The sequence below is a fragment of the Tolypothrix sp. VBCCA 56010 genome (assembly GCF_050875635.1).
Classification (GTDB): Bacteria; Cyanobacteriota; Cyanobacteriia; order Cyanobacteriales; family Nostocaceae; genus Hassallia.
Map to the genome: position 1 here is coordinate 1 of NZ_JBPAOH010000035.1, position 57,671 is coordinate 57,671.

The window sequence follows — 57,671 nt, forward strand, 5'->3', positions numbered from 1 at the left end:
TCGTTTAGCATACACCCCTCCTAATTTTCTGACTGGAGGGGATTTTATTGCTTAAGTGCCCCTTCCTCGATCGCCTATGCATAGTAACTAGCAACTTGGGTTAGTAGTGCTAAAGCTTTTTATTTTTTTGGGATTGAGAATACCAGAGCGCGAGCGATCGCGTGTTGCTGCATCTGAGCGCTTGCGAAAAAGAAAAAGGATAGGTAGATTATGCTTGCATAATGCAGCCTTAAAGGTGGCGGTGGTTAAGCGCGATATCCGGGTTGCTTTTCAAAGATAAAGTCGATAAATCTAGTTAGCTCGATTCCTGCTCGCTCGGTTGCTTCATAAAGTGGGCTTATTCGAGCAGCTTCCATAAGTGGGCTTCTTCGGATTCGTCTGATAGGTTTTGTTTATAAAGTGGTGAGAAGGGCGATGCCTTTGACGGCAACACTCGCTCCTGTTTCTTTCTTTCACACTGCGATCGCACTCCTTCAAGCACATTATATGCGATCGCATGAATCTAGGATTTAAACCAAAACGAGCGTAACCGTAACCAGGAAACTGGGTTTTGACCCCAAATAAAAATAAGGAGCAACACACGTTACTACTACCAAGGGCTAAAAATCAAACCTTTACTGCTGGATGGATTCGTCTAGCTAAAGTTGGTTCTATTTAACTTCGGCTAGTTTGGCTCTAATCGTTTCTATGCGTTTGCGATTTACACCCAAATCGCTTTGACCCAAACGCGACGCGGAGCGAACTTGGATGACATTAGCTTTACGGTCTAGATAAAATTCCACATCATCCACAAATCCCATCAAAGCGCTTTTAAATTCTGCATACAAATAATCCTTGCTTTCTGTGATGATTTTGGTTCTGGGCAAAGATTGAATCACACTTTTGAGATTAGCGATCGCTTGTTCTGGGGTAGATTTGTAAGTCAACGGTGCAATTGAATGAACTGCGTCTGAACTTTGACTTGAAACACAGTTAGGGCTATTAGGGCAAGCTGCTAATTTACCACTCTTCACACCTAAATTGTTTGGTCGTTTGCCAGCAAAAATCATAATTTTGCTCTCATAAATAGATAGACTGTATATTACTCTACAATGTAGTGAGCGATTTATCGCTCAATTATAATTGCATCTACTATTAGGTAGATTTTTGATAAATATATGTATGATAACACTTTAAAATGCTTATGTGGTAAAGCTTCTAAAAAACTTTGTGATTTACTGACAGTGCGGTTATAAACTCGTAATTTACTCATCTGTTGAACCACTAAGCCTGTTAGGCGGAGATCTATTTGTTCAGCACTATTATCAGTGGCAATTTCACCCTGTTGCAAAATTTGCTGATATAGTCCCAGTAGACGACCTATGCGTTGCTCATTTTTTTGCACAATAGAATTATAGCAAGCTTTAGATAATGTTAACTTTGGAGAATGAGGATCGCCTTTTTTATAGTGAGAGTGCGATCGCTATTCCTTGAAATGAGAATATGATCGCACTAACTATCCCGTAGATAAGTAAATATTTGGCAGTAATTTTCAAATCCTTCTATTTATTTTCAATAATTCACAAAACCTCGCTGTAGATTCTTCAATTTGTAGTTAACATCCTCTTGCATCTGTTCTGAAATACCTCCCCCTTGTCTCTCCTTTTTCACGATTCAAGTAGGGTTGCTATATCTTCAACAGTTAAGTTTTTGTTTATAGTCTTGAACTTCTTTGAGGCGAGATTTCGCCCACCCATAATTTGGGCTTATGTCGATTGCTTCTTGGAAATTATTTTTAGCCTTTGCTAGTATATCACATGCGGATTGGTTGTCTAACTTGTTCTCATTAGTATGGTATTGCATATGGTAAGTTTGCCCCAGTCCGGCGTAAGCCTGGCTACTTTTAGGACTATTCTCTATTATTTTCAAGAAACACTTTTGGGCATCTTCATAAGATTCGTTGTCACGGTCTTCACGGCATATATCAAGAAATTTCTCTGAAACGTCACTCTTTGCCCCTTCAGCTGTTTCGGCTCTTAGACCTGCTTTTCGAGCCTCATCCTTTGCTTTTCGAGCCTCAGTATTTGCTGTTCGAGCCTTATCCTCTGCTGTTCGAGCCTTATTGTTTGCTGTTTGAGCCTGTTGTGCCTGTTCTTTGGCAAACAGACCTATTCCCGCAGCTACAACGCCAATCACAAACAGTCCAACAAAGCCACCTCTAATGATTAGGCGGGCTTTCTTTTGTGCTTTTTCTAGTACCTGTTTCGCACGATCAACTTCTCCCCTATCAAATACCTGACTGTCACGTAAAAAACGATAATCCAGATCGCTCAAGCCTTTATTTGTTGACCACTCCAAAGCATCTTGCAACGCCTGTCCACGCAACAGGTAAGATTTCTCCTCATAACCGGAAGCTTCCCACTTGCTAAAAGCTTCGGCATAAGGACGCAGTTTAGCTAGTTCTTTCTTTACCCAGTCGAGTGCGAACACAGACTGGTAAATGCGGTTATAAACTCGTAATTTACCCATCTGTTGAACCACCAAACCTGTTAGGCGGAGATCTATTTGTTCAGTACTATTATCAGTAGCAATTTCACCCTGTTGCAAAATTTGCTGATATAGTCCCAGTAGACGGCTTACCCGTTGCTCATTCCTCCAAATGCGATCGCGTATTGTCCGCAAGTGAGCCTGCTCATCCTTGGTTTCCCAGTTTTCGATAATGCGCGATTGTACAAGTTGGTCAACACTCAACCGCTGATTATCTGTTTGAATAAGTTGGCAAATTTTCTGGGTAAGAAACGGTTGTCCACCAGTCCATTGCAAAATTTGTTGCAGCGCTTGTTTAGGATTATTAACTTTGCCTGCCAATCCCATAGCTAACGGTTTGGCTTCTTCCAACTGAAAGCCTTTAAGTTCAATTCCCTTACCAATATTAAATGGCGTGCGCTTTTTGTCTTGAACAAAATCAGAAGGAGTCGCCACGCCCAATAGTGTGAAGGTGATACGTTTATATTTTAGATTATCCGCACGCTGGTTATAAAAATTGCGGATCAAAGCAAAAAAATCGTCAGTGGGAAACTTCAAACTAAGAACGCTATCAATTTCATCAATAAAGATGACAATGTTTTGTGGAATTTCTACTAACAGCACCTCATCGATAAATTCACCCAAACGCTGAACTGGAGAAATATGAGAGCGATCGCTCCACCAACTGCTAAAGTTGAACTTTACTGAAAGCTGGAAACTTCGCTCCAAACGCCTAACTATACCCGCATACCACTGCTCAGATGAAACTTCTTGGCTACCAATTTCTGTTAAATCAATTACAGCACAGGCAATTCCCTCTACTTCCAATTTTTGCATTGTTTGCACTCGCAAGCTAGATTTACCCATCTGCCGAGAGTTCAATACATAGCAGAAATTGCCAGCTTTTAATTCATTATATAAATCTTTATCTGCCTGTCGTTCTACATAACTGAGAGCGTTCACAGGCAGACTTCCCCCGACTTGATATTCATAAACCAAGTTTCGTGCTGGGTTTGCTGGCTGTACTGGAGGCAATTGTTGTGATGGGTTTGATACTGGGTTGGTTGGTTGATTTTCAACAGGTTCTTGTGCAGTAACACTGTGGGTTAGCTGGTGGAAATATTCACGATACAAATTACAGCGAAGAATCACACGATTGTTTTCCCAAGCTATCAACCCCATACTCTTTAATTTGAATGCCAATATTGGCTCTAATTGTACTGGCTTAGTTGTGCTAACAATTTGTGCGATCGCATCCATTAGTTCTGGATGCTGTTTTAAATTCCACCAATGTCGTCTTAAATGGTCACTAAATATTCCAGCATCTGTGGGAGCAATTTTGAGTAGCTGCTCTAATGTAGTTTGTTGTCGAGAAATATGATAAAGCCCCACCCTTACCAAATACGGGTGTCCTCCCAACATTGCCGTTAACTGCTCAACCTGGGTAATATTCCAATTGAGACCGTATCGCCTTGCCAAATCCAACACTTGCTGGCGGTTAAATTCTGGCAGTTCAATGGGTAAACCGACATTAAACGGCGATTGATTTACATCCATACTGATGTAGGGTTCAGTAGAATGGACTACTACTAACCGCAGTTTCTTCCAAATATCCCGACTTTTTGCATCTTCGTGCCAAGCCCGTAGCAGCCCAAAAAAGTCACTGGCAATTTTGGGCTGTTGAAAAACGCAATCCACCTCATCTAATGCCAATACCAATGGTTGGTTGATGGAAGATAACAAATACTGCTCAAAGTAAGATGTGCAATTCTCTTTGCTACCAAACATCTTGTCCCAGTGTTCAGCTAAACGATTTGGTAATCCCAATCTACGACCGACACTTGCACAAAACCAACGTAAAAATTCATCTAGGTCAGTAAATACTTTACTATCTGCTAGTTGAAAGCTTAATTGTACGGTGCTATAGCCTTGCTGTCGTGCATAATGTAGAATCCTTGCCATTATTGAGGTTTTACCCATCTGCCTTGCTGCTTTGATGCGAATTAAAGCACCCAGCTTCAAAATTTCTTTATAGCAGTCAGATTCGATAGGAGGACGTTCCACATAAAATGTAGAAGCCAAATCCACCTGTCCTTCAGGTAATTCTGGTTCTGCTGCTGGCAGGGGTGGACGTTGTAAGTTTTCTAGTTCAGGTGATATAGTTGGCAATTCTGCCTCTACAGGCTCATCAGACGTTTCGCTTTGATTAGCGTTGGCTAAGAGTTTGCATAAATCTTGCAAAATCAGGCGAGTATCTGCATCTGACTTCCACTCTCGCTGTTGAATCTCATTTAAGTAGCCACGTAACTCATAATTAAGCGGGGCACTTAAAGGGAAGTTAACGCGGATTGGCAAAATCCCCGGCTTACGATTAGAACGTAAATCCCGCGATCGTTTCACCTGCTGTACTTCCCGTGTTACCATCTCACTGTTTGCTGATTTCTCAGACAACAGCAGCAAAAAATAATCGCAACGCTGTAGTTCTCTATCGATACGTTGCGACCATTGTTCTCCCCATTGAATGCTTTCTTTTGCCATGAATGGGTCATGTCCAGCATTTTTGAGAGTATCGTAAAACTGCTTTGCTAAACTTATGTCTGGTTCTTGGCTGTGATAGCTGATAAAAATCCTGGCGCTTTGAGTAGCTGGTTTCATTTCGTAGAGATTTACTTGTTGCTTAACCCATTGAGGTAAGGCTTCTAACACCACTTTCGTAGGAATAATAAAAGCAGCTTTGACATCTTGGCGTTGTTTTTCTGCCGCTACAGCCATTCCTACCACACATTGTAAATTCTGATCCCAAACTGGTGTACCACTAAAACCTTCTTCTAGACGATAGCTATTTTCACTCTTAACTTCAATCTGCACCCAACCTTTAGCATTTGCCCCCTGTAATACACCCTCAGTCCAGACACCATAGGATTTATCTTTGGGAAACCCAAAAGCTAGAAACTCATGTTTCCATACATTCTCACAGGGAAGTAATTCCACTGGTTTAGCTTTGTTGGGGCAAGGATTTACCAACCGTAAAACGGCTATATCTTCTTGAGATTCTGACGGGTTGGAATTGACGGGTAGCCAAAAAACAACTGTGGCTGTTAGTTTCTGTTTAGAATCTACTCTAGGAAAGTCAAAGCTAATTGTACCCGTTGGCATTTCAGAAGTACCAGCAGGAATTTGCAAAGCCAAAGCCACAACATGAGAGCAAGTAAGGATATATTTATCGGAAACTAAGAAGCCTGACCCAATAACGTTGCCAGTATTGGAATAAATTCTGACAACGGATAATTCTAATTCTTGGCTCATTTTAGGATCTCCCGCTTCCACTTGAGGGTAATTTCGTAGTTCACTTCGCCAGTGCCAGAAGCTACAACAGCTTTCAATTCAGAGCTAATTTTGATACCAAACTTGACCTCTATTTCGTCCGCAGGCTGATGAAGGCTACCAACTTTGGTGAGTATGGCGTTAGCTACAGGTTTAACCGTTTCCAAGGCGGATTCAAAAGATTTTGTAGACTTTTGAGTTATCAGTTCGCGAATACCGATGCGATCGTCAGTATCAGTGCGATAATCAATTACTGCTGGGTCATCCACTTCTACAAGAATTGAGTCGCCGCCTTCTGAAGGAAATTCAACTATACGTTTCACTTGTAACCTCAGTTATTCTACGGAGAGCAAGGTAATATACTGTGTACCCTCACAACCTGAGTTTTGTGTAAAGCATCAGGTTCAGTATAAATACAAATCATGTATTGAATATTCCGGTTTTTTTAGGAATCAATTTTCCCTTCCATTCTTACGGATATGGGACGACCACAACGCGGACATTTCATCCAAATTTTACTGCCAGTGGGCAACTAAACCTTTACATACTTTTGTGGAAACTCTGGAGGCTTTCCGTACCGCAGTAGAATTTCGCTACGTTTAATGCGCGTTTCTTTACACTTTTAGCAAAAAGCGATCGCTCTTTTTCCAACTTCTATCTGGAATTTGCAAGCGATCGCTTTTTTTATTAATTCTATTCAAAATTTAGGCGCAAAACTTACACCCCGTCAGGAGCAACCTACATTTTACCGTCTTGCATGACTTGTTGAAGATGGCGGCGGATTTCCTGTGCTTGTTCGATATCAGAGGAGCGCAACTTCTCGAACAACTCTACACAAGGTTGAGAACCTGCTTGCTGTGCGTCTTGGATGTAAGAGTCGTAAGCTTTAACTGCTTCCGCCTTGTTGTGCAGCACAGTGATAAAATCGTACTCAAGATTGCTAATCGGTTGAGAATTTCCGTTACCTGTAGTCATAAATTAACCCTCCTAGTGGTACTAATTAATTTGTACCCATCCTAAAAAAGTCATTCATCTGCCCAAAAGCGTAGTTACAGATACATTATTAACAACCTTAGTATGATGCCTGCTGGCACTTGTTGAATATCATCACTCGTGTAGCTGCATTTTCAGAGTGTTGAAAAACGATTTGCCCCGACTTTAGATCCCCCACTTGTTTAAAAAGTCGGGGATCTCAGGCTGAGAATTCATTATGCAACCGGTTGATTTTCATCATAGTGATGAGGATGTGAGAATTCAAACTCGTTTTGATGTTCTCTACCTCCTCGATACCTAATAGGGCAAGATTTGGTATTAGCACTAATGCAATCCATATGTGGCGTTTTGGCACACACTATTAGTAGCGCACCGAGAATAAACAATAAGCCACAAATTGCTGCTGTGTGCATCGAAGAAATTTCTAACGCTCCGTGAACAACTACTTCTCGCAATACAGATACAATTGTTACCTCTACTGCTACGCCAACAGAAATACTATGCTCTTGTAAGTAAACCATGAGCAATCGAAATAACTCGACCAAAATCAAGATGAATAGTATCTTGGCTGTCACAATTTTATAATCTAATGGCTTCATGAGGGCGTTAAATATTCCCCACAACTGCATTACCATGACAGCAAACAAAGTCAAACACAGAACTATAACGATTAAGTCTTGGAAAGCCTCCATGTTGCGAACAATTGAATGTCGATCAAACCAGCGATCGCCTAATAAAAATTGACTCTTGAAGCGCTTTTGCTTGTACATTTGTATTCTCATGGGAACAATTTACGACTACACCAGCCCAACCAATAATTCTATTGTTACCCAATGTGAAGCAATCGCACCTCAACGGAGTTGATAATTTAAATTCTGTACTTGTTGTAACAATTGCTCGGCATTTCTTGCCCACAAAGTATTATTCTGAGCATTATATAAATCTCTGGCATATTGTAATACCTGTACGGCTGACGGATATTGTCTTAATTGCATAAAAACTAACCCCGCACCGTAATAAGCGTTGGGATAATTCGAGTTTGCCTCAGCCGATTTTCTAAATGCTTCTAAAGCTTCTTGTGATTTACCTTGGTTATACCAAATCGTTCCCAAATTATAATGAGCTTCTGAATACTTCGGATTAATTTTTACAGCTTTGCGAAATGCATCTTTTGCTTTATCAACTTTATTTTGTTGGAGATAACATATCCCCAAATGATAAGCTGGTTCGGGAGCATTTTGACTATATTGCATTGCTTTTTTAAAAGATGCGATCGCCTTATCCCAATCGCCTTGTTGTTCTCGTAGCAAGCCAAAATTATAATGAGCAAAACCCAGCTTGGAATCGAGTTGCAACGCTCGTTGCAAGTAATCATTTGCCTGTTGTAAATTATTACCTTCCAATAACGCTCCCCCCAAATTAGCAAAAGCAGGAGCAAATTTCGGGTCGGCTAGAGTTGCGCGATAAAATGCATCTGCCGCAGGTTGTAATTGTCCTACCTGTCGCAGCGCTAACCCTAAATTATAATGTGCCGGTGCCAAATTCGGATCTAGTCGAATTGCTTGACCAAAATAGGCGATCGCATCTTCTACCCTTCCCACATTTATCGCCTGCAAGCCTTGATTTAACCAATCTGTAGCAGTTTGATTATTATTATATTGCGCCAGCCTTATGGGAGAGGGGGAGAGGGGGAGAGAGGGGGAGGGGAAGAGGATGCTACCAGCCAGTAACATCAAACTTACCAGCCCTGCTATGCGATATTTATAGAATGATAATTTCATTAACTTTCGCTCCTGGTAACACCTTTAGTGACGTTTCATTCACAAAAAGTTTGGTTTTAACTGAATAATTTTACAAAACTTTGTAATTTCGGATTAAACTTTGTGCAACTTAAATTTTCTTCAGGTAAATCTTACAACAAGCTACGATTTTTTGTTAACCAGGTTAAAAGAAGGATAATGACAAATTAAAGACGGGTAACAATCAAAGCACAAAGAATTGTCACCCAAAATAAATCAGCATAATGCGGCTGGTGTAGCTCACCGCAAGGGAGGTTTTATGAACGAAAAAGTAAAATCGGGTTCGCGGAACGTTGCAATTGTCGGTCCTTATTTAAGCGGAAAGACCACGTTACTAGAAAGTTTGTTATTTGTGACAGGAGCGATTTCCCGCAAAGGCAATGTCAAGGATGGCAATACAGTAGGAGATAGTGCGGCAGCAGAGCGCGATCGCCACATGAGTCTCGAAGTAGGGGCAGCAAGCACCGAATACAACGATATTCGCTTTACCTTTATTGATTGTCCGGGTTCGGTAGAATTTGCCCAAGAAACCTACAACGCCTTAATGGGAGTCGATGCAGCAATTGTAGTTTGCGAACCCATACGCGATCGCGTCCTCACCCTAGCACCTTTATTTAAATTCCTCGACGATTGGGAAATTCCCCATATCGTCTTTGTTAACAAAATGGATCGGGCGAATATCCATGTTTTAGAAACTTTACACGCTCTCAAAGCTGTTTCTAGCCGTCCCTTGGTAGCGCACCAATATCCGATTATGAATGGGGAACAGCTAACCGGCTTTATAGATTTAGTAACCGAACAAGCTTATCAATATCATCCTGGTGCCCCTGCCGATCGCATCCCATTTCCCGAATCTCTTAAAGAAGAAGAACACATAGCACGAGCAGAAATGCTCGAAGCCTTAGCAAATTTTGACGATCATTTACTCGAAGAACTTTTAGAAGACATCGAACCACCCCAAGAAGAAATTCTTAAAGATTTAAAACTGGAATTAGGTGCAGATTTAGTTGTACCTGTTTTCTTTGGTATTGCCGAACTCGATTATGGCGTGCGACCTTTATTAGAAGCTTTACTACGAGAAGCACCCGAACCAGAAACCACCGCAGAACGCCGTTTAAAAGACCGCAAGGGCGATACTCCTATAGCGCAGGTTTTGAAAACCTATTACACTCCCCAAGGTGGCAAACTCTCTCTAGTACGTGTTTGGCGCGGTAAACTAACTGATGGTATTCTCCTCAACGGCGTTCGTGCTGGAGGAATTTATCGCCTCATGGGACAACAACAGCGATCGCTTCAAGAAGCTTATGCAGGGGAAATAGTCGCTTTAAGCCGTTTAGAAAATGTAAAAACTGGGGATACACTTTCCACACAGCAGTCGAAAGAATTACCAAAAGCTGAACAATTAGAACCAGTTTATGCTCTGGCAATTACTCCAGAAAAGCGCAACGATGAAGTTAAACTCAGCAGTGCGATCGCCAAGCTGTTAGAAGAAGATCCATCTCTTGCTTGGGAACAACACGGCGATACTCACGAAGTTATTCTTTGGGGACAAGGTGAAATACATTTGCAAGTCGCTTTAGACAGATTGCGCCGCAAGTATAATTTACCAATGACAACCCACTTGCCGCAAGTTCCTTACAAAGAAACGATCCGCAAACCTGTAGCTTCGATTCATGGGCGCTACAAACACCAAAGCGGCGGACACGGACAATTTGGCGACGTTTTTCTAGAAATTAAACCCTTACCACGCGGTGAAGGCTTTAATTTTAGCGATCGCATTGTCGGTGGTGTCGTTCCCAAACAATACATTCCTGGGGTAGAAATGGGTGTGCGCGAGTTTTTAGCACACGGTCCCTTGGGTTTCCCTGTGGTAGATGTAGCCGTAACTTTAACGAATGGATCTTACCACAACGTTGATAGTTCCGAACAAGCATTTAAGCAAGCTGCCCGATTAGCAATGCAAACGGGAATACCTCAAGGACAACCCACGCTCCTAGAACCGATTCTGCATGTGGAAGTGACAACCCCCAGCGAATTTACCTCGAAAGCGCTACAACTTTTAAGTGGCAAACGCGGGCAAATTTTAGGCTATGAAGGTAGAAAAGATTGGCAAGGATGGGACAATATCTCAGCTTATTTGCCGCAAGCCGAAATGCACGACTTTATAGTAGAGTTGCGATCGCTTACTTTAGGCGTCGGTTCCTTCCACTGGGAATACGATCATCTCCAAGAAGTGCCAGAAAAACTTGCGGAACGCATCGTTACTACTAATGGTAACGGCAACGGCAACGGCAACGGCAACGGCAAGTAATTTTGGATTTTAGATTAGTTTGAGATCAAACAATTTTTCCTAGGGACACTCTCTTATGAGTGTCCTTGATTATTTTTAGAACTAGATTGTTAAGGTAGCAGCAAACGCTGAAAACCTTCTTGCTCAAAGTGGCGATCTGTCGTTAGTGCTTTATTAATGCTACGCTGACGCATCAGCACAAAGCTAACAGCATCACACAAAGAGTACGTCTTATCTTGTCGCGCTATTAGAAGTTCAACCGCTTCAGTATGCAACGACTCATCGACCCAGATAATCTCAATATTCGGATTTTTTATTAAATCGGAAATAAACGTAAGGGTAGCCAAACGCGGAAAACGACGGATGAGAGACAGAGCAACAAACTCTGCTAGAACATAACTGTGAGTCAAACTACGACTTGTTGAATCTAGAAACCTCACTGCTTCTTGATGCTGCGATTCACTGCGATGGACGTAGCAGAGTAGACCAGACGTATCAAGTAGCAGCACTCAGCTTATTTCTCCTGCTCAAAGCCATATGCTCTGACCAAATCAGCGTCAATGCTTTCATTGTCTGCTCCTGTAGGGTAGCCCAAGTCAATAGCTCCAGCATGTTGACGGAAACGCTGACGTGCAGCTTCTTTTTCTGCCTCATTTTGCTGTTTTTTCTGTAAACCGGACTGTTGTTCAAGAGAGGTGGTTATCCACTCTGATATGGATACACCTGCAACTTCAGCTTGTTGCTTTAAGAATGTATACATCTCATCGCTTAATTCCAGCGTTAAAACTTGGCTCATTGCACCGTACCTCTGCTGTTATCTTCGGCTTCAAGTTCCTCCTTTTGGCTAGCAACTTCAAGCCAACCCTGGATCGCATCTTTAAGCATCTCTAACAAGTGTTCGTAGCTTTCTCCCCATGTGTGACATCCAAAGTAAGGCAGGTACAGAAGCACACCATACACCGTCTTCTTGCCAGATAACCGCCTTGATTTTCATGATTAATCTGTTGCAGTGTCGTGTTATATATCTTAGCGCAACAGTTGCGATCGCTCCTTGGATGAATTAATTGATCGACAACTGCGATGGGTAAAGCCCCGCCGTAGGCGATCGCACGTTCTTGCTTTGCGGTATCAAGTGGATCGTAAATGTAAACCAGGACATTAGTATCAAGCAAAACCCTACTGTTCATAGAGTTCTTCACGCTTCCAATCTCGACCTCCAAGTTTAACAGGTCGAGTTTTGATTTTTTCTATAAATTCTTTTTCCGCTTCCCACGCTGCGATATCAATCTGGGGTACAGTGATTCCACCTAGATGAAGGTCAATACACGAGCGAATAACTTCTGCTTCACTTACACCAGCTTGTTAGGCGTAGACGCGGAGCGGCTTGTCGTCAGACATCGCATGAAAGCAGATGTTCCTGACGCGGTTCAATATAAATCTGCTTGCGAATTTTGCTCAACACAATTTGCTTTTAATAATGTATACATCACATCGTAGATTATTTAGGAATAGTGCGATCGCTTACTTTAGGTGTCGGTTCCTTCCACTGGAATTATGACCATCTCCAAGAAGTGCCGGAAAAACTTGCCGAACGCATCGTTACTACTAATGGCAACGGCAAGTAATTTTCGATTTTAGATTAGTTTGAGATCAAGCAAGTTTTCATAGGGATACTCTCTGATGGGTGTCCTTAATTATTTTTACTACTTTCATTCTTGCCTGGTGTAGGATAGCCTAAGTCAATAACTCCAGCATGGTGACGGAAACGCTAACCGAAAAATGAGTGCGATCGCTCTAGAGAACAAACTGAAAACCAGACTTTTGTCTAATTAACTGTATTTTTAAATACATTATTCTAAATTTTCCGGAAGAATTTTCTGATAAGCAAACCTTTGACTTTTTCTCGTCTTTTTTCAAAATTGCCATGCTCCCCGCCGCGATCGCTATCACTTAAAATTACTTTACAATTTTATTCAGCTCTTCAAGTTGCAGTTCTTGAAGTAGATGAATTTACAAGCGAAAATGTTATGACTCAATATAACTATATTGTGATTGGTGCGGGTTCGGCAGGCTGCGTTGTCGCCAACCGCTTGACACAAGACGGGGAAACAACCGTGTTATTACTCGAAGCTGGCAACCCGGATACTAAACCAGAGATTCAAATCCCGGTGGAATCCCCCAACTTACCCCGCTCGGAGGTAGACTGGGTATATTTCTCCCAACCAGAACCGTACCTCAATAACCGTAAAATCTTTTGTCCCCGTGGCAAAGTCTTGGGTGGCAGCAGTTCGATTAATTCCATGATTTATATCCGGGGTAATCATCACGATTATGACCACTGGCAGGAATTGGGGAATCCCGGTTGGTCGTACCAAGATGTATTGCCCTATTTCAAAAAATCTGAGAACCAGCAACGCGGTGCCGACGCATACCACGGGGTTGATGGGGATTTGAGCGTGAGCGATATTCAACCCCCTAGTGTAGCATCCCAACGATTTGTAGAAGCAGCCGTGGCGATCGGATATAACCACAATCCTGATTTCAATGGGATACAGCAAGAAGGTGCGGGAATTTATCAGTTGACGGTAAAGGATGGTAAACGTCACAGTGCTGCTGCTGCATTCCTGGTGCCAATTCTCAAGCGTCCCAATTTGACAATAACGACTGGAGCGTTGGTGACTCGGTTGTTGTTTGAGGGAACCCGCACCGTTGGGGTGGAATATATGCAACATGGTCAGCTGCACCAAGCCAGAGTCAACAAAGAAGTGATTTTAAGTGCTGGTGCATTCGATTCGCCCAAGCTGCTGATGCTTTCCGGCATTGGCGATGCAGAACACCTGCAAGCAATGGGGATTCCTGTCGTCGTTGATTTGCCAGGTGTCGGTCAAAACCTCCAAGACCACTTTCTTGTTCCTGTGGCACACCAGCTAATTGCCAGTCCTGTGCCACACCAGGTAATTGCCGGGTTACACCCAGTAACTACCAGTAATGGTAACGCTGAAGCCGGATTGTTTTTGCATACCGAAGGTAATCTGGATGCCGCGCCAGATTTACAGTTTTTCTTCGGTCCCATTCTGTGGATATCTCCTGGCAAGACTCTCTCTGGTTTGGGATTCACTGTTACAGTCAGTTTGACTCATCCCCAAAACATTGGGAGTGTCAGTTTGCGATCGCCTGACCCCAAAGATCCACCGATTATTCGGATAAACTTTTTGCAAAGTCAATCTGATGTGCAAAAGGTGATTGAAGGAGTGAAAATAATGCGTAAATTATTTGATACAAGTGCTTTTGATGAATTTCGAGGTGAGGAAATTGCTCCCGGTGCTGAGGTGACTAGCGATGAAGCACTCGAAGCTTACATCCGGGAATTTTGCGTTACGGGGTATCATCCTGTCGGCACTTGCAAAATGGGAACTGACCCAATGGCGGTTGTCGATCCCGAACTCCGGGTACGCGGTGTTACGGGGTTGCGGGTTGTTGATGCATCGATCATGCCAACTCTAGTCGGGGGCAATACGAACGCGCCCACCATTATGATCGGCGAAAAAGGAGCCGATTTAATTAAAGCCGTAGGTGGCGTTTCACAGCAAGTAGCTTCAGCAATGGCAAACTAACTCGCTAGGGCGATCGCCTGGAAATAATCATGACTTACAAGCTCGTAGCTTTTCTTCAAGTAAAGTAAGCGCATCGAACCTATTAGGACTTTATAAATTTCTAATTGCATTAATAGATTACTCTCGTGCGATTATTTTACCCCTATCGTAGTAGCGCTACGATAGCTTTATGCTGACTTTCGCAAGCTCAACCTTATATTTAAGTGGTTTAGATGGTAACACTTCAATTGCGACAATTAAGTGTTCCGCCAGGACATAGAGTCATCTTCCACAATGTCAACTGGCAGGAATTTGAGGCAATTATTGAAGAACTTGGCGACCATCGAGCCGCTCGGTTGGCTTACAGTCAGGGAACTTTGGAGATAAGAATGCCATTACCCAAGCATGAAAAAGCTAAAGTCATTATTGGTGACTTAGTAAAAATCCTGCTAGAGGAGTTAGAGATTGACTGTGAGTCATTTGGCTCAACCACCTTTAAACGTGAGGATATGACTGCTGGTGTCGAGCCTGATGATTCTTTCTATATTCAAAATCATGCTCGAATGATTGGTAAAGAGCAAATCGACTTGAGTATTGACCCACCACCCGATTTAGCGATTGAAGTTGATGTAACCTCCAAAACTCAACTAAATGCTTACGAAGCATTGGGAGTTCCTGAACTGTGGCGATATGAAGATGGTAAGCTACAAATTAATTTTCTTCAGAATGGCAAATATATACAGTCGGAAATTAGTCCTAGTTTTCCCAACTTGCCAATTTTAGAAGCAATTCCCCGGTTTGTCGAACAAAGCCGAACTGTAGGCAGAAGTCCAACACTGAGGGCATTTCGGCAGTGGGTTAGAGATTTAACGTAATTCTTGCTGTTGTAACAATCCATTAGCCCAAGCAACATCAGCTTCCGCAAGAGGTGGAACTGGTTCGCGGGTATAATCTATAGCCAAATCAAATCCAGCGCGATCGTATATCCCATGTATCACTGCTTGCAAGTCTACTAATGGTTCGCGATCGCCTCGATGTAGCGGTAACAAAAAAGCTGGAATCTTCTCTTGCAATCCAAAAGGGTATAATTCTGCTTTCGGACGAGATTCGCTGCGACTTACTAAAATGCGATAATCTGACTGAATTTGATTACCCAAAATTGGCATCGGTTCACCACTACGCAGCAAGTCAATTTCTACCAGATGAGTCAAGCTATTTAATACCTGCTGACGCTTGCTTTCGTAAGCTTTTCTTCCTTCTTTTGAACGCTTATTTTTTGGTGAAAGAATCTCAATCGCTGTCACAACTTCTCCTGTTCCGACTTCCCGCACTTCTAGATATCCTTCCCGCACTTCCTCTAACATGGGAAGGTTGACAATCACTGGTTTTGCAGGTGGTGAAGCGACTGCAATATTAGATAATTCTTCTGTAGTTGTTAAAGAACGTCCGACAGCGACATCAGGGATACCAACTAGAATAGAATTATCATCTGTTATTTGATATACTCGTTTTTCAACCGCTACTCGGTATTTCGGTCGCAATTGAGGAACTAAAAACTCTGCGATCGCTGTGATCATCCAATGATGACATTCTGACCACAGTTCAGGATTTTCTAAGTAAGGGTTCATCCCTGGAAACGGTGAAGGCATAACAGCAGCAACATAGGATTCTCACTGCTGATCTTAGCAATCTGGTTTATAAGCGTGGAGATGCTTTCAGGATGCCGTAAAATCTTTTTTGTAAGAAACAAAATTTTTATATCACATATGAATAATGCACAATCTTGGCATATAGTCAAGCGCCCTGCCGGAAATTGCGAAATCGTCCCAAGCCTTGAAGTAACCGAGGACGATAATCCAGAAATTATAGAACAATGGGGACCCTTTACATCAGAAGGAGAAGCGATCGCTCGCCGCGTTGGGCTAATTCGCTCAGGCAAATGTCAACCAGTATAAAGGTAAAAGGTAAAATTCTTTTTACCCATTACCCATTACCCCCGATCCCATTTCATTTTTCTGCCCTTGTAGTGCCTTTTCCGGCAATTTCTTTACCCAAAACTTCTACTGCTTTAGCGAATTGCGGATCTGCTAGTGTCGCAAGTTTATCGCGATCGCGCAGCCATAACTCTTGTTTTTGGGCATCAGTCAAATCTACCTTTACATCTGGGTCTATTCCATGCTTATTAATATCTCTACCATCAGGGGTATGATATTTAGCGATCGTAACCGCTAATCCTGAACCATCGTCTAGAGGGCGCACCGATTGTACCAAACCTTTACCAAAGGTTTGAGTACCAACTATAACAGCACGCTTATTATCCTGCAACGCGCCGGAGAGGATTTCACTAGCACTAGCGGAACCTTTATCTACCAATACCACCAGCGGTTTATTTGTCAAAGCGCGTCCGTTTGCCACTTCTTTTTCTGCCGGACCTTGGCGAGGAATAGTTGAGACAATCGTACCGCTATTTATAAACATTCGGGCAATGTCCACACTAGCGAATAATAAACCGCCTGGGTTTCCGCGCAGATCCAGAACATAGCCAGCAACCTTTTTGCTTTCTAAATCTTTAATTGCGCTTTGCATTTCCTTAGCCGCATTAGCGCTGAACTGGTTCAAGCGAATGTATCCGGTGTTCCCTGCTGGTGTTTGCTTTTGGGAATACTTCACCGGGTGGATTTCAATCCGTGCGCGTTTAATTTGAAAATCTTTTTGTTGACCGTTACGATCAACAGTTAAACTTACGGTAGTATTTGGTTCACCACGAATTAAGGATACTGCCTGAGTGGTATCCATTCCCTTAGTCGATTTACCGTCAATTTTGAGGATCTTATCCTTTGCCAGAATTCCAGCCTTAAAAGCGGGTGTATCCTCAATCGGGGCAATCACAACCAACTGCTTCGTTTTTTCATCTTGACTTATTGTGATACCTATGCCTATCAATTCGCCAGAGGTGTCCACTTGCATATTCTTGAACTCCTCTGGGTCCATAAACCGGGTGTAGGGGTCATCTAGCTTTTTCAGCATTTCCCGGATGGACTTGTAAGCTTCTTGCTTGTTGGTGTAGGACTTGCTCAAGTACTCACGACGAACAGCCTGCCAATCTAACTTATTAAAAGTACCGTCTACGTATTGGCGTTGAACAATTTGCCAAACTTCATCTACCAATTCTTTGGGACTTTCTTTAAATACTTTAATTTCTTTAAGTAAAGCCTGTCCTTGGGAGTAATGAGCGCCAAGACTAGTAACAGCAATTGTGGATAGCGTTACTGCCGTAGCACCCAAAACAAGTCCATTTCTTGTAATCACCATAATGACAGCTGCAAAGGCTAAGGAAAAAATATATTCAGTATGCTCAATCTAACACAGGGTATCACAGTAAAGACCGGGCATGTATTCTTCTTTCAGAAAAATCATTTGCAATCCGGTTTTTCTAGGGACTAGCGACGCTTGGATTAGGGACTGGGATTAGTATTTAAGAATTTATTTCAACTAGCCCCTAGCCTCTAACCCCTAGCCTCTAATTTATTTACGGTTCTACCCAGCGATCGTCTGCTTTAATCAAATTAATTAACTCCTCTACACCTTTATCTTCTGGTACTTTTTTGATTTCTTCTCTCCCTCGATAGAGAGAAATATATCCAGGAGTCTTGCCGACATAACCATAGTCAGCATCAGCCATTTCTCCCGGACCATTGACAATGCAACCCATAACAGCAATATCTAGCCCAGTTAGGTGTTTTGTTGCTTCCCGGACTTTGTGCAGCACTTCTTCTAAATTAAACAAAGTACGTCCGCAAGAAGGACACGCGACGTACTCCACCATCGTTTTTCGCAATCCTAAAGCTTGCAAGATGCTGTAACAGACGGGAATTTCTTTTTCTGGTGCTTCAGTTAAAGAGACGCGAATTGTATCGCCAATGCCATCAGCTAGCAAGGTGGCAATACCCGCAGTGGACTTAATCCGTCCGTATTCGCCATCACCAGCTTCTGTTACACCCAAATGCAAAGGATAATCCATACCGAGTTCGTCCATGCGCTTTGCCATCAAGCGATATGCGGCTACCATCACCGGCACTCGTGAAGCTTTCATGGAAATAACCAAATTATGAAAATCCAAAGATTCACAGATGCGAATGAATTCTAGGGCAGATTCTACCATTCCTTCTGGCGTGTCCCCGTAGGTAAATAGCATCCTTTCGGCTAGGGAACCGTGATTTACGCCGATTCGCATTGATTTACCTTGGTCGCGCAAAGAAACTACTAGAGGTTCTAAAGTTTCGCGCACTTTTTCGCCGATTTCATCAAATTCCGTTTTGGAAAATTCGCTTCTATTCGCATTTGGCTTTTCAAACACATATAAACCAGGATTAATCCGCACTTTTTCTATGTGTTTGGCGACTTCCAAAGCAATTTTCATGCCATTGTGATGCACATCAGCAACGATGGGTACGTCTTGGTAAGTTTTAATTAATTTTTGTTTAATTTCTGCCAATGCTTTCGCATGAGCCATACTTGGTACTGTGACTCGGACAATTTCACAGCCAATTTCGTGCAAACGCCGAATTGCTGCTACAGAACCATCAATATCAAGTGTGTCTTCATTAATCATCGACTGCACTACCACGGGGAAGCCGCCGCCAATAGTGACATTGCCAACTCTCACAGGACGGGTTTTGCGCCGTTTAATAGTTGTGTCAAAAGTGGCTTGACTGGATGCGGTGTTTGAAGTAGTAAGTGTTGGTAAGGTTTGCATAACCTCTTAGATAAATTTGCTGTAGCTAAAATATCAGATTAAAAAAATCTCTGTTTCCCAGATTGCCACAGATGAGGCATTTTTTGGAGTATGTAGTCGAAAAAAAGAGAAATTTGTCGAGTCAAAGAAGTGCAAACCAAACAAGTGAGAGAAAATAAGTTAAAAATATTTAATTGCAATTGAGATTTAGCTTCAGTTAAGCGTAGACGCGGAGCGGCTTGTCGTCAGACATCGCCTGATTAGTTCGTTATGACTACCACCACTCAGCCTCAATGATTGTACGTGTCAATCAGCAATTCTCATAATTCGTTTTATTTCTTAAACTGCGGCTGGGATAAAAACCGTATTCAAGTATCGAATGCATCTTTGAGATTTTGTTGTATTTGTATAAATAATAAAAACGTACCATTCTAATCAAAAATGATATTTTAGCCCTAGACGCTGCATCGCCACCGCTTCACCGAGGAAAGCAATTCCACCGATAACCAATCATCAAACTGCGGATAAATTGGCAACCTCGGCACAACTTCCCACCCAGCGTGCTGTAAAATTTCTTGCAACGCCTCCACTTGAAGATGCAGATAATCGGGATTGACTTCATCTTTTGGTCCAATTCCCCCTAAATCCCTCGCCCCGGCTTTCATACAAGCGAGTAACCATCGGTCATCTTTGACTAAATTCGGTGGAATTTGAATGGTAATATCTGGCGGGAGAATTTGACGTGCCTTAAAAACGACTTCTGGTAATTTATACAGAACTAAACCAGGTGCATCAAACGTTTGCTGATATCCGGGACTGTGCGGTTGCAAGATGACTTCTTGAATGTGATGGTAACGCTGATGCAATCGAGTTATAGCTTCTAATGTTTCCCACCAATCATCTTCAGTTTCCCCTATTCCCAGTAGTAACCCTGTTGTAAAAGGAATTCGCAACTCACCTGCCCACTCTAATTGTTGCAACCGCACTTCTGGTACTTTACTTGGTGCGTATTTATGTACTGTATTTAACAATACTGGGTTTAATTGCTCTAACATCAACCCCATAGATACATTAACTGTCTTTAATTTTTGCATTTCTTCATAACTCAGCACTCCCGCATTGGTGTGCGGCAGAAACCCCATTGAAAGTGCCAATTCACACAAATCATAAATCCGCTGAAACCAGGCTTGACGTCGCGACGAAGAGGGATGCACCTCACCACTGAGTATCAATATTTCACAGACATCTTTGTTTTGAAGTTGTTTTAAAAGACTTTCTGCGGCTGATAGACTCATCCAGGGACTTTTGCCGGAATCTGTCCGAAAATTACAGTAGGTACAGCGATTAAAGCACTCGTATGTCGGAACAATTGTATAAGCAGGGCTATAAGTAACTGTGCGTGAATGAGAAATTTGCATAGAAAACAGGACGCATTAATTTAGATATATCTATAAATTAGTCCCCGATTACCTCAAACCTGTGCTTCTCTGGCGCAAACAAGCTTTTATCAGCCGAAAAATTATAGTGCTTGAAAGCAGTTAAAAAGCTTGTACAGTAAGCTTTTTAACCTTTTATAACCAATGGTGATTGCCGCCACGCTGCACTAATTGTAAAAAAATTTCTGAAAATACTTTACAAAACTCAATATTAGTTCTACTATGTTTAGTAACAGGTAAAAAAAACCTACCTGCATATTTCATACACATCTAGCAATCATAAACTCATGACCACAACTTTACAAAGACGCGAAAGCGCCAGTGTATGGGAACGGTTCTGCAACTGGATAACCTCCACCGAAAACCGCCTATACATCGGCTGGTTCGGCGTATTGATGATTCCAACCCTGCTAGCCGCTACCACCTGCTTCATCATTGCGTTCATCGCAGCACCTCCAGTAGATATCGATGGTATCCGCGAACCCGTAGCAGGTTCCTTGATTTACGGAAACAACATCATAAGCGGTGCAGTTGTACCTTCTTCTAACGCAATCGGCTTGCACTTCTACCCAATTTGGGAAGCAGCTAGCTTAGATGAGTGGTTGTACAACGGTGGTCCTTACCAATTGGTAGTATTCCACTTCCTAATCGGCGTATTCTGCTACTTAGGACGTGAATGGGAACTTTCTTACCGCTTAGGTATGCGTCCTTGGATCTGCCTCGCATTCAGTGCCCCCGTAGCAGCAGCAACCGCAGTATTCTTGATTTACCCAATCGGACAAGGTTCATTCTCTGACGGTATGCCCTTGGGTATTTCCGGAACCTTCAACTTTATGATTGTGTTCCAAGCAGAACACAACATCTTGATGCACCCCTTCCACCAATTAGGTGTAGCTGGTGTATTCGGCGGAAGCTTGTTCAGTGCAATGCACGGTTCTCTAGTAACTTCTTCGTTGGTGCGTGAAACCACCGAAACCGAATCACAAAACTACGGTTACAAATTCGGTCAAGAAGAAGAAACCTACAACATTGTTGCAGCACACGGTTACTTCGGTCGCTTGATTTTCCAATACGCTTCATTCAACAACAGCCGTTCTTTGCACTTCTTCTTAGCAGCATGGCCTGTAGTTGGTATCTGGTTCACCTCTTTGGGTGTAAGCACGATGGCGTTCAACCTGAACGGTTTCAACTTCAACCAATCAGTAATTGATTCGTCAGGTCGCGTAATCAATACATGGGCTGATGTAATCAACCGCGCTAACCTGGGTATGGAAGTAATGCACGAGCGCAACGCTCACAACTTCCCTCTTGATTTGGCTGCTAGTGATGTAGCTCCTGTTGCATTGACTGCACCTGCTATCAACGGTTAATCTTCACAGATTAAGTTGAATTAAGAGCGCCCTCCGGTTTACCGGGGGGCGCTTTTTAAGCGATAAATCGCTTACTACGAGCTATTTTATCGCTTTGATTAATTGCAAACTTCCACCAGCAGTTAAAGTGCGATCGCATTCTCGAAATCCTGTCTGTGTCAACAATTCAGGTAAATCGGTTTTCAACAACTGCCAAGCTGTCTCTGTCTCAAACAATAGCAAAAACAGCGACAACCCAGGCACGAATAGCGGGTTGGTGGGATTATGAAAATCTACTAATGTAAATACCCCACCTGGTTTTAGCACTCGATAAACTTCTTTAATTATTTGTCGCAATTGCCCAGACTGCATTTCGTGTAAGGCTACGCTAGTATGCACAACATCAAACTGATTATCTGCAAATGGCATTTTCTCTGCAAAAGCTTCCACATACTGCGCTTGCGGCACATTCTGCCTTGCTCGTTTTAAGGATAGCGGTGAAGCATCGAGTCCTGTTACATTTTGTGAATATTTGACTAATACTTGCGTCGCTTGACCGCTGCCGCAACACAAATCTAAAACTTTAGTATCTGATTCAATCGTTAGCCTGTGCAATGCAAGCTGTCGGAAACGCGCTTCACCACCGACGCTTAAAGCCGCCAAGCGAGATATAGCATCATATAACCATTGATAGCGGTAACTCCAATCTCTGAAAATTGTTGCCACTGTTTCCACCCTCCCCGTTAGCCTTTATATTTAATAAAGATATATTGTTAACATTAGTAAAAAATCTGAAAAGATTGGGGGACTGTAATTGCTATGGATCGTGTAGGCGTATTATTACTCAATCTGGGCGGTCCAGATAAATTGGAAGATGTTGGACCATTTCTGTATAACCTGTTTTCCGATCCAGAAATTATTCGCCTACCCTTTAGTTGGTTGCAAAGACCCTTGGCATGGTTGATTGCGTCAAGGCGAACCCAAAAATCTCAAGAAAACTACAAGCAAATTGGCGGCGGTTCTCCATTGCGGCGGATCACCGAAGCGCAAGGAGAAGCTTTAAAAGAACAATTGCAAGCTTTGGGGCAAGAAGCGAACATATATGTAGGAATGCGTTATTGGCATCCTTACACCGAAGAAGCGATCGCTCAACTTACTCAAGACAACATCGAACATCTAGTAATTCTACCTCTTTATCCCCAATTTTCCATCAGTACCAGTGGTTCCAGCTTTCGGCTGTTAGATAAACTCTGGCAACAAGACCCAAAACTTCAGCCGATTGAATACAAGGTCATTCCCTCTTGGTACAAACAACCAAGCTACCTGCAAGCAATGGCAGAACTGATAGCTCAGGAACTCGATCAATTTCCCAATCCCGACTCTGTTCATGTCTTCTTCAGCGCTCATGGTGTTCCTAAAAACTACGTTGAAGAAGCAGGCGACCCCTACCAGCAAGAAATTGAGGAATGTACTGCCTTAATCATGCAGACCCTCAATCGACCAAATGAACACACTTTAGCTTACCAAAGTCGCGTCGGTCCAGTAGAATGGCTGCAACCTTATACTGAAGATGCCCTTAAAGAACTAGGGGCAACAGGCGTGAAGGATTTGGTCGTTGTACCTATCAGTTTTGTCTCAGAACACATCGAGACGTTACAAGAAATTGATATTGAGTATCGAGAAGTCGCAGAGGAATCGGGAATTGAAAACTTCCGGCGCGTACCTGCTCCCAATACTCATCCATTGTTTATTAGAGCTTTGGCAGATTTAGTTCTAGATGCACTCGAATCTCCCAGTCTGAAGCTTTCACAAGTTAATCAGATGAAGAAAAAGGTGAGAATTTATCCACCAGAGCGTTGGGAATGGGGTATGACTACTAGCGCCGAAGTGTGGAATGGTCGTATCGCCATGCTTGGCTTTATTGCCTTAATTATCGAGCTAATTACTGGTCGCGGTCTGCTGCACATGATAGGTATTTTGTAAAAGATAAAAGATAAAAGGTAAAAATTGCCTTTTACCCTTCGCTCCTCGCCACTTGACGCGGCTTCGCGTGACTGTCGGGAAACCCGCTTTTGACACGCTGGCTGCTTACTGCTGTGGAAACCCGTCCACAATAAAGGCTTGGTGCAGTCCCCCATCTCCTGTCACCAGACGCAAAGAGCGTTCGATGCCAACCGCTCCTGAGGGGGCTGCTTCACCTTACTTGGCTCACCTTTTACCTTGGTAATACCAGCTATACCACTGTTTAGCACTACGAATGGCAAACCATAACAGCAATAAAGCAATTAATCCTCCTTGCCAAGGAGCGTTAAAAGCGAATAGTACCACAACGCACAAGGTATCTTGAGTTCCGTATAATTTGGGAAGAGCAATGATACTGTTGCTTATTTAATATTCCCAATTCAGGCGATCGCTCTACAAAAATTATTCATTAAGGCTTACTATTCTGCGTTCGCAGTTAATCTACAGGTAGAAGATTTCAATGCATTAAACGAGTAAAGTCTTAGTTACATAGCTGAAAGACTGGTAAAGATTTTCTCCTACCTAATTAAAGCTGTGCAATATATGTAACTTTCCTAAGCAGTAATTATGCGCTGGCAAATCGGTCGTCGGAGCGAGAACGTAGAAGATCGGCGTGGCTCGCGGATTTCCGCTCCTGTGGTGGGTGGGGGTATTGGAGCAGTGATTTTATCGCTCGTGGTAGCGCTTCTAGGTGGCGATCCGAGTGTGATTTGGCAACAGGATAACGCACAAAGCGATCGCCCGACTACTGAATCACCTCGAACAACACAAGGTCAAGACCAAATGGCTGATTTTGTCTCTGTGGTGCTAGCTAATACAGAAGATACATGGAGCAGTATATTTCGAGAACAGGGAAACACTTACGTAGAACCGAAATTAGTTCTTTATTCAGATGCCGTTAAGTCCGCTTGTGGATTTGCGCGATCAGCAGTTGGTCCATTTTACTGTCCGCGAGATGAAAAAGTCTATATTGACTTGAGTTTTTACCGCGATCTAAAAAATAAATACCAAGCACCAGGAGATTTTGCCCAAGCATATGTAATTGCTCACGAAGTTGGGCATCATGTTCAAAATTTACTCGGTATTTCCGATAAAGTTCGAGCATTGCAGAACCAGGTCGGTGAAGTAGAAGCGAATCAGCTTTCTGTCAGGTTGGAATTACAAGCAGATTGTTTTGCCGGAGTTTGGGCAAATCGTGCCGAGCGATCGCGGCAAATTCTTGAAGAAGGCGACATCGAAGAAGCGCTAAATGCAGCGAGTAGCATTGGCGACGATCGCTTACAAGAACAAGCTAGAGGTTATATTGTACCAGAATCTTTTACGCACGGTTCCTCGGCGCAACGAGTGCGCTGGTTTAAGCAAGGTATCCAAACCGGCGATCCTAAGCAATGTAACACCTTTGCTAAAAGTTAGGAGTTAGGAGTTAGGAGTTAGGAGTTACTCCCTTCCCGCTCAAAGAATACCTATTTAACGAACCGCGAAGACACGAAGGACACGAAGGAGGAAGGAAAAGAAGATAAGTAATTTTATAGCGGGAAGGGAGTAGGAGTTAGTGGATAGTGGATAGTGGATAGTGGATAGTAGTAATTTTTGACAACTAACCACCAACAACTAACAACTAACCACTAACAACTAACAACTAACCACTAACCACCAACAACTAACAACTCTAAATACCCAACCGTTGGTAAACCTCCTCTAAATGCTTCAGATGCTGCTGTGGATCGAAACATTCGGCAATTTCTGCCGACGATAACTTCTCGGTAACGCGAGGTTCTTTGCTAATTAAATCGTGAAAATTGCCTTCTGGTTTATTCCAAGCTGCGTGAGCGCTTTCTTGGACAATTTTATAAGCTTCTTCTCGCTTCATTCCTTTTTCTATTAAAGCAAGTAGCACTTTCTGACTAAAGACCACACCACCATAGCAGTTGAGATTTCTTTCCATGTTCTCAGGATAAACCAGCAGGTTTTTCACCAAGTCGATGGTTTCTTTTAGCATGAAATGTGTCAAAATGCAAGCATCGGGAAACATTACCCGCTCAACGGAACTGTGGGAAATGTCGCGTTCATGCCAAAGTGCGACGTTTTCCAAAGCTGCCACAGTATGACTTCTGATAATGCGTGCCATTCCGGTTAATCGTTCGGAACGGATGGGGTTACGCTTGTGTGGCATAGCTGAAGAGCCTTTTTGCCCTTTGGAGAAGAATTCTTCAACTTCGAGAACGTCTGTTCTTTGTAAGTTGCGAATTTCCACGGCAAAACGTTCGATGGAGGCAGCGAGTAAAGCTAATTGTTGGACATAATCGGCATGACGATCGCGTGAAATAACTTGAGTTGATGCGGTATCGGGTGTGAGTCCCAACTTAGAACAAGCGATCGCTTCCACACGCGGATCGATGTTAGCATAAGTTCCCACCGCACCGGAGATTTTCCCCACAGCGATCGTTCCTTTGAGAATTTTCAAGCGTTCTTGGTGACGCAACACTTCTGCCAACCATCCAGCCAGCTTAAAACCAAAAGTGATTGGTTCAGCATGAATACCGTGCGATCGTCCAGCCATCACCGTATAACGATGTTCTGTTGCCTTTTGGCGAATGGTAACAATTAAATCTTCCACATATTGCAACAACAAATCAAGACTTGCTACCAATTGCAAAGCTAAAGCCGTATCCAGCACATCCGAACTAGTCAAACCTAAGTGAATATAACGTCCTGCATCGCCAACATATTCATTTACGTTTGTTAAAAAAGCAATCACATCATGGCGGACTTCGGCTTCAATTTCTAGCACTCGCTTTGGGTCAAAATTCGCCTTTGCCTTAATTTCCTCAACCGCTTCTGTGGGAATGTAACCCAACTCAGCTTGAGCCTCACAAACAGCGATTTCTACTTGCAACCAGGTTTTTAACTTATAAGCTTCCGTCCACAAATTGCCCATTTCCGGCAAGGTATAACGCTCAATCACAGACTGCCACAGAGTTCAACCGTCATATTTTACAGTTTTACAGTAAAAGTGTTGTAGAAGAAAACATCACTTAAGCGCCAAGAACGGACTAGTACTAATTTAAGTTATACATTATCTATAAATATATTCACTTATACTACAGTCTTATCTACTTTGTGTTGAGGTAAAGAACTGCTTTTTTCATCAAATGTAATGATACTAATGCTACCATCAGCTTCTAAATACGCCTTTTTCACATCAGCTAAAAACTCTACACCCTGCTGACGTAATTGGCTCATCAACTCTTCTTCTGTAATTAGTTCGCGTTCCAGATGCCGCAATATCAGACGTCCATTTTTTACAAGTAGTAAAGGTGGGGGATTAAGAAACTGTTGAAACTTGGGAATTTTGTAGCCTAACCAGTTGAGCAAATAGCTCCAAAAAATAACAGTTCCTACTAAAATGGCTCCTTCGGTAATTGATGTATAAGTGCTAGCCATCGCATTTTGGGCAGCTTCAGCAAATAATACGACCACCAGCAAATCGGGAATTCCTAGCGTTCCCATTTGTCTGCTGGGGAGAAAGCGTAACACTGAGAACAGTGACAGGTATACCAGCGAACCTCTAACAATCAGTTCCACCACGCTCATGCTGGGGACAAAAATTGCTTGCCAATTGACTGAGAACCATCTGTGCATTATCACTATCAGGTGGGCAAACATAAATTTTTAGCCTTTGTTATGAAAATCACTGATTTCTGTTTCTCCTTTTTAAGCGCTTGCCTTGTGTCAGTTTCCCAAATAGGCGATTAATAAAATTAGAATTTTTTTTCCTCGCAGATGGTTGTTCACTATGCTTGGATTTTAGTCCTAGATTAGCGCGAGCTTTATCAGTCATGGGGATAGCATTGTCAGCCGGGACAATTTGCGAACCGTATCTTCTGGCGTAAACTTGGGTAAACTCAGCACCAAAAAAGAGAATCTGGGCAGCATAATAAACCCAAGCGATGACAACTATCAAAGAACCAGCCGCACCGTAAGTTGAACCGAAACTGCCGTTTCCTAAATATTGCCCTAAAACAAACCTACCGAAGGAAAATAATAGTGAAGTGATAGCAGCTCCAATCCAAACATCACTCCAAGTAATTTTTACATCTGGTAGAACTTTAAATATTAGCCCAAACAGCACAGTACTGATTGCAAAACCAAGTAAGAAATAAACTATCTGCCAGATAAAATCAATACCCGGTATCAAGTTGTTAAAGTAACCTACCAATGCTGCCAACACTCCACTAATTACCAGCGACACGAGAAGTAAAAAGCCGATACCCAGCACCATCGCAAACGACAAAAACCGATTGCGAACCATGTTTTTTACAGCGCGTCCTGGTTTCGGCTGCACTTCCCAAATTGTATTTAAAGCATCTTGTAGTTCAGTAAATAGACCAGTAGCACCAAATAGCAGAACGACGATACTAATGATGGAAGCGATCGTACCTTGTTTTGGTTGACTAGCATTTTTAATTGCTTCCTGGATGACTTTTGCCCCTGCTTCGCCAACTAAACCTTGAATTTGTGCGAAAATTTGACCACTTGCGGCTTCTTCGCCAAATACTGCACCAGCGATCGCAATTACAATAATTAGCAACGGTGCAATGGAAAATATCGTGTAATAAGCTAATGCTGCCGATAACCGCGAGGCTTTATCATTATTCCATTCTTGAAATGTCTCTTGGAATAGCCCCAAAATTCCCTTCACATTCATCAACAAGTCTCCTTTTGCCAGTATATAGCTTGCCTTAGACTTAATTGATACCCAATCTCTCAAGCCGCCACATCTGCCAGAAGGCGTTTTTCTCGCGTCCTTGAGGCAGAACTGTTGTTGAATACAATTAGACTCCTGAATTCTCGTTTATCTGTATAATTTTTTAAATTTTCCGTAAACAGCGCAAAACTAGATGTAGATTGTAATAACCGCAATACTACTGATGACAAAGATTTACAGGGTGGCTCATTACTTGACTAAATCAGTAGATATCAGTATACAATCATAAACTTATCATGCGTACTTTGGGATTTACTCAGCGCTTTTTTCTATTGGTTACTCCTTTGATAGCTACTTCTAGCTTAGTAACCTCACCCAGTCAAGCTGCTACACTCGCTTTATCTCAAGGAGAATTTTATTTAAAAAACTTTAGTCTTGACCCGGAAGTAACTGCAACTAAAAATAATGCTAACATCTCACTAAATGGCGAGGTATCAGCCACTAATAATGCAATCATAGATTTTCTCCTCGAACCACCAGAAGTAATTAATAAATCTTTAAGTCAAGCCTTTGGTGAAAATAAAAATTATTTAGGATTGGCAGACGCTGATGGTAAAGTTTTAGGTAACTTTTTTGCAGATGCTGGTGAATCTTTTTCTATAGACTTTACAGCATTTTTTGACTTGGAAACATCAATAGATGAACCAGCAGAGAATGCCAAGGCAAGTGCAGATATTTCTTTTTTATTATTTGACACAACTGACATCGCCGAACAAAATCTTTTAGATGACTTTTTTACTCAGTTGTTATCTGACACTACGTCTAGCATTAAAAAAACTCCTTTAGACTTTTTCTCTTTGACGGCAAATGTAAATTCTTTCAATGACAAGGATTTTATTACAAGTCAAAAAAGTGAAAATTTCACTTTATCTAATCAAGATACTCAATTTAATTTTGGTGGCAACGCAGAATTTGCGACAGCTTTGTTTGAAGGTTCTTTAAAACGCTCTTTTGCCACTCCAACAAATTTAACTTTCATCCAAGTTAGAAGAAGTCAGGTGAAAGTTTCAGTACCTGAACCATCAACTAGTCCGGCTTTACTTTTTTTATCTGCCTTAGTTGCCGTTGCTACTAAAGCAAAACTGAAAAAGACTATCTCAGCATAGTTAGAAACCCGGTTTCTTGGAGAAACCGGGTTTCTGGGCATCGTTTGGCGTTGCTGATTTGATTTATGACGCAAAATTTATGTAATACCAAACTGTTATGTCTCTACATCTTAATTCTTACCTCAATTCAGCAGTGCTGCAAATTTTATGCCATTAGGTAGAGAAACGCTTTCTGCCAATAGCAGTATGACTAATGCTTCCGCTTTCTGTTAAATAACTAAAGGAAAAGATGTGGTTAGTAGGATTTTATCCAACTAACGATTAATAATGCCCAATTCGTAAATAAAATATTTATGCAACTTACAAATAAAGTAGCATTGGTGACAGGAGCAGGTTCCGGCATTGCCAAGGCAGCGGCAAAGTTGTTTGCTAAAGAAGGTGCTAAAGTTGCTGCATTAGGACGTACAAAGGAAGAACTTGAAGAAACAGTTGCTCAAATTGAAAGCGATAATGGCGAAGCAATTCCACTAATTGCCGATATTTCGCATCCAGAAGAAATGCAACAAGCAATTCAGCAAATTGTAGATAAGTGGGGACGCTTAGATATTGTATTTGCCAACGCTGGAATTAATGGTGTCTGGGCACCTATAGATGAATTGACACCCGAAGAATGGGACAAAACAATAAACATCAATCTTAAAGGAACTTTTTTAACAGTTAAGTATGCTGTACCTTACTTGAAAAAGCAGGGTGGATCGATTGTTATTACTTCTTCTGTCAACGGGACACGCATTTTTAGTAATACTGGTGCGACTGCTTATTCTTGTTCCAAAGCCGCACAAGTAGCTTTCGCCAAAATGATTGCTTTAGAACTTGCTAAAGACCGCATTCGTGTTAATGTAGTTTGTCCTGGGGCAATTGAAACTAATATTGACGAAAACACTGAAAAAAGAGATTTAGAGCATATTCAAGAACCAGTTGAGTTTCCTGAAGGTAAGATTCCTTTGACTGATGGCAAACCAGGAACATCTGAGCAAGTAGCACAATTAGTGTTATTTTTAGCATCAGATGCTTCTAGTCACATCACCGGTACACCAATTTGGATTGATGGGGCAGAATCTTTGTTAAAGGCTTAAAAGTAACGAGGCATTGCATTGCTTTATGGGATGATAAATACAATAGACATCTCCATAAATTATGTAGAGACAATTCATGAATTGTCTCTACCAAAAGTTTCGGGTGATGCATAATTCATTTTCCCAGATGTCTAATATACGCCAAAAATTTAACATATTGTAGAGAGTTTCGCCGAAACGTCTCTACGATTAATCGCACGGTTATGCAATGCCAGTAACGAAATCATTGCATTCTATCTATGGTGCGATACTGAATTGCTTCTGCCACATGATTTGCCTTCAGGTCATCATCTCCCGCCAAATCTGCAATTGTTCGTGCTACTTTGAGAATGCGATCGCTTGCTCTTGCCGATAAGCCTAATTTCTTAATTGCGCCTTCTAACAAATTGCGACTAACATCATCTAATTTACACCATTTTTGAAGATGACCGCTCTGCATATGTGCATTGCAACGCAGATTGAGTTCATCTTTAAATCGGCTTGCAGTTCTTGACCGTGCTTGTTGCACCCGTTGACGTACAATTGCCGATGATTCTCCTGTTGGTTGTTGAGTAATTTCCTCTGGTTTCAAGCGATTAACCGCAACTTGCAAATCAATTCTATCCATCAACGGACCCGAAAGCTTTGCCCAATATTGTTCTCTTTGTCGTGGCGAACAGGTACACTGTTGGACAGTATCGCCATAATAACCGCAAGGACAAGGATTGGTACTTGCCACCAATGTAAACTGCGCGGGAAACATTACCGATTGTTTCGTCCGGGAAATCGTTACATAGCCATCTTCCAAAGGTTGACGCAGAAATTCTAAGACATCACGTTTAAATTCCGTTAATTCGTCGAGAAAAAGAATGCCTCTGTGTGCTAAAGATATTTCGCCAGGACGGGGAAAACTACCACCACCAACTAAGGAGGGACCAGAAGCTGAGTGGTGGGGACTGCGAAAAGGGCGATCGCGTACTAAACTGCCGCGATTTTTCAACAACCCAGCCACCGAATGAATCCGCGTCACTTCCAAAGCCTCAGCGAAAACTAAAGGTGGTAAAATCGTCGGTAAGCGTCTAGCTAACATCGTTTTACCACTACCAGGCGGTCCAACAAAAATTAAATTGTGTCCCCCGACTGCGGCAATTTCTAAAGCACGACGCGCATGTGCTTGTCCTTTAACATCCTTTAAATCATCACTGCTAAACGAATCTGAAGGCTTTGCAGGTGATGTCTCCGGTGTACTATCAAACTGCACAGGTTTATAAGAACCTGGATTATTTAAAAAATTCGCTACATCAGATATATTATTAAATCCATAAACCTTCAATCCTTCAACCACAGCAGCTTCTTGTGCATTATCAGCCGGGACAACCAAACCTGCAATTCCCATCTTTTCAGCAGTCGCAGCGATGGGTAAAACACCCGCAACAGCGCGTAAATTTCCATCCAGCGAAACTTCTCCTAAAAAAAGATAATCTCCCAACAATTCAGCGTTGACTTGTTCCGAAGCTGCCAAAATGCCCACACTGATAGGCAAATCAAAACAGGGACCTTCTTTGCGTAAATCAGCCGGGGTAAGATTTATGACAATTTTTCGCATCGGAAAGGCAAAACCAGCATTTTTCAAAGTTGCTTTTACTCTTTCTTTTGATTCTTGTACAGCAGCGTCGGGCAATCCTAAGACGACAATTCCCGGCAATCCCCCCGATACATCGACTTCTACACCCACCTTAACGGCGTCGATGCCGACAATTGATGCACTCCAAACTCTCGCAAGCATAATCTTTGTCCTTGGTGATTCGTCTGTCTTATCATTGACAATTGGCAAATGACAAATCACAAATCGCACATGACAAATCAAGACACGATTTTCGGTAAAATTATCCGTCGAGAAATTCCGGCAGACATTGTTTATGAGGATGATTTAGCACTGGCATTCAAAGATGTTCAACCCCAAGCACCGATTCACATCCTTGTCATCCCCAAAAAACCTATTGTCAAACTGGCTGATGCCGAAGAAAGCGATCGCGACCTTTTGGGGCATCTTTTATTAACGGCAAAGCGCGTTGCCCAAGAAGCTGGACTCACCAACGGTTATCGCGTTGTCATCAACACAAATTCTGATGGCGGTCAAAGTGTCTATCATTTACATTTACACATTTTAGGAGGACGCCAAATGACTTGGCCCCCTGGTTAATGCAGCTATAGAGGCGCAATTCACTGCGTCTCTAGCTTATATAAGAAAAACAGATAATTCATATAATAGATACTTAAGTAAAAAATGTTTACAAATCTCAACTATTCCTTTAATCTAATAAACAGGTAGGCAATCTCACCTACTCAATATCAAAAAACAAAGCAATCATAAACTCATGACCACAACTTTACAGCGTCGCGAAAGCGCCAGCGTATGGGAACGGTTCTGTAGCTGGATCACCTCCACCGAAAACCGCCTATACATCGGCTGGTTCGGCGTATTGATGATCCCCACCCTCTTAGCCGCTACCACCTGCTTCATTATTGCGTTCATCGCAGCACCTCCAGTAGACATTGATGGTATCCGCGAACCCGTAGCAGGTTCATTGATTTACGGAAACAACATCATAAGCGGTGCAGTTGTACCTTCTTCTAACGCAATCGGCTTGCACTTCTACCCAATTTGGGAAGCAGCTAGCTTAGATGAATGGTTGTACAACGGCGGTCCTTACCAATTGGTAGTATTCCACTTCCTAATCGGCGTATTCTGCTACCTCGGTCGTGAATGGGAACTATCCTACCGCTTAGGTATGCGTCCTTGGATCTGCCTCGCATTCAGTGCCCCCGTAGCAGCAGCAACCGCAGTATTCTTGATCTACCCAATCGGACAAGGTTCATTCTCTGACGGTATGCCTTTGGGTATCTCCGGAACCTTCAACTTCATGATTGTGTTCCAAGCAGAACACAACATCTTGATGCACCCCTTCCACCAATTAGGTGTAGCTGGTGTATTCGGCGGAAGCTTATTCTCTGCAATGCACGGTTCACTCGTAACTTCTTCTTTGGTGCGTGAAACCACCGAAACCGAATCACAAAACTACGGTTACAAATTCGGTCAAGAAGAAGAAACCTACAACATTGTTGCAGCACACGGTTACTTCGGTCGCTTGATTTTCCAATACGCTTCCTTCAACAACAGCCGCTCTTTGCACTTCTTCTTAGCAGCATGGCCTGTAGTTGGTATCTGGTTCACCTCTTTAGGTGTAAGCACGATGGCGTTCAACCTGAACGGTTTCAACTTCAACCAATCAGTGATTGATTCTAGCGGTCGCGTAATCAACACATGGGCTGACGTAATCAACCGCGCTAACCTGGGTATGGAAGTAATGCACGAGCGCAACGCTCACAACTTCCCTCTAGATTTGGCTGCATTAGACGTAGCACCTGTAGCATTGACTGCACCTGCTATCAACGGTTAATCTTCAAGTCTTAGCTGAATAGAAAAGCGCCTCCTGGTCAACCGGGGGGCGCTTTTTAGTTTGAATTAAAAACGAGAAAAGGTGCTTTCCTCAAAACTGCGACTACTCCTTGGTTATGGTTTAGTTTCGCCACCTAATTGAGGTTCTCGCATTACATCACGGACTTTTTTGAGTTCTTGTTCGATGATGGCTTTTCTACCATCATCAGTAGCGAGTTTTAAAGCTGTGAGATAATTAGCCTCTGACTTGTCGTATTTTTTCTCTAGACTATAGAAATAACCCAAAAGTATGTAATCATCGTTGGTTGCTTGTCCTGAAGCTTTCAGCGCTTCAAGTTTTTCGATTGCGACGGCATTCGTGACTTCATTAAGTTCAGAACGAGTAATTGGAATGGGAGGACGTTGAGGTGGGAAAACACAGCCAGAACCAGTACAAATTGGACATATCTTTGGCTTGTTGCATGGTTTCTCTAAGGGTTCTGGGTTTCCTTGCCCAGATTGGTTTATTATAGATGCTGCACCTTCGGTAGTCTGCCCTGCATCAGCAACGTTTGTAGTAATTGCGACAAATAAAGATGTCAGTGTTAATGCAAATGCTGTAATTTGTGAGTTTTTAAGCATCATAAATTCCACATATTTTCAATTTTTACACAAGTTTATTCAATACTTAGAACTTACATTCCGGAGATTAGTTCAATAATTTGAGTATTTTCTGGGATTAAAATGAAAAAATTGTCTGACTATTAAAGTAAAATTACGTATCGAGGGAGATTTTGAGAATAAGACTTTTTATACATATTTACTGAGGTAAACGGCATCAATTTGCTACATTTGCTTGGACACGCTTTTGTGCATCTTTAATCCAGTTACGCTCATCGGGGTGGTCGGGGTCTCCAAATTCAAGGCATTTACGCCATTGTGCAAGGGATTCTGACTTTATAGTTCTGCCTTCAAGGACTTGAGCCAACAAACAATGTGGGGAACCATACTCGTCTTTTAAACTTAAAGCGATCGCTTGACGTAGGGGAACTTCTGCTTGCTCATAAGTTTCTTTCCCCTGTCGCGCTAGTTCCAATCGCGCCCAACCTAAGTTTTTCAACATAGCATACTCTTCTCGGTCTGTTAGAGGCAGTTTTAAACCATCTGAAAGTATGGCAACAGCTCGGGGATATTTTTTATCACGAATGTACAGGCGAGCTAATTCACTGTATGCTTGAGGAAACTTTTGGTCTTTGGCAGTTTCGTAATTATTGTAGGCGCTATTAAAATCTTGCAGCTTTTCGTAAATTCTTCCTTGATTATAAAGAGCTTGTGTGTAGCCTGGTTTAATTAAGAGTGCTAAGTCATAAACCTTTTCGGCTGTTTTTAGATGACCATCATAGTAAAATTGGAACGCTATATTATTTAACAAAATTGCTAGAGGTCCGGGAGTTAAAATAATCGTAATCGCACCCATCGTTAAGCTTGCAATCATTGAGGCAAAGGTAAGACGTGCGCTGCGCTTGGCTTTTCGTTGGGCTTTTTGTGAATTCTCTTGCGCTTGTTTCTCTTGCTGCAAAGCGATTTCTGTTCTCTGCTGCACCTGTGTTAGTTCCAATTCTTGACTAGCCACCAAAAACTGATAATCTTTATCACTCAAACTTCTCCCATTTGCCCACGTTAAGGCATTGCGTAAATCATCTCCATGCAACAACCGCTCACTATCACGTCCTGAAGCTTCCCAAGCTGCAAATGCTTCGGCATATGGTCGCATATTTTGTAGTTCCTTTTCTACCCAAGTGTTATTAAAAACTGACTGGTAGATGCGGTTGTAAACTTTTAATTTACCTGACTGTTTGATGACTAAACTTGATAACCGCAATTTCATGATTTCTGGACTGTCATCAACAGCTAATTCCCCAGCTTGTAAAACTTTTTGATACATCCCTAGCGACCAGCAAGCGAGTTGCTCATTGTTGAGAATGCGATCGCGTATTGTCTGTAAATGTTGTTGTTTATCCTGCGCTAACCAATTAGAGAGAATACGCGATCGCACAATTGTAGCAACACAATTTGCCTCTACCCCCTCAGCAATATGTGACAAAGAAGATACAAGCTGACAAACCCATTGCGTCAAAAACGGTTGCCCTCCCGTCCAGAGTAAAATTTCCTGAAGCACTGCACGGGGATTGCTGGTGATACCAACAAATCCCTTTTCTAGGGGTGTTGCTTCATCCAATTGAAAACCAGTTAATTCGATTGCTTCGCTTTCGATATTAAACGGTGTATGGTATGAATCTTCAATTAAATCAGCAGGAGTTGCTACCCCCAACAGTGCAAAAGTGAGGCGATTATATTTGAGTTTATCAGCACGTTTGTTATAACATCCGCGAATAAAAGCAAAAAAATCGTCTTTAAAACTTAAATTTAAAACGCTATCAATTTCATCGGCAAAGATAACAATACTTTGTGGAATTTGTTCTAGTAATATTTCTTCAATTAATTTAGTTAATCGTTGTACTGGATGAATTAAACTATGCCCATACCACCAGCTTTCTAGGTCAATATCTAAATTAAATTCACTTACTAAATAGCTAACAAAACCACCATAAAATTCATCTTCTGTCACTTCATGCAAGCATAATTCACGCATTTCAAATGCCACGCAAGCAACCCCTTCTTTTTTGAGACGTGCCATTGTCTGTACGCGCAAACTTGATTTACCCATTTGTCGGCAATTTAATAAATAGCAGAATTTACCAGCTTTTAACCCTTCGTAGAGTTGAGAATCGGCTTGGCGGACAACATAGGTTGGAGCTGATTCGCCGAGACTTCCTCCTACTTGATACCCGTTAGTTTGTTTTGAATTGCTCATAATTGTATATACATTAAACATGCTTATGCACTTTCTAATTTCCGGAGCGTCCTGTTTTGCAAAATTGCCCTCAGGCTAGAAGCCTGGGGCTACACAGACGAAGCCTGCCTTCGCAGGCTTTGTTTGTATAGCAATACCCTTCGGTGGGTATTTCTTCCATTCAGGGGATACACCCTAAATTCCTAACTTGCTAACCGTTCTCGGAAATATAAACGATAGATTTGATAACGTGAAACTGCACTATTATTTTGCAGTTCTACCAATCCCAAATCATCTAATTTTACTGCATCATCTAAATTGAAATTTGAATTAAATTCAACAGGACTATCGGCTAAAACTATTGTTTTAAATGCTGTGAGGACTGGGAGATTTGCCTGTAAATAACGCCAGTGTCTTTCTAAATGATTCCGAAAAATACCTGAAGCTGTGGGTGCTGATTGCAACAAACTTTCTAAAGTCATTTCCTGGCCCGATACTACCTGTAGAGCTTTTGTTACCAAATAGGGATGTCCTCCTACCATTGCCATTAGTTGTTCAACTTGTGTATTTTTCCAGTTTAATTTATACTGCTGTGCCAAAGATTGCACTTGTTCGTTAGTAAAATCTGTTAATTTAATTTCTGTTCCTGCATTAAACGGCGACTGATTAATATTTAGCTGGGTATAAACTTGTGTGTGCAACATTAATAACCGCAATTGTCGCCACAGAGGTTTAGTTTTTGCGTCTTCATGCCAAGTTCGCAGCATTCCCAAAAACTCTCCAGCTATTTCCCCATATGCGAATAGTTTGTCTACTTTATCTAAAGCGATCGCAACGGCACTATCTCCTGGTAAAAGATACTTTTCAAAGTAGGTTCGGCATTTTATCTTACAATTACCCAAACTTTTGCGCCAGTGTTCTTCTACAGATTGTCCTAACTCTAATGTCTCGGCAATAATAGTAATAAACCAGTGCAAAAACTTATCTAAACTATTAAAATCTTCAACTTCTGCATCTCGTAAATTTAAAACTACTGTGCGGTATCCTTGTTGTGCAGCGTGGTGCATTATTCGTGACATTAACTCCGTTTTCCCAAACTGCAACGGTGCTTGAATTCGCAACAACGCACCAGGTTTGCATATCTCTTCATAACAGCGAGATTCGATGGGAGGACGTTCAATATAAGGTTCAGAGTCAAATTCCATTGCTGACAATTGAATTTCTGGGTTTATGACTGTATTTTCACTTTTATTGCCTTGTTTCTCCCACTCTCGTTGCAGCGCTTGCCGAAAATTGGTCTTTTTAACTTCTTCCTCTAATGCTTCAGAAAGATTGTTCCATAATTGACCACCAACTTCACTAATATATTTAACTGTTAAATGAGATTCGGAGGCGATCGCGTCATAAGTTTTACCATCCCAGGCTCCGCGCAGTACCTGTACCTCTGCATTACCAAGATGCTTTTTGGTGACTTGAAAAACCAGAGCATCTACTAGGTTTTGTGTCTGTGTCCAGGTTAATTCTGATTCTGATTTCATAAATTTTAGTAACCCAATTAAACGGTAAGGGCGGGGTAAAGAGCGCCCCTACGATATATCATTACCATTATTTTTGCTGACTCAGGCACAACTGTATAAATACCCGGAAAAAACCGGATTTTTTCCGTAACTTTATTTGTTACCTAATTTTTCCGGTTTTGTGAGGGTGAATTGTTTATTTAGTTGTAAATAAAGAACATGCTTTTTTCCGGCTGACTATTAAAAATTAATCGGTGATTATAGGTACATGCAAGAGGCGAGCAAATCAAACGCCAGATGTTTGTTCAGTTGTTCAAAAAGGAGTTTTTATGGCTTACAAAATCTTTGTTGAAAGCATTAAAGTTGAGAAGGATCAACGCACCAAACTGGTAAATTTCGAGGGGAAACTAGAGTTAAGGGGCTTGTTTACTGCGTCTGGTATAGCATCAATATACCCCCAAAATGGAAATTCTGACTCTCGCGCAAACATACAAGCAGAGCAAGGTCAGACGCTATCTCCTAACCTTGAAATAACCAATGTTCCCTTTAGCGGAACGAGTACCACAGTCCCAATCAAAGCTGAATTGTGGGAACTAGAATTTGGAAGTCAGGGTGATGACGACTACGGTGTTAGAGAAGACAGTATGATACTGGATGGTTCTAGTCGTGTGACAAAAACAATTCCTGTTGACATATCTGCCGACAATAAAAAAGAGAGGGGGGGTCTTGTCCTTGTTACTTTTGTAGCAGAAATGCAATAGTTAAGCAGCAAAACCTTTGTGGATGTTGTCAACCAACAGGGGACATTTACATTGAAGAAGCGACCATAAATTTCCGGGTAGTTTTGTTGTATTTGTAGGGTGCGTTAGCCCTTCTCGTAACGCACCATTCTTAAGCCTTTGATGCCGTACTTTCGTTTATAACGCACCCTACGTATCTTTTGAAAAATTATCAGCGAATATAGGGACATGTAAGAGGCAAGTAAATCAAACGCCATCTGCATCAACAAGTCAAATTTAAAGGACAAAATCAAATGGTTAACTCTCAAAATCAAAGTATGCCCGAAGCTGAATTTACTGGAAGATACTTAGTTCTATTCCGTGAAGGTGCGATTGCTGAAGGCATCCAAATGTTAAGTGAAATGACTAACATGAGCTTTTCTAGCACCGAACAAACACAAGCAGATAGCCCAATTGTTTTAGATAATTTAGGTATTGCAATAGTCAATGTCAACCCAGAACAAATAAACTCATTGCAAGTTGCGACTGAAGGACATAGCCCAATTTTAGCGATTGAACCAGAAAGAGTAGTTTACGCCATCTCAGCCAATATTGTCGATAATTTAATTCCTGTTGAACAAACCACAGCAAATGCATCTTTCGATGAGTCTTCAATCACTTGGGGACTTCAAGCAACAAATGTAATAGGAGCATTTCCTAGCGGACAAGGAATTAGAATTGCTGTTTTGGATACTGGGCTAGATTTTAATCATCCCGACTTTCAGGGACGGGTTATTTATAGCAACTCATTTGTTCAAGGACAAGGAGTGCAAGATGGTCATGGACATGGTACTCACTGCATTGGTACAGCTTGTGGTCCCCAAAAACCAGAAATATTACCTCGTTACGGCATTGCTTATAACTGTGAAATTTATGTAGGTAAGGTACTTAGCAATCAAGGATCTGGAGGCGATGCAGGAATCCTTCAGGGGATTGACTGGGCAGTAGCAAATGGGTGTCAGGTTATCTCAATGTCTTTAGGTGCCCCACTCAGAGTTGGCGATCGCTTCTCGGTTGTATATGAAGCTGCTGCTCAAAGAGCGCTGAATCAGGGTACTTTAATTGTTGCTGCGGCTGGTAATAATGGTCCGCAAAGCCCAGTAAATCATCCTGCCAACTGCCCCTCGATTATGGCGATCGCAGCAGTTAATTCTCAGCTACAAGTTGCTGATTTCTCCAGCCGAGGTATTAACCCAAATGGAGGTGAAATTAATATTGCTGCTCCTGGAGTAGATGTCTATTCTACCTTCCGAATGCCTGAACGGTATGCAACTTGGAACGGTACAAGCATGGCAACTCCCCACGTTGCAGGTATTGCTGCTCTCTACGCAGAGACAACGGGTTTGAGAGGAAAAGCGCTCTGGAATCTCCTATTGCAAACTGTCCGTCGCTTACCTCTGCCTTCTAAAGATGTTGGCGCTGGTTTAGTTACATGGAGAAACCTAAGCTGGGCTTTGATGGGGAATGAGCTGATCTCCGGTGTTGGTGTGTCTTCGTGGAAGCCTGAGGTCATGGACTTGTTTGTGCGCGGGACGGATAACCTACTCTACTACAAGTGGTATGACAGCAACAACGGCGGCTGGATGCAGGGCTATGAGCAGCTGGGAGGGGGCGAGATATCGTTTAGCCCGGTAGCCGTCTCAGGGGGTGGCAGTGACTTGGTGGACGTGTTCGCACGCGGTATTGGCGCTAGTGACGGGGTTTACCACAAGGTATGGCAGGGCAATGTGTGGTCAGACTGGCAAAGGTTGGGGTCTATGAATACCCTCTCCGGTCCCGGTCTATCTAGGGAACCGGGAAGGCACTTGGATGTGTTCGTGCGCGGGACAGACAACGCGCTGTATGCGTATCAGTACAACCCTAACGACGGCTGGGTGGGTCCTTGGCCCCTGGATGGTCAGATATCGTCGAGTCCGACAGCCATTGCGTTGGTCAATGGTCCAGTCCATGTATTCGCACGCGGGACGGACAACGCACTGTGGCACAGGTGGTACGACGGCGGTTGGCAAAATTGGGAATCTTTGGGCGGACCGCTGGGTGGACAGATTTCACCTGACCCTGAGTCCGGTCCAAGTGTGGCTTCATGGGGATCCGGACGCTTGGACGTGTTCGTGCGTGGAACGGACGATGCGGTATGGCGCAAGTGGTCTGCTAATGGTGGCGCTAGCTGGTCAAACTGGGAAAGCTTAGGTGGTGTCGTCACATCAAGTCCGGCATCCATCTCGCGGGCGCCTAACCTGATCGAAGTCTTTGTGCGCGGGACAGACAGCAAGCTTTACCACAAATGGTGGGACGGCACGGCATGGCGTCCGTAAGCTGATACAGGCGCATTGATGAGTGTGGCGCGATCGCCTGGACACAAGGCGTGAATCCACCTCTCCCATGTGCGCCACTTATGCCCTCTATGGGCACGAAACCAGTGACTTACTCAAAATGACTTACAAATCACATGATTTTATTTTTCCACCAGCACCTAGAACCCAACACCAAGCTGATTGAAGGCAGGCTACTCCTAATTGATACAGCCGCCAACAGTATCAAAAATATTTACATTGCCACTTCAGGGCAAGCTAATTACCAAAGTTCCGGCGCACTTGCTACTCGTGGGAAAGGTCCAATTCCCCCAGTCACAGATATTGGCATTCCCAGTTACACCGTAGACACAATCCCTCTTTATATGCCCGATGTGCGCGGTGTAGAAGGCAATTTTCACAAAATCAATCCCCACATGGTGCAAATTGAAGGTGTAGGGCGAGGTGATTTTGGGATTCACTTTGATGCCAACGTCCCCGGCAGCAGTGGATGCGTTGTCTTGAGAACTACGAAAGGTTGGCAGGCATTCCAAGAGGATATGAAAAATTTAGCGACTGTGGGGCTTCAACAAATTCCGCTACTGGTAAGTTACGCACGATGAACAACTTAGCCTCGTCTACCCGCTATTGGGTTAACATTAATGACCAACCTGGTGCGACTCCTTGGGCTAATTAACATTAAATAAGTCAGCGTAAAAAAATTAAAGGTTTGTAGTAAGCGCTTACTACAAACCTATTTTCAAATTTTACTTAAATTGATAATTTTAAGGCTTTAATTTTATAAGAGCGATCGCCCTGCTTTTATGTAAACTATTTGAACGATATATCCACCGAGCCTTATAGTAGTTTAAAGTGACGCCCATACATCGCAATATGACTGGAGAGCTAAACTTTGGGAATAGAACTACGCAGTTTCGTCTTTCTCGACAGCCTGCAACCTCAACACGCAGCATATATAGGAACAGTAGCCCAAGGTTTCTTGCCATTACCAGGAGATACATCGTTGTGGATTGAAATCTCTCCTGGTATTGAAATTAATAAAATTACCGATGTCGCACTCAAATCTGCTTCTGTTCGTCCGGGAGTCCAAGTAGTCGAACGGCTGTATGGCTTATTAGAAGTTCATTCTGCCTCTCAAGGGGAAACGCGAGCTGCTGGTCAAGCGATTTTGGCGATGTTAGGAGTTAAAAAAGAAGAATGTCTGAAACCGCGTGTTGTTTCGACCCAGATTATCCGCAATATTGATGCTTATCAAACACAACTTATCAATCGCACGCGACGCGGACAATTATTATTAGCAGGACAAACGCTGTATGTTTTAGAAGTTGAACCTGCTGCTTATGCTGCACTTGCCGCGAATGAAGCTGAGAAAGCCGCATCGATTAATATTCTTGAGGTGCAAGCTGTAGGTAGTTTTGGACGGCTTTACTTAGGTGGACATGAACGTGATATTCTCGCAGGTGCGGCAGGAGCGTTAGCAGCGATTGAAAGTGTCGCTGGTCGGACAAATCCTCTGAGTGGGCGTCAGGAGTAAAATAAATATCATGGCAAATCGAGAGCATCTAGCTTTACTGAAAGCAGGTGCAGTCACATGGACTGAGTGGAGAAAGAAAAATCCCCAAATTGAACCAGACCTCAGCGCGGCGAATTTGCAAGGGTATAATCTCAGAGGCGCGAACCTCCAAGGGGTAAACTTGAGTAGGGTGGATTTGAGTAATGCTTTACTTGTGCGAGCAAACCTTAGTGGTGCTGACCTCAGCAGCGCTAACCTTTATAAAGCAAATTTGAGTGAAGCTAACTTGAGTGAAGCTAACTTGAGTATTGCTAACTTAAGTGGTGCTATATTGACACAAGCAGATTTGAGTTATGCGAATCTGATTGGAGCTAATTTGAGTGAGGCAAATCTGAAAGATGCTGCGATCGCTTATGCTAATTTAATTGGCACTGACTTGAGCAAAGCTAATTTGAAAGGTGCTGATTTGGATTCAGCAAAGCTTTGTCGGGCTAACCTCTGTTTTGCTAACCTGATGGAAGCTAACTTGAGTGAAGCTGACTTAAGCCAAGCAAATCTGTATGAAGCGGAAGTAATCGCAGCTTATCTTTATAAAACTGATTTGTACAAAGCTAATTTGAGCTATGCTCATTTGGGTGGTGCATATCTGAGCAAGGCTAACTTGAGTGAAGCTGACTTGAGCAAAGCTAACTTGAGATGGACTAACTTAAATGGTGCGAATTTGGCAGGCGCTAACCTGAAAGGCGCTAACTTCATCGGCGCTAAAATTAGAGGGGCTAACTTCATCGGCGCGAATCTTCACCAAACAATTATGCCTCATTGAAAGCAGAATTAGTTATACGACTTACGCAAAATACCTCTCAAACTCTTATTCCTTCTCTTCTCCTGTCGGAGACGCGAAGCGCGAACGAGACGCTGCGCGAACGTGTCCTTCGTGTCTAGCCTTCGGCTTCTGCGAAGCAGTACGCGGTTCGTTACTCCGTGAAGTTTTACAATACCATTTCTGTATGAAGATGCACCTAATTTAGCCCACGCAGGTGGGCTTCGTTTGTGTAGCCCCAGGCTTCCAGCCTGAGGGCAATAAAGCGCAACCTCACATAGAATTGGTATAAGTCCTAAGTTAGATTAAATATTATCGTACATATTTGATACAATTGCGTCCATATGCTTTGGCGACATACAATGCTTTATCGGCAAGTTGCAACAGGTCATCGCTGGTTTTTCCCTGTTCGGGAAATACGCAAACCCCACCCGAAACCGTTGTATTTATTTCTCTGTCTGCAAATTTCACTCGCGCAGCTTGAAAGGATAACCGGATTTGTTCAGCATGTTGATAGGCATTATTTAGTGTCATACCGGGCAAAGCTAATACAAACTCTTCCCCGCCATACCGACACGCGATGTCGCTAGAGCGGCTGTATTGGCGCAGCAGGTCTGCAAATACTTGTAACACGCGATCGCCTGCCTGATGCCCAAATGTATCGTTAATCTTCTTAAAGTAATCGATATCCATTAAAATCACGGCAACTGGATAAGACTCTTGTGCTGCCCTTACCAGTTCTCTTTGGAGTGAGGAGTCAAAATAACGCCGATTGAACAAGCCAGTAAGTCCATCCTGCATTGCCTGTTCTCGTAGTTGAGCCTGTAAAGTCTCAATTTCCAGCACCTGAAGACGCAAACGTTCGTTAGCCTGCCGAAGTTCAACCTCAGCCTGATGGCGTTGAGTAATGTCACGCAAAATAAGCAGATATCCTGTTAATTGCCTGCGGCGATCGCGTAATGGCGTAATTTGTAGCTCCAGATAATGAAGTCTTGCCGAATCCATTAATATCTCTGTGTTAACGCATTCATATTCGTGGTAATATGTGATGTTATATTGCCATTTTGAGAAAACTTGCTCGGCAGATTGTCCAATAAGGTGTGCTGTAGTCCCAATCAGATTTTTTGCCGCAGGATTAATGTCAAGAATGCGGTTTTGCACATCCAAGACAATCACACCATCGCTCATTCTGTCAATCAAAATGTCCCGCGCTACCGGAACAAGGTCAAACATGCGGAAGTGAAAGATGTTAACAGCAGAGATCAGTCCGGTCAGCATGAAGCTCATCGGGGTGATGTTCAAACCGGGGGGAGTAAGGCGTAGCATATAAGCACTAGCCCCAACCAGTGGTATCAACGCACCAGCTAATACCATGCAAGACTGGTGGCTATACAGAACAGAGGGCAGCAAAGCTCTTTTGGTAAGCAGCAATACGCCTGCAAGTGTGTAAACATAAATACACCCCATCACCCAAAAAAAGCCGCAACCATGTTGGTAAATCACAACATTACTTTGATGAGGATCGGGCAAAAAGCCAGTCCAAATCAGATTATGCCATTCGTTGGTCGCAACCATTGCCACATTCAAGGCGGGAATAATCCATAGCAACGCTGTATTGCGAGATGTCAGCCACTGTTTTTTGTTCGTGAAGTGGATCGCAAATATCAAGAAGAAGGTAATCACACTACCCGATCCAAGGTATTCTAGCTTTGACCAAAATATTTTATCTAAGAGAGCGATCGCACCTGCTTCCATCGCCGCAACCGTAGCATAAAGCGCGATCGCCAGCATCATGAAAATAAACGGTTTGCTAACACAAGAAGTTTCGCGACGCTGCCAAGCAGCAAAAGCAACAATAGCTGAAATAATTGCAGTTAAACTAAGAAAGATAAAGTAAAGGTTGTATTGAAAAAGCATTTTGGATGCACTATTCTTTGAATTTATCTCAAAGAATGTGAGATAAATTTGAGATATATCATTAGAATGCCCCAAACTGCATCAGTTTTGCTTGCTGAAGATATCTTTATTGCGCGATCGCCTCTTAACCAAATACGATGAATTTGAGTCAAATGACCAATCCAAAATCCTGAAAAATGTCATTATAGTAATAGTACGAACATACTGGAGATAAGACAACGGTTTACGCACGTCCTTTAGCACGGTTAATTGAGCAACTGCAACGCTTGCCAGGAGTGGGTCCCAAAACTGCCCAACGTCTAGCGCTGCACATATTAAAGCGTCCAGAATCAGAAGTAGAAGCTTTAGCACAAGCTTTAATTGAAGCAAAAAAACAGGTAGGCTTGTGTTCTGTCTGCTTTCACCTATCTTCTGAACCTGTTTGTGAAATCTGCCGCAACTCCAACCGCGACAACAGCACTATCTGTGTGGTTGCTGATTCTCGCGATGTGATTGCACTAGAAAAAACCCGCGAGTTCAAAGGCAAGTATCATGTCTTGGGTGGGGTGATTTCTCCCATAGATGGAATTGGTCCAGAACAATTAACTTTGCAAGCTTTGGTGCGACGGGTAAGTAAAGAACAGCCGCAAGAAGTTATTCTGGCAATTAGTCCGAGTGTCGAAGGAGAAACGACGACACTATATATTGGTCAATTAATAAAGCCATTTACCAAAGTGACACGGATTGCTTTTGGTTTGCCTGTGGGTGGCGATTTGGAATATGCTGATGAGGTGACGCTGGCAAGAGCTTTAGAAGGGCGTCGGGAGTTGGATTAGTTGTTGGTCAATAGTTTATTATGTAACTTTGTCATTAGCCACCTAATTAAGGTTCTCGAAGACAGTGGTAACACTACATTCTTTCGTCGATCGCCAAACTTTACAAAATCTTGCCAACTCGTATCCTGAATTAGATATCGCTTCTGTAGAGACTTGTTTAGCGTTTCTCAACACCACGGCTGATGTATATGCAGCTTTGTCCGCTCATTTTGCCCGATATAATCTTTCAATGGGGAAATTCGCGCTGTTAATGCAGTTGCTTCAAGCTGATAAACAAGAATTAACACCATCGGAATGTGCTGAACGTACAGGTGTTACTAGAGCTACTGTCACCGGACTGCTTGACGGATTAGAACGAGATAAATTAATCATACGTCAGCCTTGCCCAGCAGATAGGCGGATGTTAAGTGTGCAATTAACTGATAAAGGCAGGGAGTTACTTTCTCAAATGCTTCCTGACCACTTTTGCCGTACCACAAATTTAATGGCTCATCTGACTGAAGCTGAAAAAAAGACTTTAATTAAACTGCTAGCTAAGGTAAAGGCTGGAACTCCGGCAATGTTTGACCTGTAAAATCTGTTGTGGAAAAATCAGACTTATTGTAAATTTTAATTAGCCGCCTAACTATAAGGTGACTAATAACTAAGGTAAAGCCTGATGAAGAAGCTAAATGTCAAGCAGAAAAACTGGTTGTTATCCTTCCATGTTGCCTTTGGAGGAATTTGGTTTGGAACTGCTTTGTGTATGGTTGTTATTGCTTGGAGTAACCGCAACACTCTTAATGGTGATGAATTATACGCAATAAATTCGATTCTTAAACGACTAGATGACTTTGTAATTATTCCCTCTGCTAATTTATCGCTCTTAACAGGTGGGTTGCTTTGCTGGCTGACGATTTGGGGATTTTTCAAACATTATTGGGTGATTGTTAAGTGGGTAGCAACGGTAACACTGATTATCGTCGGTACTATCTGGCTGGGTCCGTGGGTAAACGCTGTAACTGCGATTTCTGAAACCGACAGATTACAAGCGCTGCAAAATCCGCTGTATATATTTGACCAAAAGGGAGTGATTGTAGGTGGGATTATTCAGACTTTTTGTGTTTTAGCGATCGTTGCTATTTCAGTTCTCAAGCCTTGGGGTAGGCGCAATTTGAAGAAAGAGGAGGAGAAAGAAAGCGATAAATCGCTTACTACGAGCTAAAGTTTTATCCGAATCGCACATGTTTATTTTGCATCACCAGCCAGACTGAGAGCAGCGCACTGGCAACACCAGCGATAATAAAACAGGGAACATAACCTGAATTATCGACTATTCTACCAAACATTGCTGCACCGATTCCTTGTCCGATAAATAAGCTGAACGCAAACAGTGAAACTGCTGTCCCTCGTGCTTCTGGGGATAGTTCCGTTGCTTTTGTTTGCAAGGTGTTGTGCATCATGTAATAGCCGAATCCCGTGAGGATGTTTAAGGGAATAAACAGCATCCAGTTATGAAACGCTGTTATCAACAGGTAGCCAGCACACACCAACCACCCTCCAACTCCAAGCAAACCTCTTTCACCAAGCTTGCGTACCAGCCATTTGACTGCACTACTGTAGATTAAACCACCTAGCCCGAAGCCAGTCAGCATAAAGCCGATAATCAAATAAGATAAGTTATATCTGTCTTTTAGGAATGCACCCAGATAAGGGAATGCGCCAAAGATGAAAAAGCCTTCAACAAACACTCCTATGATGACAGTGCGAGCGATCGCTTGGGTCATAAGTTGATAATAAGGTTTGAACGTTGCCAAACCCATCGGGCTTGAAGTATGATGCTGTTGTTTGGGTAGGCGGTGACTTCGACGCCACATCAAAGCAGCGATCGCCAAAGATACAACCCCAAGCAGCAGAAAAATGTCACGCCAGCTAAGATACTCCCCAAAGATACCCCCCAAACTGCCGCCGAGAATTTGACCTAATATAATTCCACTCAGATATCGTCCTAGCGCTGTTTGCCGTTCTTCGTAAGCGAAGTTATCGCCAATGTAAGCTAGCGACATTGGAATAATCCCGGCTGCAACTATACCCGTGAGAAACCGCAGCAATGCGAGTAGGGCAATATTTGGTACAAAGGCACAAGCAGCCGTCCCGACTGCAAAGGCTGCCATTGCCGCCGTCATCACCTTAAGTTTACCAATGCGATCGCCCAACGGACCGTAAACTAATTGAAACAGTCCGTAAGGAATTGTATAGGCGCTGACAATCACCGCTGCACTGCCAACATTTAGTTTAAAATCGTCGGCAATGACACGTAGCAGCGGCTCAATTACCCGCGCATCGGCAAATACCATGAAGCCCGCAGCGCCCAACAGTCCTAATGAAACGGGTGTTTTATTTGTCATTGAATCGTCTTCGCCGACTGGTTAAATAATAACTCCCGCGATTTCTCAATATTAAGCGTTTGATTTTTAAATGCCTCTGCCTTTTGGTAGGCGCGAATTGTTGCCGGACGTGCCTTAATTGCTTCAAACCAGCGCTTTAAGTTGGGAAAATCCTCTAATTTCTGACGTTGACCCTCATATCCGGTAATCCACGGATAAGCGGCAATATCAGCGATAGAATAATCACCAGCTACAAATTCTCTATCTGCTAATCGTTTATTTAGCACTCCATATAAACGCCCTGTTTCATTGACATAGCGATTGATCGCATATTCAATCTTTTCGGGCGCGTATTGAACGAAGTGATGATTTTGTCCTGCCATTGGTCCGAGTCCCCCCATTTGCCAGAATAACCATTGTAGGGTTTCAACGCGATCGCGCAAATCTGCGGAAATCAACTTGCCGGTTTTTTCTGCCAAATATAGTAAGATTGCCCCAGACTCAAAGACGGAAATCGGTTCACCGCCAATTGCAGGTTCGCGATCGATTATTGCTGGGATGCGATTATTAGGGGAAATCTTGAGAAAATCAGGTTTAAACTGATCGCCTGTTCCTATATTTACTGGAATAATATTGTAAGGCAGTCCGGCTTCTTCAAGGAACATTGTGATTTTATGACCGTTGGGCGTTGTCCAATAGTAAAGGTCAATCATTTGTAATTTCTCCTATTCTGCGATTATTGTGTTTAGTTCTGCGTCAGCATGGACAATAAAAACTTTCATGAGTTCGTTTTCATTTCATGGTTCTAAAGATTCAGTTGAACTGGAGACAACTGTGAATTGCTTGTACCAGGACGTTGACCAATACGCAGTACAAACACTGCTGCAATCAGGCACATCACGCCAGCCAAGATAAATGCGTGTAAATAAGTACCTAACCAAGTCCTCAGCGCACCTGCCCCAAACGCTGCTGTCGCTGCGCCTAGTTGATGTGCTGCAACAATCCAGCCAAACATTACACCTGCTTTTTCTTTGCCGAACACATTGGTAGTTAATCGCACCGTGGGGGGTACAGTGGCAATCCAATCAAGACCATAGAAGACTGCGAATACAGAGAGTCCGTAAAAATGGGGATCGAAACTGAAGGGCAAAAATATCAAAGATAGCCCCCGCAGACCGTAGTACCAAAAAAGCAAGTAGCGATTATTCCAACGGTCAGATAGCCAGCCAGAGGCGGTGGTGCCGACAAAATCGAATATTCCCATGACTGCTAGTAGCCCTGCTGCTTTGACTTCAGGTATTCCGTGGTCGATGCAAGCGGGAATTAAATGAGTGCCGATAAGTCCGTTGGTGCTAAGACCGCAAATAAAAAAACTACCAGATAATAGCCAAAAGTCACGCGATCGCATTCCCAGCCAAAGTGCGCTTAACGTAGTGGCGATAGGGTTTACAGTGCGTTGTCGCGTTTCCACCGTTTCTGATTGCTCACAATACGCTTGCAGTCCTACTTCAGATGGGCGATCGCGCATCAATAGTGCAATTAAAGGTATAATTGCCAAGCTAACACTGGCAACAATCAACACCGCACTCCGCCACCCAAAACGTTCGACTACTGATGCCAGCATTGGCAAAAATACCAATTGTCCGGTGGCTGTACTTGCAGTCAGCACACCGAGAACCAAACCGCGTCGCTTGGCAAACCAGCGATTGACGACAATCGCACCCAAAACTAAAGCGATAACTCCAGTACCGCTACCGACAACTACCCCCCACAGTAACACTAGTTGCCACGGTGTCGTCATCAGGGTGGTTAAGCTGACGCCAATGCCAAGTAAAGCGAGGGCAAACACCATCGTGCGTCGAATGCCGATTTGTTCTAAGACTGCTGCGGCAAAAGGTCCAATGAGTCCGTAGAGTACCAAGTTAATGGAAATCGCCAGGGAAATAGTTGCTCTAGACCAACCGAACTCTTGTTCTAAAGGGACAATTAAAACGCTGGGAGTAGCGCGAATTCCAGCAGCGATCAGCAAGGCTAAGAAAGTTAAAGCTGCAACGATCCAACCATAATGAAGCGATCGCCGTGCGAGGTAATTGGCTAGGGACATGATTACAATTATTTCCTCAAAATCACAGACTACTAAACTGGCTATGAGGTAACTATTACCGCCCAATTTTCTAGACTATGATGAATGTAGTTATCGGGCGGACATTTGCTAAAACTTTATTAACGCTAACCTTGGTAGGGATTGTCTAATTTATCTACAAAGACGTTATAAGAGAATGGCAAACGACCGGGATCGAGACGTGGTTCTGCTGCGTAGCCAACAGGAACGAGAACGGCGATCGCTAAATCTGGCTCATTCGCTGCACCGATTACTTCTTTTACTTTGTCTTCAATCCAGCCATTCATAAAACAGGTGGATAAACCCAAACTTTCGGCTGCTAATACTAAATGTGTCGCGGCAATCATCGCATCTTTGATCGCATATTCCCGTCGCTTGTCGCCAAGTCCAGCATGAAACTGAGGAATGGCTGTTTTAAAATAGTTTACTGTGCCTTCATTCCACGCGCCAGTTTGTAACCCTTGCTCAAAAACCGGGGTTAAGTCTTTTTCCCCTGCGTAAATATCGGCAGCAAAAACAAAGGTAACAGGTGCTTGGATGATTTGTTGTTGATTCCAAGATGCTGCACTCAAAGCTGCTTTTTGCGCTTCATCTTGTACAACCACAATTCGCCAATCTTGAATATTATAACTGCTGGGTGCGGCTACAGTTAACTCAACTAGTTGATGTAGCAGTTCTTTTGATATGGGGTCTGATTTGAAACTTTTAATCGAACGACGTTGAGCGATCGCGCTTGGCACATCTAGAGATTGAACTTGCGTGATTGGATTCATATATCTATGGAATAATTGGTACAAAGCAAGAAATTAGCTTCTTGACTAGGCTTTATTTGTTACTTGGTTTTTTTAGAGCCAACTTGCATATTGTATCGGCAATGTAGCAATATTTTTTTGGTGAAGTTCTTGGGCAGCGCGATAAGTCCAATAAGGGTCGCGCAGCATTTCCCGTCCTAATAGTACAATATCTGCACGATTATTGCGGATAATTTCATCGGCTTGCATGGCGTTGGTGATGGCACCCACGGCAGCGGTGGCAATGTCCGCATCGTGACGAATCTTTTCGGAAAAAGGAATTTGCCAACCAGAACCAAAGGGAATGTTTTTGTTATCAGGAGTGTTGAAACCCGAACTACAATCAATTAAATCGACACCTTCAGCTTTCAGCTTTTTCGACAATTCCACCGAATCATCAATTGTCCAACCGCCTTCTACCCAATCAGAACATGATAATCTGGCAGTTAGAGGCAGGCGATCGGGCCATACTTCCCTAACAGCGCGTGTTGTTTCTAACAAAAAGCGAATTCTATTTTCAAAACTACCGCCATACTCATCTGTACGTTTGTTAGATAACGGTGAATAAAAGCTGTGTGCTAAATAACCGTGGGCAAAATGTAATTCTAACCATTCATATCCAACTTCAAGCGATCGCACTGTGGCAGATCGAAAATCATCTTGTATTTGCTGAATATCTTGGCGTGTCATTTCATTGGGAACACGCCATAATTTCTCATTATCAAAGGCGATCGCACTCGGTGCAATTGTCTCCCACCCACCTTCAGAATCTTTAAGAGAATTATCTCCTTCCCACGGACGCGCTGCGCTGGCTTTTCTCCCAGCGTGCGCTAGCTGAATCCCCGGTACTGCACCATGTTCTTTGATAAACTTGTTGATGCGCTGTAGCGGTTCAATGTGTTTGTCTGACCAAATTCCCGCATCTCTTGGCGTGATGCGTCCTCGCGGTTCTACAGCAGTAGCTTCGGCGATAATTAATCCTGCACCACCTATTGCACGCGAACCAAGATGAACTAAGTGGAAATCATTAGCCATTCCATCATCTGAACTATATTGGCACATCGGCGAAATCCCGATGCGATTACGTAATGTTACGCTTTTTAGTTGATAAGAATCGAATAAGTGTGGCATGATTTGCTCCCTGTGTTTTTAGTCAAGATGAAGCGATCGCAATTGCAATCATCACCATGAAAACTTTGTCTTATTCACGTTAGTAGAATAACTTAACTAGCGATCGCTGGATAGTCTGTGTATCCTTTTTCACCGCCACCATAAAAGCTTGTCGGATCTGCTTGATTCAACGGTGCATTCAAAGCAAAGCGTTCGGGCAAATCGGGATTTGCTATATACAAAGTACCAAATGCAACTAAATCAGCCGCACCAGTTGACAAAACAGCATCACCTCTGCTTTTGTCATAACCGCCATTAACGATGAGTGTACCTTGAAAGCGCTCTTTTAGATGACTGGTTGGCACCACCGTTGCCCCATGTCTGATGTCTGCTTCTATCGCTTCAAAGATATGCAGATATGCTAAATCAAATTTATTCAGCGCTTGGGCTGCATAACCAAATGTTTCTGAGGGGTTAGAATCACGTATATCGTTAAAAGTGCCGCTAGGAGATAAGCGCACTCCTACTCTATTAGCACCCCATACACCAATTACCGCTTCTGTCACTTCTACCAATAGTCGGGCGCGATTTTCAATTGAACCGCCATATTTATCTGTGCGCTGATTCGTACCATCGCGGAGAAACTGGTCAATTAAATAACCATTAGCTGCGTGAATTTCTACGCCATCAAAGCCAGCTTCTAACGCATTTTCTGCGCCTTGGCGGTACTGTTCCACAATTTTTGGAATCTCCTCAGTTTCCAAAGCGCGGGGAGTAACAAAAGGTTTCATTCCTTCGTAAGTCAGCACTTGTCCTTTGGGTGCGATCGCGCTCGGTGCTACAGGCAACGCTTGATCCGGTTGCAAATCTGGGTGAGAAATTCTCCCAACGTGCCACAGTTGCAGGTAAATTCTTCCTTTATGTTGATGTACTGCATCTGTCACCAATCGCCAACCCGCCACCTGTTCTGGCGAATGAATACCCGGTGTATTCGGATACCCCTGCCCTTGAGGAGAAACTTGAGTTGCTTCGGCGATAATCAGTCCCGCTGTTGCTCGTTGAACGTAATATTCAGCGTTTAGCTGATGCGGAACATTTCCCTTACCTGCCCTTTGTCGCGTTAAGGGAGCCATCACAATTCGGTTTGGTAATTCAAGTTCACCTAACTTGTACGGAGAAAGTAAATTGATATCGGTATTCATAAGTTACCTCTATTAATGGGGCAATGGGCATTGGGCATGGGGCATCGGGCATGGGGCATCGGGCATGGGGCATCGGGCATGGTCTATGTGTGGCTGTGAAATACGCGATCGCTTCTTTTTATTACCAATGCCCATTGCCCATTGCCCATTGCCCATTGCCCAATTCACAATTACAGATACTGTGATAAAGTTTTAGTCAAGGTTGTTTTGGGTACTGCACCAACAACCGTATCTACTTGCCGACCACCTTTAAACACTAATAGTGTGGGAATGCTGCGAATTCCGTAATGGCTGGCAACAGTGGGATTTTGATCTGTGTTCAGTTTCACCACTTTCACCTGTCCGACGTATTCGCCGGCAACTTCATCCACTACGGGAGCTACCATCCGACAAGGACCGCACCAAGGTGCCCAAAAGTCCACTAACACGGGAATTTGACTTTCTAGGACTTCTTGCTTGAAGGTGGCTTCTGTTACGTTTGTAACGGATGACATAGTTGTCCTCCTGTAAGATTCTTTAGTTCGGTATAATCGAATAAATTAAATATAGTTTATTTAACGAGATAATGCAAGCATGAGATTTCTTTATCACCCAGACAGAAAAGACATTTCTTTATCAGGAGTGCTGTATGCTTTAGGCGATCCGGTGAGGTTGGAGATTGTGCGGTTGCTTGCGACTGTGGGAGCGCAACCGTGTGCGGGGTTTGATTTTGCGATCGCCAAATCTACGATGTCGAATCACTTTAAGATTTTGCGGGAATCGGGGGTAGTCTTCACGCGCAAAGAAGGCACACAGCATATTAACATGCTGCGGCGTCAGGATATAGATCAATTGTTTCCGGGGTTGCTGGATGCGGTATTGCGATCGGCTCAACCGATGCAAATTTGTCAACAGGCAACTGCTGTGAAAAGTGTTTCACTCTAGATAATGGTAATGGGGCATGGGGAGAGGGGGAGAGGGGAGCCAGCGCTGTGCGGAGGCATCCTCCGTTGAGGCGTCTGGCGTGGAGAGTGGGGGAGTGGGGGAGTGGGGGAGTGGAGGAGTGGGAGACAAGGAGACAAGGAGACAAGGAGACAAGGAGAATAATTCTTTCTCCCCCTCCCCTTGTCCCCCCCTCCCCTTGTCCCCCCTCTCCCCCTCCCCCACTCTCCCACTCTCCCACTCCCCATTCCCAAATTAAAAAGGTAATTTGAGCAGATTTATAATACTTAATTCTTTCTTTTCTTGAGGTAAACCTAATTTAATCGCCTTTGGATTGCGAGGATAATTATAAGAATTGAAAAGTATATCCCATATAGTGAAAAAACTCGCATAATTTGCTGTTGCTTCTTTTCGGGCTTGAGAATGATGAGAGCGATGATAATTGGGTGTGACAATAAAGTAACTGAGATATCTATCAATTTTTAACGGAATAGCCCAATTGCTGTGATGAAAGATTAATTCACATGCCAAGAAAATTTCATATAATAATAAGTTTTGCAGAGTAATACCAAATAACCAGATTAAAAATAACTTAGGTAGATTAGCGAAAATTGCTTCAACTGGATGAAAGCGATAAGCAGTAGAAGTATTCATTAACATTTCTGTATGATGAACCTTATGAAAACGCCATGCAATAGGCAGAGTATGCATTAATCTGTGCCACGCATACATATATCCATCGAGCAATAAGAAAGACAAGACTATTTTTAAGAAAGGAGAATGAATGAAATGAAAAAACCCAAGCCATAAAGTTTGTTGCCAAATGCAATTTAAGAGTAAAGCTATGGTAAAATTATTTGCCAATACATTTATCAAGCCAAGAACTAAATTAGTATAAACTCTTTTATCGAAACTCTGTTTAAAACTGAAAAACGGAAACAGATTTTCTAAAGTTCCGAATGAAATAACACTGCTGACAACAAGAAGTGATTGCCAATCCATGTTGAGATTCGCTCCTCTATAAAAAAATAAGCGAATAAGCGATCGCCGTTGCTTTAAGTATATATAAATATGTAGTACTAAATAACACTCTTCGTGGCTGCTAATTAGATCAACCGTCAAGTACCGCAATTGGAAAAAAGTTGCTTTCTGCTGCCTGATTTTTATATCCTCTGGAAGTGGAGAGTAATAATTACAATTGTTGCTTCCCCCTTTGCCCTCCTGTACTTGTTTGGTTATGACCGCACCAGCAGCTTCTGTTTCGATGTGGACTCCCCTACGTCAGCCTGTGTTTCGTGCCCTTTGGACAGCCTCAGCGGTGTCAAGTGTTGGCACTTGGATGCATGATGTCGGCGCAGCATGGTTGATGACTTCGCTTTCACCGTCACCGTTTTTAATTGCGTTGATGCAGGCAGCATCAAGCTTGCCGTTTTTTTTGCTGGCATTACCTGCGGGAGCGCTGGCAGATGTCGTCGATCGCCGAAAAATGATTTTGTGGACTCAGGGTTGGATGCTGATTGTCGCTACTTTGTTGGGATTTCTCACCCTGGCAAACATTACTACACCGTGGATTCTCTTAGTTCTCACCTTTGCTCTGAGTCTCGGCAGTTCGATGAATATGCCTGTATGGCAAGCCCTAACCCCGGAACTAGTAGAAAAAGAAGAACTTCCCCAAGCTGTCACCCTGAGCGGCATTGTAGTTAACCTTTCGCGGTCGATTGGTCCGGCTTTAGCGGGGATAATTATCGCTCAAGCTGGCACGGGAGCAGTTTTTCTGCTGAATGCTGCTTCCTTTGTCGGGGTGATAATAGTAGTTTATCAGTGGCGGCGCACTCCGCAAAAAAGCGGCTTACCCACAGAACGCTTCATTGGAGCGGTACAAGCGGGTATTCGTTACGTGCGCTACGCTCCAACTTTTCAATCAGTGCTAATTCGCACCTCAGCTTACATTTTATTTGCTAGTGCTTTATTTGCCCTTTTACCGCTTTTAGGAAGACGAGAATTAAAGTTAGATGCTTTCGGATACGGAATGATTCTCGGCTTTTGGGGTATTGGTGGATTAGCGGGAGCGTTCATTTTACCGAAGCTACGGGAGCAGTTTTCTATAGATAAATTGGTGGCAGGCTCATCAGTATTGATGGGTATAATGTTGCTGGCGCTAGGGTCAGTGCGGAATTTTTACGTAGTATGTGCGTTGATGCTGTTGGTGGGAATTGCT

Annotated in this window: 54 protein-coding genes and 2 pseudogenes (1 of these 56 running past the window's edge); 23 read left to right on the forward strand and 33 right to left on the reverse strand. The window is 42.9% G+C overall.

Going from position 1 to position 57,671, the window contains the following annotated elements; translation table 11 throughout:
• Positions 1–650 precede the first annotated feature (650 nt).
• The 7 genes from AABK37_RS14415 to AABK37_RS14445 form a co-directional block, all read right to left on the reverse strand.
• A complete protein-coding gene (locus AABK37_RS14415) occupies positions 651–1,049 on the reverse strand; it encodes a DUF1499 domain-containing protein (protein ID WP_432552250.1) in 399 nt (132 codons plus the stop codon).
• Between the two features lie 56 nt (positions 1,050–1,105).
• Positions 1,106–1,384 (reverse strand): hypothetical protein, encoded by a 279-nt coding sequence (locus AABK37_RS14420; RefSeq protein WP_432552309.1) that lies wholly within the window; start codon positions 1,382–1,384, stop codon positions 1,106–1,108.
• 290 nt (positions 1,385–1,674) lie between these two features.
• Positions 1,675–5,811: an AAA-like domain-containing protein gene (locus tag AABK37_RS14425; protein WP_432552251.1), complete on the reverse strand. Its 4,137-nt coding sequence runs from the start codon at positions 5,809–5,811 to the stop codon at positions 1,675–1,677.
• The gene (locus AABK37_RS14430; RefSeq protein ID WP_432552252.1) at positions 5,808–6,152 is read right to left on the reverse strand and encodes a CU044_2847 family protein; all 345 of its coding nucleotides are present in this window, start codon (positions 6,150–6,152) and stop codon (positions 5,808–5,810) included. The genes AABK37_RS14425 and AABK37_RS14430 overlap by 4 nt, the downstream gene beginning before the upstream one ends.
• A 415-nt stretch (positions 6,153–6,567) precedes the next feature.
• Positions 6,568–6,804: a hypothetical protein gene (locus AABK37_RS14435; RefSeq protein WP_432552253.1), complete on the reverse strand. Its 237-nt coding sequence runs from the start codon at positions 6,802–6,804 to the stop codon at positions 6,568–6,570.
• Positions 6,805–7,037: 233 nt separating this feature from the next.
• On the reverse strand, positions 7,038–7,592 hold the full coding sequence (locus tag AABK37_RS14440; protein WP_432552254.1) for a phosphate-starvation-inducible PsiE family protein: 555 nt from the start codon (positions 7,590–7,592) through the stop codon (positions 7,038–7,040).
• An 81-nt stretch (positions 7,593–7,673) separates the two neighbouring features.
• Entirely contained in the window at positions 7,674–8,603 is a 930-nt protein-coding gene (locus AABK37_RS14445) for a tetratricopeptide repeat protein (protein ID WP_432552255.1), read from the reverse strand.
• Positions 8,604–8,880: 277 nt separating this feature from the next.
• Here AABK37_RS14445 and AABK37_RS14450 point away from each other — a divergent pair, with 277 nt between their 5' ends.
• Positions 8,881–10,932 (forward strand): elongation factor G, encoded by a 2,052-nt coding sequence (locus AABK37_RS14450; protein ID WP_432552256.1) that lies wholly within the window; start codon positions 8,881–8,883, stop codon positions 10,930–10,932.
• An 89-nt stretch (positions 10,933–11,021) separates the two neighbouring features.
• Here AABK37_RS14450 and AABK37_RS14455 read toward each other — a convergent pair whose 3' ends face one another.
• From AABK37_RS14455 to AABK37_RS14465, 3 genes and pseudogenes are all read right to left on the reverse strand, one after another.
• Positions 11,022–11,420, reverse strand: a complete 399-nt coding sequence (locus AABK37_RS14455; protein WP_432552257.1) for a type II toxin-antitoxin system VapC family toxin — start codon at positions 11,418–11,420, stop codon at positions 11,022–11,024.
• Positions 11,421–11,425: 5 nt separating this feature from the next.
• Positions 11,426–11,707 (reverse strand): hypothetical protein, encoded by a 282-nt coding sequence (locus AABK37_RS14460; protein ID WP_432552258.1) that lies wholly within the window; start codon positions 11,705–11,707, stop codon positions 11,426–11,428.
• Positions 11,704–11,905: pseudogene (locus AABK37_RS14465) on the reverse strand (type II toxin-antitoxin system HicB family antitoxin). The gene AABK37_RS14460 and the pseudogene AABK37_RS14465 overlap by 4 nt, the downstream one beginning before the upstream one ends.
• Positions 11,906–12,938: 1,033 nt before the next feature.
• Here AABK37_RS14465 and AABK37_RS14470 point away from each other — a divergent pair.
• Positions 12,939–14,525, forward strand: a complete 1,587-nt coding sequence (locus AABK37_RS14470; protein WP_432552259.1) for a GMC family oxidoreductase — start codon at positions 12,939–12,941, stop codon at positions 14,523–14,525.
• Between the two features lie 212 nt (positions 14,526–14,737).
• Positions 14,738–15,379, forward strand: a complete 642-nt coding sequence (locus AABK37_RS14475; RefSeq protein WP_432552260.1) for a Uma2 family endonuclease — start codon at positions 14,738–14,740, stop codon at positions 15,377–15,379.
• On the opposite strand, the gene AABK37_RS14480 is transcribed toward AABK37_RS14475, so the two are convergent.
• Entirely contained in the window at positions 15,371–16,153 is a 783-nt protein-coding gene (locus AABK37_RS14480) for a DUF4058 family protein (RefSeq protein WP_432552261.1), read from the reverse strand. The genes AABK37_RS14475 and AABK37_RS14480 overlap by 9 nt on opposite strands.
• 117 nt (positions 16,154–16,270) lie before the next feature.
• Between AABK37_RS14480 and AABK37_RS14485 the strand changes: the two genes are divergently transcribed.
• Complete coding sequence (locus AABK37_RS14485; protein ID WP_432552262.1) at positions 16,271–16,459, forward strand: DDE transposase family protein; 189 nt, start codon at positions 16,271–16,273, stop codon at positions 16,457–16,459.
• Between the two features lie 52 nt (positions 16,460–16,511).
• On the opposite strand, the gene ctpC is transcribed toward AABK37_RS14485, so the two are convergent.
• The 3 genes from ctpC to cofG form a co-directional block, all read right to left on the reverse strand.
• Entirely contained in the window at positions 16,512–17,816 is a 1,305-nt protein-coding gene (gene ctpC, locus AABK37_RS14490) for a carboxyl-terminal processing protease CtpC (protein WP_432552263.1), read from the reverse strand.
• A gap of 217 nt (positions 17,817–18,033) precedes the next feature.
• Positions 18,034–19,260 (reverse strand): (E)-4-hydroxy-3-methylbut-2-enyl-diphosphate synthase, encoded by a 1,227-nt coding sequence (ispG, locus tag AABK37_RS14495; RefSeq protein WP_432552264.1) that lies wholly within the window; start codon positions 19,258–19,260, stop codon positions 18,034–18,036.
• A 434-nt stretch (positions 19,261–19,694) separates the two neighbouring features.
• On the reverse strand, positions 19,695–20,657 hold the full coding sequence (gene cofG / locus AABK37_RS14500; protein ID WP_432552265.1) for a 7,8-didemethyl-8-hydroxy-5-deazariboflavin synthase subunit CofG: 963 nt from the start codon (positions 20,655–20,657) through the stop codon (positions 19,695–19,697).
• A 305-nt stretch (positions 20,658–20,962) separates the two neighbouring features.
• Between cofG and psbA (AABK37_RS14505) the strand changes: the two genes are divergently transcribed.
• Positions 20,963–22,045 (forward strand): photosystem II q(b) protein, encoded by a 1,083-nt coding sequence (gene psbA / locus AABK37_RS14505; protein ID WP_432552266.1) that lies wholly within the window; start codon positions 20,963–20,965, stop codon positions 22,043–22,045.
• Between the two features lie 81 nt (positions 22,046–22,126).
• Here psbA (AABK37_RS14505) and AABK37_RS14510 read toward each other — a convergent pair whose 3' ends face one another.
• The gene (locus AABK37_RS14510) at positions 22,127–22,750 is read right to left on the reverse strand and encodes a class I SAM-dependent methyltransferase (RefSeq protein WP_432552267.1); all 624 of its coding nucleotides are present in this window, start codon (positions 22,748–22,750) and stop codon (positions 22,127–22,129) included.
• Positions 22,751–22,843: 93 nt separating this feature from the next.
• Between AABK37_RS14510 and hemH the strand changes: the two genes are divergently transcribed.
• Both hemH and AABK37_RS14520 read left to right on the forward strand, forming a co-directional pair.
• On the forward strand, positions 22,844–24,007 hold the full coding sequence (gene hemH, locus AABK37_RS14515) for a ferrochelatase (protein WP_432552268.1): 1,164 nt from the start codon (positions 22,844–22,846) through the stop codon (positions 24,005–24,007).
• A 67-nt stretch (positions 24,008–24,074) separates the two neighbouring features.
• Positions 24,075–24,251: a hypothetical protein gene (locus AABK37_RS14520; RefSeq protein ID WP_432552269.1), complete on the forward strand. Its 177-nt coding sequence runs from the start codon at positions 24,075–24,077 to the stop codon at positions 24,249–24,251.
• On the opposite strand, the pseudogene AABK37_RS14525 reads toward AABK37_RS14520, so the two are convergent.
• Positions 24,233–24,370: pseudogene (locus AABK37_RS14525) on the reverse strand (DUF4126 domain-containing protein); the annotation flags it as partial. The gene AABK37_RS14520 and the pseudogene AABK37_RS14525 overlap by 19 nt on opposite strands.
• Before the next feature lie 243 nt (positions 24,371–24,613).
• Here AABK37_RS14525 and ypfJ point away from each other — a divergent pair.
• A complete protein-coding gene (ypfJ, locus tag AABK37_RS14530; RefSeq protein WP_432552270.1) occupies positions 24,614–25,459 on the forward strand; it encodes a KPN_02809 family neutral zinc metallopeptidase in 846 nt (281 codons plus the stop codon).
• A 256-nt stretch (positions 25,460–25,715) separates the two neighbouring features.
• Here ypfJ and purB read toward each other — a convergent pair whose 3' ends face one another.
• The 3 genes from purB to AABK37_RS14545 all read right to left on the reverse strand — a co-directional run bounded on the left by purB (position 25,716) and on the right by AABK37_RS14545 (position 28,754).
• The gene (purB, locus tag AABK37_RS14535) at positions 25,716–27,011 is read right to left on the reverse strand and encodes an adenylosuccinate lyase (protein ID WP_432552271.1); all 1,296 of its coding nucleotides are present in this window, start codon (positions 27,009–27,011) and stop codon (positions 25,716–25,718) included.
• A gap of 131 nt (positions 27,012–27,142) precedes the next feature.
• Complete coding sequence (locus AABK37_RS14540) at positions 27,143–27,688, reverse strand: DUF421 domain-containing protein (protein ID WP_432552272.1); 546 nt, start codon at positions 27,686–27,688, stop codon at positions 27,143–27,145.
• Between the two features lie 49 nt (positions 27,689–27,737).
• Positions 27,738–28,754 carry a YihY/virulence factor BrkB family protein gene (locus AABK37_RS14545; RefSeq protein ID WP_432552304.1) on the reverse strand — a complete coding sequence of 339 codons (1,017 nt, stop codon included), beginning with the start codon at positions 28,752–28,754 and terminating at the stop codon, positions 27,738–27,740.
• Positions 28,755–29,050: 296 nt separating this feature from the next.
• On the opposite strand from AABK37_RS14545, the gene AABK37_RS14550 reads away from it, so the two are divergent.
• Both AABK37_RS14550 and AABK37_RS14555 read left to right on the forward strand, forming a co-directional pair.
• Positions 29,051–29,920, forward strand: coding sequence for a hypothetical protein (locus AABK37_RS14550; RefSeq protein ID WP_432552273.1), 870 nt, complete (start codon positions 29,051–29,053; stop codon positions 29,918–29,920).
• A gap of 293 nt (positions 29,921–30,213) precedes the next feature.
• A complete protein-coding gene (locus tag AABK37_RS14555; protein ID WP_432552274.1) occupies positions 30,214–30,996 on the forward strand; it encodes an SDR family oxidoreductase in 783 nt (260 codons plus the stop codon).
• A gap of 223 nt (positions 30,997–31,219) precedes the next feature.
• Here the strand turns inward: AABK37_RS14555 and AABK37_RS14560 are convergent, their stop codons facing one another.
• On the reverse strand, positions 31,220–32,761 hold the full coding sequence (locus AABK37_RS14560) for a YifB family Mg chelatase-like AAA ATPase (protein ID WP_432552275.1): 1,542 nt from the start codon (positions 32,759–32,761) through the stop codon (positions 31,220–31,222).
• A 69-nt stretch (positions 32,762–32,830) separates the two neighbouring features.
• Between AABK37_RS14560 and AABK37_RS14565 the strand changes: the two genes are divergently transcribed.
• Both AABK37_RS14565 and psbA (AABK37_RS14570) read left to right on the forward strand, forming a co-directional pair.
• Positions 32,831–33,178, forward strand: a complete 348-nt coding sequence (locus tag AABK37_RS14565; RefSeq protein WP_432552305.1) for a histidine triad nucleotide-binding protein — start codon at positions 32,831–32,833, stop codon at positions 33,176–33,178.
• Positions 33,179–33,353: 175 nt separating this feature from the next.
• On the forward strand, positions 33,354–34,436 hold the full coding sequence (psbA, locus tag AABK37_RS14570; RefSeq protein ID WP_432552276.1) for a photosystem II q(b) protein: 1,083 nt from the start codon (positions 33,354–33,356) through the stop codon (positions 34,434–34,436).
• 113 nt (positions 34,437–34,549) lie between these two features.
• Here psbA (AABK37_RS14570) and AABK37_RS14575 read toward each other — a convergent pair whose 3' ends face one another.
• The 3 genes from AABK37_RS14575 to AABK37_RS14585 form a co-directional block, all read right to left on the reverse strand.
• A complete protein-coding gene (locus tag AABK37_RS14575) occupies positions 34,550–35,059 on the reverse strand; it encodes a hypothetical protein (protein WP_432552277.1) in 510 nt (169 codons plus the stop codon).
• Between the two features lie 193 nt (positions 35,060–35,252).
• Positions 35,253–37,289, reverse strand: coding sequence for an AAA-like domain-containing protein (locus AABK37_RS14580; RefSeq protein ID WP_432552278.1), 2,037 nt, complete (start codon positions 37,287–37,289; stop codon positions 35,253–35,255).
• Positions 37,290–37,471: 182 nt separating this feature from the next.
• Positions 37,472–38,806, reverse strand: a complete 1,335-nt coding sequence (locus tag AABK37_RS14585; RefSeq protein WP_432552279.1) for an AAA-like domain-containing protein — start codon at positions 38,804–38,806, stop codon at positions 37,472–37,474.
• 308 nt (positions 38,807–39,114) lie between these two features.
• Between AABK37_RS14585 and AABK37_RS14590 the strand changes: the two genes are divergently transcribed.
• The 5 genes from AABK37_RS14590 to AABK37_RS14610 all read left to right on the forward strand — a co-directional run bounded on the left by AABK37_RS14590 (position 39,115) and on the right by AABK37_RS14610 (position 44,212).
• Positions 39,115–39,546, forward strand: coding sequence for a hypothetical protein (locus tag AABK37_RS14590; RefSeq protein WP_432552280.1), 432 nt, complete (start codon positions 39,115–39,117; stop codon positions 39,544–39,546).
• A gap of 272 nt (positions 39,547–39,818) precedes the next feature.
• Complete coding sequence (locus AABK37_RS14595) at positions 39,819–41,879, forward strand: S8 family serine peptidase (RefSeq protein ID WP_432552281.1); 2,061 nt, start codon at positions 39,819–39,821, stop codon at positions 41,877–41,879.
• A gap of 134 nt (positions 41,880–42,013) precedes the next feature.
• Positions 42,014–42,478, forward strand: coding sequence for a hypothetical protein (locus AABK37_RS14600; protein ID WP_432552282.1), 465 nt, complete (start codon positions 42,014–42,016; stop codon positions 42,476–42,478).
• Positions 42,479–42,768: 290 nt separating this feature from the next.
• The gene (locus AABK37_RS14605) at positions 42,769–43,410 is read left to right on the forward strand and encodes a hypothetical protein (RefSeq protein ID WP_432552283.1); all 642 of its coding nucleotides are present in this window, start codon (positions 42,769–42,771) and stop codon (positions 43,408–43,410) included.
• Between the two features lie 10 nt (positions 43,411–43,420).
• On the forward strand, positions 43,421–44,212 hold the full coding sequence (locus AABK37_RS14610; RefSeq protein ID WP_432552284.1) for a pentapeptide repeat-containing protein: 792 nt from the start codon (positions 43,421–43,423) through the stop codon (positions 44,210–44,212).
• A 309-nt stretch (positions 44,213–44,521) separates the two neighbouring features.
• Here AABK37_RS14610 and AABK37_RS14615 read toward each other — a convergent pair whose 3' ends face one another.
• Positions 44,522–46,126: a histidine kinase N-terminal 7TM domain-containing protein gene (locus AABK37_RS14615; protein ID WP_432552285.1), complete on the reverse strand. Its 1,605-nt coding sequence runs from the start codon at positions 46,124–46,126 to the stop codon at positions 44,522–44,524.
• Positions 46,127–46,383: 257 nt separating this feature from the next.
• Here AABK37_RS14615 and recR point away from each other — a divergent pair, with 257 nt between their 5' ends.
• The 3 genes from recR (at position 46,384) to AABK37_RS14630 (ending at position 48,145) form a co-directional block, all read left to right on the forward strand.
• Positions 46,384–46,941, forward strand: a complete 558-nt coding sequence (recR, locus tag AABK37_RS14620; protein ID WP_432552306.1) for a recombination mediator RecR — start codon at positions 46,384–46,386, stop codon at positions 46,939–46,941.
• 64 nt (positions 46,942–47,005) lie between these two features.
• Entirely contained in the window at positions 47,006–47,515 is a 510-nt protein-coding gene (locus AABK37_RS14625) for a MarR family winged helix-turn-helix transcriptional regulator (protein ID WP_432552286.1), read from the forward strand.
• Between the two features lie 84 nt (positions 47,516–47,599).
• The gene (locus tag AABK37_RS14630; RefSeq protein ID WP_432552287.1) at positions 47,600–48,145 is read left to right on the forward strand and encodes a hypothetical protein; all 546 of its coding nucleotides are present in this window, start codon (positions 47,600–47,602) and stop codon (positions 48,143–48,145) included.
• A gap of 4 nt (positions 48,146–48,149) precedes the next feature.
• Here AABK37_RS14630 and AABK37_RS14635 read toward each other — a convergent pair whose 3' ends face one another.
• The 8 genes from AABK37_RS14635 to trxA form a co-directional block, all read right to left on the reverse strand.
• Positions 48,150–49,328: an MFS transporter gene (locus AABK37_RS14635; RefSeq protein WP_432552288.1), complete on the reverse strand. Its 1,179-nt coding sequence runs from the start codon at positions 49,326–49,328 to the stop codon at positions 48,150–48,152.
• Positions 49,325–50,020 (reverse strand): glutathione binding-like protein, encoded by a 696-nt coding sequence (locus tag AABK37_RS14640; RefSeq protein ID WP_432552289.1) that lies wholly within the window; start codon positions 50,018–50,020, stop codon positions 49,325–49,327. The genes AABK37_RS14635 and AABK37_RS14640 overlap by 4 nt, the downstream gene beginning before the upstream one ends.
• Positions 50,021–50,112: 92 nt before the next feature.
• The gene (locus tag AABK37_RS14645) at positions 50,113–51,411 is read right to left on the reverse strand and encodes an MFS transporter (RefSeq protein WP_432552290.1); all 1,299 of its coding nucleotides are present in this window, start codon (positions 51,409–51,411) and stop codon (positions 50,113–50,115) included.
• Between the two features lie 125 nt (positions 51,412–51,536).
• Positions 51,537–52,202, reverse strand: a complete 666-nt coding sequence (locus tag AABK37_RS14650) for a nitroreductase family protein (RefSeq protein WP_432552291.1) — start codon at positions 52,200–52,202, stop codon at positions 51,537–51,539.
• Positions 52,203–52,274: 72 nt separating this feature from the next.
• A complete protein-coding gene (locus AABK37_RS14655; protein ID WP_432552292.1) occupies positions 52,275–53,351 on the reverse strand; it encodes an NADH:flavin oxidoreductase/NADH oxidase in 1,077 nt (358 codons plus the stop codon).
• 92 nt (positions 53,352–53,443) lie between these two features.
• Positions 53,444–54,532: an alkene reductase gene (locus AABK37_RS14660; RefSeq protein ID WP_432552293.1), complete on the reverse strand. Its 1,089-nt coding sequence runs from the start codon at positions 54,530–54,532 to the stop codon at positions 53,444–53,446.
• A gap of 12 nt (positions 54,533–54,544) precedes the next feature.
• Positions 54,545–54,688 (reverse strand): hypothetical protein, encoded by a 144-nt coding sequence (locus AABK37_RS14665; protein ID WP_432552294.1) that lies wholly within the window; start codon positions 54,686–54,688, stop codon positions 54,545–54,547.
• Positions 54,689–54,702: 14 nt separating this feature from the next.
• Complete coding sequence (gene trxA, locus AABK37_RS14670) at positions 54,703–55,026, reverse strand: thioredoxin (RefSeq protein WP_432552295.1); 324 nt, start codon at positions 55,024–55,026, stop codon at positions 54,703–54,705.
• Positions 55,027–55,105: 79 nt separating this feature from the next.
• Here trxA and AABK37_RS14675 point away from each other — a divergent pair, with 79 nt between their 5' ends.
• Positions 55,106–55,456, forward strand: a complete 351-nt coding sequence (locus tag AABK37_RS14675) for an ArsR/SmtB family transcription factor (protein ID WP_432552296.1) — start codon at positions 55,106–55,108, stop codon at positions 55,454–55,456.
• A 16-nt stretch (positions 55,457–55,472) separates the two neighbouring features.
• A complete protein-coding gene (locus AABK37_RS14680; protein ID WP_432552297.1) occupies positions 55,473–55,712 on the forward strand; it encodes a hypothetical protein in 240 nt (79 codons plus the stop codon).
• On the opposite strand, the gene AABK37_RS14685 is transcribed toward AABK37_RS14680, so the two are convergent.
• On the reverse strand, positions 55,709–56,455 hold the full coding sequence (locus AABK37_RS14685) for a sterol desaturase family protein (RefSeq protein WP_432552298.1): 747 nt from the start codon (positions 56,453–56,455) through the stop codon (positions 55,709–55,711). The two genes, AABK37_RS14680 and AABK37_RS14685, sit on opposite strands and share 4 nt — an antisense overlap.
• 235 nt (positions 56,456–56,690) lie before the next feature.
• Between AABK37_RS14685 and AABK37_RS14690 the strand changes: the two genes are divergently transcribed.
• On the forward strand, positions 56,691–57,671 hold the 5' portion of the coding sequence (locus AABK37_RS14690) for an MFS transporter (RefSeq protein ID WP_432552299.1). 642 nt of this gene lie beyond the right edge of the window; only the first 981 of its 1,623 coding nucleotides appear in the window; the start codon lies at positions 56,691–56,693; its stop codon lies beyond the right edge, outside the window.

Excerpts from the sequence above, each read along its gene's own strand:
- AABK37_RS14665 (WP_432552294.1), bottom strand. The coding sequence starts at position 54,688 with ATGGGCAATGGGCAATGGGCAATGGGCATTGGTAATAAAAAGAAGCGA.
- psbA (WP_432552266.1), top strand. The coding sequence starts at position 20,963 with ATGACCACAACTTTACAAAGACGCGAAAGCGCCAGTGTATGGGAACGG.
- AABK37_RS14440 (WP_432552254.1), bottom strand. The coding sequence starts at position 7,592 with ATGTACAAGCAAAAGCGCTTCAAGAGTCAATTTTTATTAGGCGATCGC.
- AABK37_RS14685 (WP_432552298.1), bottom strand. The coding sequence starts at position 56,455 with ATGGATTGGCAATCACTTCTTGTTGTCAGCAGTGTTATTTCATTCGGA.
- AABK37_RS14615 (WP_432552285.1), bottom strand. The coding sequence starts at position 46,126 with ATGCTTTTTCAATACAACCTTTACTTTATCTTTCTTAGTTTAACTGCA.
- AABK37_RS14580 (WP_432552278.1), bottom strand. The coding sequence starts at position 37,289 with ATGAGCAATTCAAAACAAACTAACGGGTATCAAGTAGGAGGAAGTCTC.
- AABK37_RS14550 (WP_432552273.1), top strand. The coding sequence starts at position 29,051 with ATGCGTACTTTGGGATTTACTCAGCGCTTTTTTCTATTGGTTACTCCT.
- AABK37_RS14435 (WP_432552253.1), bottom strand. The coding sequence starts at position 6,804 with ATGACTACAGGTAACGGAAATTCTCAACCGATTAGCAATCTTGAGTAC.
- AABK37_RS14600 (WP_432552282.1), top strand. The coding sequence starts at position 42,014 with ATGATTTTATTTTTCCACCAGCACCTAGAACCCAACACCAAGCTGATT.
- AABK37_RS14480 (WP_432552261.1), bottom strand. The coding sequence starts at position 16,153 with ATGCCTTCACCGTTTCCAGGGATGAACCCTTACTTAGAAAATCCTGAA.
- AABK37_RS14650 (WP_432552291.1), bottom strand. The coding sequence starts at position 52,202 with ATGAATCCAATCACGCAAGTTCAATCTCTAGATGTGCCAAGCGCGATC.
- AABK37_RS14675 (WP_432552296.1), top strand. The coding sequence starts at position 55,106 with ATGAGATTTCTTTATCACCCAGACAGAAAAGACATTTCTTTATCAGGA.
- AABK37_RS14560 (WP_432552275.1), bottom strand. The coding sequence starts at position 32,761 with ATGCTTGCGAGAGTTTGGAGTGCATCAATTGTCGGCATCGACGCCGTT.
- AABK37_RS14630 (WP_432552287.1), top strand. The coding sequence starts at position 47,600 with ATGAAGAAGCTAAATGTCAAGCAGAAAAACTGGTTGTTATCCTTCCAT.
- AABK37_RS14640 (WP_432552289.1), bottom strand. The coding sequence starts at position 50,020 with ATGATTGACCTTTACTATTGGACAACGCCCAACGGTCATAAAATCACA.
- ispG (WP_432552264.1), bottom strand. The coding sequence starts at position 19,260 with ATGCAAACCTTACCAACACTTACTACTTCAAACACCGCATCCAGTCAA.
- AABK37_RS14485 (WP_432552262.1), top strand. The coding sequence starts at position 16,271 with ATGAATAATGCACAATCTTGGCATATAGTCAAGCGCCCTGCCGGAAAT.
- AABK37_RS14610 (WP_432552284.1), top strand. The coding sequence starts at position 43,421 with ATGGCAAATCGAGAGCATCTAGCTTTACTGAAAGCAGGTGCAGTCACA.
- AABK37_RS14660 (WP_432552293.1), bottom strand. The coding sequence starts at position 54,532 with ATGAATACCGATATCAATTTACTTTCTCCGTACAAGTTAGGTGAACTT.
- AABK37_RS14680 (WP_432552297.1), top strand. The coding sequence starts at position 55,473 with ATGGGGAGAGGGGGAGAGGGGAGCCAGCGCTGTGCGGAGGCATCCTCC.
- AABK37_RS14475 (WP_432552260.1), top strand. The coding sequence starts at position 14,738 with ATGGTAACACTTCAATTGCGACAATTAAGTGTTCCGCCAGGACATAGA.
- AABK37_RS14645 (WP_432552290.1), bottom strand. The coding sequence starts at position 51,411 with ATGTCCCTAGCCAATTACCTCGCACGGCGATCGCTTCATTATGGTTGG.
- AABK37_RS14545 (WP_432552304.1), bottom strand. The coding sequence starts at position 28,754 with ATGAATGTGAAGGGAATTTTGGGGCTATTCCAAGAGACATTTCAAGAA.
- psbA (WP_432552276.1), top strand. The coding sequence starts at position 33,354 with ATGACCACAACTTTACAGCGTCGCGAAAGCGCCAGCGTATGGGAACGG.
- AABK37_RS14585 (WP_432552279.1), bottom strand. The coding sequence starts at position 38,806 with ATGAAATCAGAATCAGAATTAACCTGGACACAGACACAAAACCTAGTA.
- ypfJ (WP_432552270.1), top strand. The coding sequence starts at position 24,614 with ATGCGCTGGCAAATCGGTCGTCGGAGCGAGAACGTAGAAGATCGGCGT.
- AABK37_RS14445 (WP_432552255.1), bottom strand. The coding sequence starts at position 8,603 with ATGAAATTATCATTCTATAAATATCGCATAGCAGGGCTGGTAAGTTTG.
- AABK37_RS14460 (WP_432552258.1), bottom strand. The coding sequence starts at position 11,707 with ATGAGCCAAGTTTTAACGCTGGAATTAAGCGATGAGATGTATACATTC.
- AABK37_RS14595 (WP_432552281.1), top strand. The coding sequence starts at position 39,819 with ATGGTTAACTCTCAAAATCAAAGTATGCCCGAAGCTGAATTTACTGGA.
- AABK37_RS14565 (WP_432552305.1), top strand. The coding sequence starts at position 32,831 with ATGACAAATCAAGACACGATTTTCGGTAAAATTATCCGTCGAGAAATT.
- AABK37_RS14425 (WP_432552251.1), bottom strand. The coding sequence starts at position 5,811 with ATGAGCCAAGAATTAGAATTATCCGTTGTCAGAATTTATTCCAATACT.
- AABK37_RS14635 (WP_432552288.1), bottom strand. The coding sequence starts at position 49,328 with ATGACAAATAAAACACCCGTTTCATTAGGACTGTTGGGCGCTGCGGGC.
- AABK37_RS14655 (WP_432552292.1), bottom strand. The coding sequence starts at position 53,351 with ATGCCACACTTATTCGATTCTTATCAACTAAAAAGCGTAACATTACGT.
- AABK37_RS14575 (WP_432552277.1), bottom strand. The coding sequence starts at position 35,059 with ATGATGCTTAAAAACTCACAAATTACAGCATTTGCATTAACACTGACA.
- ctpC (WP_432552263.1), bottom strand. The coding sequence starts at position 17,816 with ATGGTGATTACAAGAAATGGACTTGTTTTGGGTGCTACGGCAGTAACG.
- cofG (WP_432552265.1), bottom strand. The coding sequence starts at position 20,657 with ATGCAAATTTCTCATTCACGCACAGTTACTTATAGCCCTGCTTATACA.
- AABK37_RS14470 (WP_432552259.1), top strand. The coding sequence starts at position 12,939 with ATGACTCAATATAACTATATTGTGATTGGTGCGGGTTCGGCAGGCTGC.
- AABK37_RS14415 (WP_432552250.1), bottom strand. The coding sequence starts at position 1,049 with ATGATTTTTGCTGGCAAACGACCAAACAATTTAGGTGTGAAGAGTGGT.
- hemH (WP_432552268.1), top strand. The coding sequence starts at position 22,844 with ATGGATCGTGTAGGCGTATTATTACTCAATCTGGGCGGTCCAGATAAA.
- AABK37_RS14555 (WP_432552274.1), top strand. The coding sequence starts at position 30,214 with ATGCAACTTACAAATAAAGTAGCATTGGTGACAGGAGCAGGTTCCGGC.
- AABK37_RS14450 (WP_432552256.1), top strand. The coding sequence starts at position 8,881 with ATGAACGAAAAAGTAAAATCGGGTTCGCGGAACGTTGCAATTGTCGGT.
- trxA (WP_432552295.1), bottom strand. The coding sequence starts at position 55,026 with ATGTCATCCGTTACAAACGTAACAGAAGCCACCTTCAAGCAAGAAGTC.
- AABK37_RS14540 (WP_432552272.1), bottom strand. The coding sequence starts at position 27,688 with ATGCACAGATGGTTCTCAGTCAATTGGCAAGCAATTTTTGTCCCCAGC.
- AABK37_RS14590 (WP_432552280.1), top strand. The coding sequence starts at position 39,115 with ATGGCTTACAAAATCTTTGTTGAAAGCATTAAAGTTGAGAAGGATCAA.